The following is a 57,671-nucleotide window of genomic DNA, read 5'->3' as shown; positions in this document are numbered from 1 at the left end:
CAAATGATTGATGGTGAGGAAAAGGAGATCGTTTTCCTGAATGATGATAAAGAATATATATTCCATTACATTCTTCCGAAATCTGTAGAAAAGCTGCATGAAGATAAAGAACTCTTTGCTAAAGAATATGCGGAGAAATTATCAGGACTTAATTAATTTTTACCCAACCCTAGAGGGAGCAATTTTAATCCTTTATCAGGTTCTTCTTCCATTCCATATAACCGATGATTGCCATTGCAGTGAATACGAAATATTGTAATCCTGTCAATGCAAGCCCTTTATAGAACATCATCGGAACACAGATGATGTCTGCTACAATCCAAAAAATCCAGTTTTCCAGATTTCGTTTCGCCATAAAATACATCCCGACAAGAAATAAAGAAGTCGTGACAATGTCTGTGTAATTTGCCCAATCCAGATGATAAAGTCCCAGTTTTACACCATCCATGGAAAACTGATTATCAATAAATGGTTTGAAATAATATATCAATCCAACAAAAATTAAACTTCCTAAGAAAAGGATACTACCGACTTTCCAATCATCTTTGTTTGCTGTTTTAACTTCTACATGGATATGGTCTTCGGAGTGTTTTGCCCAGAGTATCCAGCCATAGATACTCATTGCGGTATAATATACATTGATCAGCATATCACCTAAAAGTCCAAAAACAAACATGATGTATATGAAAAGTACTGTGGAGATAATTCCCGTGGGATAAACCCAAATATTTTTTTTAATGGAAAAGTAAACGCTCAATAGACCAAATATGACTGCAATGACCTCAAAAATAATAAGATATGTTGCGTAAGAACTGTATTGGGCAGTAAGGGTTTCAAGAAAATTCATATCACCAAAGATAATTATTAATGTTCAAAAACTGAGTTGCTTATTAATAATTAATACAGATAGGTAAAATAAATTAGTTAAAAAATGTTAAGCTTGATATTTTTTTAATATTTTCGTAATTCAAAAATAAATATAGAAGAAAAGCCCCCTTTAAATTTTTGGGGATAAAAAAAATTTTAAATTATGGCAAACATTTGGATTAAGAAGCCAATGGAAGCGTATGAAGCGGACATCAAAAAGAGTCAGCTGAAGCGTGTATTGGGAAAATGGAGTTTAACAGCTATCGGGATCGGTGCCATCATTGGAGGTGGTATTTTTGTTTTAACAGGTACAGGTGCTTATTATAACGCTGGTCCTGCTCTGGCACTTTCCTTTGTCATCGCTGGGATTGCCTGTGTTTTTGCAGCATTGTGTTATGCAGAATTTGCATCCATACTTCCTGTAGAAGGTTCGGCTTATGCTTATGCTTATGGGACAGTTGGAGAGATCTTCGCCTGGATCATCGGTTGGGGGCTAATTCTGGAATATGCAATGGGCTCTATGACGGTTGCCGTTTCCTGGTCCGGATATTTTGGGAAATTACTGAAGATGTTTGGACTGCATATGCCCGCTTGGCTAACAACAGACCCACAAACATATCTTGCTGCAGGTAATTCTGGATTTTCTATGAACCTACCTGCATTTTTAATTGTATGGGTAGTGATAGGGATTCTTTTGAGAGGTACTAAAGGCGCTGCAAAAGCAAATAACTTTATCGTAATGTTAAAGGTTTCTGCAATTATCTTCGTAATTATTGTGGGTGTATTTTTTATCAACCCAGAGAATTGGCATCCATTTATTCCTGCTGCAACTACAATTACAGAAAACGGAGTCTCGCATTCCGCTTATGGTTATGCAGGTGTTGTTGCGGGAGCTTCAGCTATTTTCTTTGCTTATGTAGGATTTGATGCGGTTTCTACACAAGCTGGAGAAGCTATCGACCCTAAAAAAGACGTGCCATTTGCAATCATTGCATCTCTGGTCATCTGTACATTATTATACATTTTGGTATCATTGGTTTTAACCGGGATGATGCATTATACCGACTTCAATCCATTGGGTAAATATCCAGATGCAATTAAGGCACCGGTGGCTTATGCATTTGATATTGCCGGCCAAGCTTGGGCTGGTTATATCATTACGATTGCAGCAACAGTTGGTTTGATTTCCGTACTGATGGTAATGATCATGGGACAATCCAGGATATTCTTGGGAATGTCAAAAGATGGTTTGATCCCAAAAACTTTTGCGAAAGTTAACCCGGTTACAGGTGTACCTTCCAAAAACCTTGTGATTTTAGGTGCTGTGATTTCGGTCATTGCTTCATTTACACCAATCAATGATTTGGCACATATGACAAGTTTCGGAACCTTGTTCGCATTCACAATGGTTTGTGTGGCCGTTTGGGTTTTGAGGGTTAAAGAACCGGATCTCCAGAGAAACTTCAAAGTTCCTGCATTACCGGTAATTGCTGTTTTAGGGATTGTGATCAACATTTATCTGATCATCAACCTGAGCAAAGAAGCGCAAATGTATTCTTTGGGCTGGCTGGTTATTGGTTTCTTTATCTATTTCTTGTATAGTAAAAGGAATTCAAAACTTCAGAACGGGGGATTCGGAGAAACGTTCAAAGCAGAACAAGAACCTTTGGAGGATGTTGATATCGATATCGACAACAAACATTAAATATAAATTCCGCATCTATTTGCGGAATTTTTTTTGGAGCAATTCCCGCTATCCGCTATATCTTTTTCTTTTTTGCCAAAAAAGAAAAAGGATGCCGCTACTATCGGGGCTATAAGTTTTGTCTGTAGATCAGATTTTGTCAACAATCATTAACAATTCCAAACTTTCATTATTTTTATAAAATGAAAAAACTAATACTACTTTCACTGACAATAGTTTCGACTTTTCTATTCTCTCAGAAATTCACGATTGATACTTTGTTAACCGACAAGATCAGCATCCGAGCCATCCAACTTTGGGACGGAAAAGTCTGGTATGCGGGAACGGATTCTAAGTTTGGTTACATCAACATCAATAACGTGTCAGATAAAAAGCAGATCAAGCTTTCGGATAAGAAATTGCAATTCAGAACATTGGCCCAGAATAAAAGGAATTTCTATGCGATCAATATAGAAAGTCCGGCATATTTTTTTCGAATCAATAAAAAGACCCTAAAATCTAAAGTGGTATTCTGTGATAATGATGCTACAGCTTTTTATGATGCCTTGAAATTTACCAGCAATTCGTTCGGAATTTCTTTTAGTGACCCGTCAGCAAATCAAAGATTGAATATCTCTCAAACCCGAAATGGCGGTTCAAAATGGATTCACTGTAATGATTGTAAAGATTTTCCTTATCTGGAAAAAGGTGAAGCTGCTTTTGCAGCAAGTAATACCAATATTGCAAGTGCCGGAAATTTTATTTGGATTGCAACCGGAGGTTCAAGATCCAGGATATACAGAATGAAAAACAAGGATTCCAATTGGAATGTTTTCGAAACGCCATTCATCCAGGGAACTTCATCACAAGGTATTTATTCCATAGATTTTTATGATGAAAACTTTGGAGTTGCTGTTGGTGGAGATTACACCAAGCAATCCGATAATATCAATAATATCGCAACCACAACTGACGGCGGACAAACCTGGCAAGTCCAAGCCAGCGGACAAAATGCAGGTTATATGACCTGTGTCAAATTTCGTCCGGAAACCAAAGGAAAGGAAATCGTTGCGGTTGGCGATCAACACATCAGTTTTTCTTCAGATTATGGGAAAACCTGGACCAAAATCTCCGACGAGAAAAATCTATACGCCTGCGACTGGCTTGATAAAAATACTTTGGTTCTAGCAGGAAAAGATAGAATTGTTAAATTGAATTTCGAATAATATTTCCGGATAAATAATTTGTTTTTTTGATGGCGGAAACACCCTTGCTAATTTTAAAACACTTTCAATAAGTTCATCAATCTTAGCAGACTTTACGTTCAAAATTCTGCGTTCAAAACATTATCCCTATTTTTGCACCGAATTAATGAAACAGGTTAATGACACACTTTAGTGTTGCATTAGACAAATGAAAAGATTAAAATCGACTAATGAAGAATACGGTTATTTTTGATATGGACGGCGTGATTGTGGATACAGAACCGCTCCATAAAAAAGCTTATTATCAACATTTTAAAGAACTGGATATCGATGTGGATGCAGAGTTATTCTCAAGATTTACAGGAAAATCTACACGAAATGTCTATCAAATGATCAAAGAGATTTTCGGAATCGATATCAATGTTGAAGAGTTGATTCAAAGGAAAAGAACCCTGTTTTACAATTTGTTCGATTCTGACCCGGCTTTGAAATTATTAGATGGCGTAGAAGTCCTGATCAAAGATCTTTTTGCAGCTAATTTTCAATTGATATTGGCGTCTTCTGCCGCAAAATCTACAATTGACAGGGTTTTCACGCGATTTGATCTATTTCCTTTTTTTTCACATCTTGTAAGTGGCGAAGATTTCCCCGAATCAAAACCAAATCCTGCTATTTTCATAGAAGCACAAAGACTTTCCGGAAATACTAAATCCGAGTGCATTATTATAGAAGACAGCACCAATGGAATCCAGGCCGCCAATGCTGCCGAAATTTTCTGTGTTGGTTACAAAAGCGAGAACAGTAAAGATCAGAATTACGAAACTGCAGATTTGGTCATTCATCATTTTAATGAATTAAAAGTAGAAGAACTGGAGTTGATCTAAGATATTCTCTTTTTATTGGAAGATTCTACCCATTCATCATTTTTGCAGACTTTACAATTGCCTTGTTCTCCGGTTTTGAATTCTTGCGTGTAACCACAAAATGTACAGGAATAGTGAGTGTCTTTAGCAAATGTTTTAAACGGTTTTTCCAAAGAATTCGGTAATATCGGTAAACCATATTTTACATCGGCATTATCGTAATAAAATACACTTATTTCGCCGGAAATTTCCTCAATTGCTTTTTCAACCTGGCCAAGCTGAGAAACACCTTTCAGCCTCAACTCGGCAAAGAATTCGTCTTCACCAAGCGATTCTTTTCGGAAATCATCAATGCAAAAAACACCATCCTGAATCAAACAAATCGGCTTACCTTCAACCAGCTTTTCAAATTTTTTGCTTTTTCCGATCAGGTAAGTGATAATGGTGTATAAGCTAATGATCATTGTGAAGACCACAATAGCAGGCATTATTCCAACATCTTTGTAAAACATCGGGTCGCCGGCAGCGGAGCCAAGTCCAATGATGACAACCAGCTCAAAAACTGATAATTGTTTCACACCTCGTTTTCCCAAAAGCCGAAGTCCGAAAATGATAACGAAGAACATTATTCCGGTTCTTAGAACCGTTTCCAAAAGGAAGGTCCATTCTTCTGAGCCTAATAGAATTTGTTTGAAATCGAACATCGTTTTTTAGGACTCTGTTCAAAAAATACGCCAGATAAAATTTATGGATTTAAAAAGACTGATTAAATAAAAACATTTCTAAAGCTTCCGCAGAAACATTATTCTCTTTAGCTACTTTATGTATTAGAATGTTGTATTTATTATAATGAATATATTTATTCGAGGGTTTTATGTCCAATATTTCGAAAATTTCTTCAGGACAGTTTAATTTCACTAAAGATTTTGCAACTCTAATATCATATATTAAACAATAAGATTGATGATTCTGAGCTCGAGATGCAAAATATAAAAGTTTAGAAATATAACTAATATTTAACCCTTTTATTTTTTGCAATTCTTTATAAGCATTTTCAATTTGATTATTAGCAACAAACTTAAATGAATTCTCTATAAAAATTTTGTGATTATCCTGTGAGTAATAACTATTTGTTCTATATGTTCCATATCCAGTATCACCAAACCCCCAAACCATTGTTAGTCCAAAAGGAACACTAAAATGTACTTTTCCAATATAATAGTTTTTGAAACTTTCAATTACTGCTTTTCTACTTACAGGTTTGTTTTCAAAATCAAAAAGATATTTTTTTAAATCTTCGTTAAGTTTATGCCAAACTGTACTTTTATATTCGAATTTTGATTCTTCTAAAGGATTTAATTTACTTATAATTTCGATATAATTGTTTATTTTCATTGTAAAATTATTTCTCGAAAAAAGCCATAGAACTCCCAATCCAGATTGCATCTTTCTTATTAAAATCCACATTCACCATTGCAGCTTTGGTCATTCTCACAAGATTTACGAGAAGTTCAGGGTCTTCTTTATCGGGATTCCACGCAAAAAGCAAACGGATTTCAGCTTTGGAAAATTCGCCGTTGATGTCTTCAAAAAGTGGTGCGTAAGTCACTTTCCTTTGAAGGATATAATTTTCTTTATCGTCAATTTTATTGATGACTTCCTGGGTCGGATTCAGATTTACGCCGCTTCCTGCAAATGAGAAAAGAGGTTTCAGAACAAAATTATCCAGTTGTTCAGTTTCAGGAAAATCAGATAGGAAATAACTTTTCGGGACAAACTCATGTTTCAGTTTTGGAAGAATATATTTTGAGATTTTGAAAAACCAGTTCGGATGTGTGATCCATTCTACATCCACATCTTCCCGGAAATCAAATTCAGTTTTCAATCCTTCGATCTTATCCAGTTCATCAAAGATCACACGATTGTAAATTCGGTTGATAGGAATCAATTTTCCATCATTTTCATAGAATAACTTTTTTCCTCCCTTTTTGATTTTCGTCAGACAAACCGTTTTGATACCAAGATATTGCTCCGTCAAAACGAAATCAATTGCTGTTTTTTGTTTCTCAGGGTAGATTTCCAGGAGAATCACATTTTCAGGATTTTCGTTTCCAACGATAACCTTTTTCAGTTTTTGGATGTATTCATCTTTCGGAAGTGAGTTTTTCAATTCGTTCAGAAAAGGATAAACTTCGGTGATCACTTCTTCAAACAATTTCTGAAAACCAAACAAACTCGGAAAAGCCTGCAATTCTATTAATTGTGGAATTACATTTCCATTTTCATCCTGACAAATTCCAAAATCTATCGCAACAAAATGTGGTTTTTTGGTGTCATTCGGGACATTACAATTCGCAGGAATCGCTTTATTGAGTTCTTCATCAGACATTTCCTTTATTTGCGAAATAATCGATTGAGACGCATCATCCAACTTTTGTTGAAAATCCTTAGTTAAGAAAATCGGACTCTCAGAAAGTCGAAAAGCGGCTTCGTGACCGCATTTCTCTTTTATTAATTCGTTGACTTTTTGATATTTTTCCTGAGAAAATTCTCCATTGAATTGAGTTCTGTATTTTGGGATCATAGTTTAATTTTTGTTGGTAGTTGTTTGGTGAAGGTTGTTAGTTTTAAAATAAAAAACTATCAATAGTCAACCATTAACCAAACACTAATTTTTTAGTAATTTGTTCAGAGGCCAGTTGCAAAAATCTTGGGATAATTTGAGCTCTTGTCAAGACAATTTTATCGTCATCGTCCATTCTGTCAATCGTTTCGAGATATTTTTCCATCCCGAAAGTTTCAATCATCGCTGTTTTATTTTTTTCGTCCTCCAGATTTTTGATGAAACCAAGTGGGTCGGCTTCCGGATGAAACTGAGTCCCAAAAATCTCATCAGAAAAACGAACGGCCATCATAGCTCTTTCCAAATGAACTGTTGGGCGGATTTTTTCCAGAGCCACGATTTTCATTCCCAGCTCATCCAGTCGTTCCTGGTTTGGCTCAATACATTGGTAAGCTCTGGAATCTACGCCGTAGAAAGGGTCGGCCAGATTTTTAAATAAAAATTCCTTTTCGCCGTCTTCCGATTTATGAATTGGCATCACGCCAAACGAATACGATTTTCTCTTGCAGACATTCGCAATCCCGAAATGGATCACCGCCAATTGGAAAGAATGGCAAACCAAAAACAAATATTTTTTCTGCTCATTGGTTTTATTGTGCTCCCAGATCTGCGTCAGAAAATCAGCAAATCTCTGTTCCCATTCGTAGCCTTCACGATGTGGATTTCCCGGTCCTCCGGAAGAGATGAAAATGTCAAAATCTGCAATATTTGGCATTTCATTTTTATAACGAACATCAAAAACATCTACAGAAACTTCGTATTCCGAATGCTCCTGAAACGCCTTCGACAGCTCTTTTATATTTCTCATCCCTTGATTCGGATGATTATTATTCATATCAAGAAGTGCAATTCTTACATCATTTTTACTCATATTCATAATTTTTTACAAAAATACGGAATCTAGAATTGATGAAAAGTTAATAAAATTCTAAAAATATTAATTGGGTAATTTAATTATAGTTCTACAATTAATAAAAAACTTATCAAAAATTCATAACTCATAATTTACAAAAGTCCTTTTTCAGTCTCATAAATCATATAATCCACCACTTTCTTCATATCGCCGCCACTTTCGTGGAAAACTTTCAGTTGTCTGTCAGCGCCGGTTCCGTTTTTGACAATTTCTCTTGCGTATTCAACTTCTTTTCTGCAACCCAAATCGTCCACTACATCATCTATGAATAATAGCAATTCTTCCAAAAGGTCACGATATGGAACGCTTGCCTCTTTCCCGAAATCAATCAGATGTGCATCAATTCCGTCTTTGGAAGCGCGCCATTTGTTTTCTGTCAGAAGCAGTCTTCTGTAACTTCTGTAACTTGTATTCTGCTGGTGCATTTTGTAAACTTTTGCCACCAAAGCCTGCATAATTGCCGCGAGACAAACCGTTTCATCAATCGTCAAAGGCATATCGCAAATCCTGAATTCGATGGTCGGGTAGAACGGATGAACTCTCAAATCCCACCAGATTTTCTTCGCATTATCAATCGTTCCGGTTTTCACCATCAGATTGACATACGCATCAAATTCTGCCACACTGCTGAAATAACTTGGTAATCCCGTTCTTGGGAATTTAGCAAAAACTTCCTGTCTGTAAGATTTGAAACCGGTCAATCTTCCAACCCAGAACGGAGAGTTGGTTGACAAAGCGTAAACGTGCGGGAGAAAATAACGCATCACATTCTGAATCCTGATACCTTCTTCACGGTCAGGAATCCCGATGTGAACATGCAATCCGAAAATCAGATTGGACCTTGCAACATCACCCATATCGCTCACGATTTTATCGTAACGCGCATCTTTTGTAATGATATTATCCTTCCAATGCGAGAATGGATGCGTTCCACCGCCGGAAACCCGCAAACCTTGGTCGTGAGCCGTTTTTACGAGATGTCTTCTAAGGTCGGTCAGCTCCTGGCGAGCCTGCTGGATATTTTCACAGATGCCTGTTTCCATTTCTACGACAGACTCGTGCATCTCATGTTTTAAGTTTTCGCTTAGAACGGCTTTTCCTCCTTCAATGATTTTGGAAACGTGAGAAACCAGATCGCGGCTTTCCGCATCGATGATCTGGTATTCTTCTTCCACACCTATTGTGAATTTGTGCATATTTTTTTCTTTGTGTTTGATAAAGTTAGTCTATTTTGAATGTCCTCGATAGCCTCAGACTGACATTGCAGTGTCATACTGAGCATTTCGACTTCGTTCAATATAAACTCCGTCGAAGTGTTTTAAAATATTTCTTAAAGTTTATTGGTTACAAATTTTCCCCAATCGATATTGATTTTTCCGGGCTTGTAATCTTTGGCTTTTTCAATCGCTAATTTAGCAGCGTGTTCAACAATCCATTGGAAATTCTCCTCGCCGACAGAGTTTCTATCCGCATCCGGAGCAGGATTACAGAAATCAATCGCATAAGGAATCCCGTCTCTCACAGCAAACTCCACTGTGTTGAAATCGTAGCCAAGTGCTTCATTCATTTTAATCGTATAATCTGTAATTGTTTTCAATAATTTTTCAAGTTCTTTTCCTTCTGTTTTATGGGTTGTTGCGTATCTCAGATGATGTGGATTTCTTGGTTCGTATGGCATAATGTGAACATACTTTCTGCCCAGGCAATAAACCCGGTAATAATCCTCGAAAACAATTTCTTCCTGGACCATCATTACCAATTGTTCGGTCTCAGCGTGTTTTGCCCACATATCTTCCGGATTTTCAACTCGGTAAACATTTCTCCAGCCACCGCCGTCATGAGGTTTCATATAGGCCGGAAATCCGATATAATTAAAAATGTATTCCCAGTCGTGAGGGAATTTCAGGTTTCTGAAAGATGTTTCCGAAGTGTTGGTTGGCCTTTCGTGAGAAGGCAGCAAGACAGTTTTCGGCAACGGAATCCCAATTTTTGACATCAATGCATTATTGAAAAATTTCTCATCTGCGCTCCACCAAAATGGATTATTGATAACGTAAGTTCCGTTAACTGCAGCATTTTTAAGATAAGCTCTGTAGAAAGGAACGTCTTGTGAAATCCTGTCGATAATCACGGCATAACCATAATCAGCACCTTGTTCCAGTTTGTCGATTTGGACAGGTTCTGCGATATATTCTCCTTTGCCCAGTTCATTGACTTTATCGATAAATGCCCAAGGAAATGTGTCTTCCATCCCGAATAAAATTCCAATTTTTTTTGCCATAATGTTTTGTTTTTGGTCAGAAGTCCGATGCTGGATGTCTGAAATTTGTATGTTTATTTTATTAATTTAAAATTATTCTTTGGTTGTTTCATTTATTTAAACGAAGGATATTATCCGAAAAACCTTCCGATGAAAGTCGGGAAAACCATTCGCCAAAGCACCCAATCGTGGTTTATCCATTTTTGCTCATCATACCAATGATTGATTCCTTTTTCGGTTAAGATTCCTGCCATTTTTCTGGTTGGTTCCAAACAAATATCCTGGTCGGATGTGCTGAGAACAATGTGCATGTGTTTGTATCGCCAAGCAGCATCGTGTTTTACAAATTCGTCAGGACAATTGAAATAGATCAGATCATTATCATAACCATCCATAAAACTTCGTATAGAAAATGCGCCTGACAAACAGAAAAGATGCGAGACCAGATCCGGAAATCTAAAGGCAAAATTTGCAGCGTGATAACCTCCAAAACTTGCACCTGCAACAGCTACACGATGTGTGTTATGAGTTCTTTGGATATAAGGAATGAACTCCTGAACCAAAAACTGGACATACATTTCGTAATTTCTGATTCTTTCATAAGGTGAAATTCCTTTGTCATAAAAACTGAATTTATCAATTGTCTGAACATTGAATAATTTCAAAATTCCATTGTCTGTGAAATGGGAAATGCTTCCGTTCAAATGGAAATCGGCATTCTGGGTATAAGAGCCCTGAGAAGTTGGGAACATAATGATCGGGTAACCGAAATGTCCTGTAACTTCCACCTGAAGGCTCATTCCAAGAATGTGCGAATAATAATCTGTATGTGTTATTTGAGGCATCTTGTTTTATAATTGATGAATGATAATTGATAAAAGATTAATTAAAAATTGTCAGTCTGAGGTTCTCGAAGACCAATCTAACTTGTTGGTTTATCTTTCGGCGGAAGAATATTCAGAATCTGTTCTGTGACAACTTCTGCTGCTTGGTCCAATCTTTCCTCGATGATATCTGCAGTTTTTGCCTTGTAAACGATCCCGATATGATAATCGATTGGCAGGAATTTTTCCACTTCGTCACTTTGCAAATTGTGGGTGTCAGGATGTTTGTCTTTTGCTAGAGCCACGATCAATCCACCAAATAAATTCTGAGTTTCTTCAACCGAATATTGGGTTCCGTCTAAAAGAGCATTTTCCAGTTTCGCCCATTCTCTCCAGATATTAACACCGGTCGCCGCTTCCACCATATCCGGAATGTGCGCACCGCCAACTCTGGAAGACGTTTCCAGGAAATAATATCTTCCATCTGTTCCTCTGATATATTCGCTGTGTGTTGCACCGTTTTGGATTCCGAATTTATCCAGCACTTGTTTGTTGATCTGGTCCAAACCTTTTGCTTCCTCAGAATTTTTATCCAAAGTTTTTGTGCGGAAAACACCGCCTTCGTGAGACACTTTCATCGGTGGAGAAAGATATTTTGAAAAGCAGGAAAACACGATTTTCTTATTGTAAACCAAGCAATCCACGTGATAAACATCGCCAGGTTTGAAAGATTCTAAGAGGAATTTATATCGTTCATCGCCAAGATTTTCTACAGCCGGCCAAAGTTCATCAACAGAATTGATTTTCTTGATTCCGCTTGCTGAAGCTTCGGAACGAGGTTTCAGAACCCAAGGACCGGGAACGTCCTGCGTGAACTGATGAAGTTTTGCATCATTGAAAATCGAGGAAAATTCCGGTACAGAGATTCCGTTGTCCTTGGCCTGTTGGCGCATTGCCAGCTTATCCCGGAAATAACGATGCGTTGTCTGTCCCATTCCCGGAATACGGTAAGTTTCGCGAATCATTGCCGCTTTTTCCACATCGAAATCATCCAATGCAATCACAGCATCGATCTGATGATTTTTCATCAAATAAGCGAATCCCTGTACAAGATGGTCAAGATTCCAAACCGAAGGTTCAAGCTCCGGCATATAATAAACCTCGTCGATAGCGTGCCAAGGCCAATTCTTTTCTTTCAGGTTTTCCGATGTGATCAAGATGACTTTGTTGCCGAGTTTTTTGCACTCGTCCATAAAATCGTAACCTTTGTAATAACAGGAGATGCAGACAATCGTTTTTTCCATATTCATTTTCAAATTTGTATTATGTAAAAAGTAAAATTTACAAAGATTTGCTTCTTTATTTTAGTCTAATAATTTTCAATTAAATCTAATAACAGCTGAACGCCATAACCTGTTGCCGCTTTATCTTTGGCATAACCAACATTTCCAAAAGCAACACCGGCAATATCCAGATGTGCCCAATTCCGATGTCCTTCTATAAACTGTTCCAGAAATTTTCCTGCAATGATACAGTCACCAAAAGGTTTCATCGAGATGTTTTTGAAATCAGCAACATCTGAAGTGAAATCATCTTTCCAAATATCCCAAAGCGGAAGATTCCAAAGACGCTGATTGGTTTTATCTGCGGATTTTTCCAGCTTGATTTTCAAATCATTATTGTTCGAGAAATAAGCGCCACAAGTGTAACCGAACATTCTGACCGAACTTCCTGTGAGTGTTGCCAGATCAATCAAAACATCAGTTCTGTAATTTTTTGACAAGTAAGAAAGTCCGTCTGCTAAAGTCATCCTTCCTTCTGCATCGGTGTTCAGGACTTCGATTGTTTTTCCATTGTAAGCTGTCACGACATCGCTTGGCAAATATGCATTTTCCGAAACAGCATTGTCCGTAATCGGAAGAATGGCGATTATGTTGACAGGAAGTTTGAGTTCCGAAGCAGTGATCAGAGCGCCAATAACCGCGCTTGCTCCGCCCATATCACTTTTCATATAATGCATATTGTCAGATGGCTTGATGGAGATTCCGCCTGTATCAAACAAAACACATTTACCAACCAATCCGAAAGTTTTAGTGTCATCTTTTCCGCAATTGTATTCCAAGATCGTAAATGCTGCTTCCTGCGAACTTCCCTGATTCACAGCGACAAATGCACCTAAACCTTCTTTAATCGATTCTTCTCTGTTGAATGATTTATATTTTAATTGATGTTTTTCTGCAGTCGATTTAAGAAAATCTGAAATTTGATTCACTTTTTTGTGATTGGCAGGTTTGTTCAGCCATTCCATTCCGGCAAATTGTCCGTTGCAAAGGGCTTCTGTTTTTAAAGCTAGATTTTTTCCTTCTTCCTCAGAAATATTTTCAAAATGAAGTTCAAAATTCTCCTGCCAAAACGGATGCGATTTCTCGAAAGGGTAGAGGTAAGTTCCCAAAAACAAACCTTTCACGAATTCTTCAGTTAAATCCAATACTAACTTTGAATGAACCGAAGTTGGCACTGCCTGCAGGCTATTTTTATGATCATTCGCAAACTTATTTGCGATAGCTTGAATTTCGAATCCTTTTGGATCTTTACCGATTCCAATGAAAAAATCGAACTTATCTGAATGGGTTTTGATGAAAACTTCATTCTTTTTTCCATTGAAGAATAATTCAACGTTCGGATGCTGGCTTCTTTCCTGTTCCCAGTCGTCTTCGCTGAACAGATATATGTTTTGTGTTGTTGATTCTTTTTTATTGTAAATTTTAATCATAAACTTTTTAAGTTTTTGGCTAAAGCCGAACCTGATTTTTTAATTTTACATCGGCTTTAGTCCGATGCTGTTGATGTATTAATAGGATTTTATCCTATTCTTTGTTGAATCGTCCCTTCGGGACTCATTTATTTTTTATCTCATTTTCCAATTCATTTTTGGCTTTTACAGGACTTTCCAGACTGTCGATGTAAAGCCATTCTACCGCTCTTGGGAATTCCTGCGACCAGAAAAATTCCTGATGTGTTCCTTTGTCGCTGATGTTGGTTCTGACTTCAAAATCGAATGATTTCTGAGCTGTCAGTTTTTTCAAAGCTTTTTCAAATAATCTGATTCTGCCGACCATTCTGGAACCTTCCAATCTTCCGCCGTAGAGATAAACTTTGACCTTGTAAGGATTGGTGAAGTTTATCATAGGGAAATCATTTTCCGGCTCAACCCAAAGCGACGGCGAAAAGATCAACAGCTTGGAATAGACTTCAGGATAAAGAAATCCTCCGTAAATGCTGATCAATCCACCCAAAGAACTTCCACCAATTCCGGTATTTTCTCTATCTTTTTTAGTTCGATAATTTCTATCGATCCAGGGTTTCAACGTGTCTGTGATGAATCTTAGATATTTTTTCCCTTCCGCGTTTTTCGTAACATCTTCGTTATCGAAAATGTATTCCTTGATTCTGTCATCGTTGCCGTGTTCAACAGCTATTACGATCAAATCTCCACGACCGTATTCCGCAAGCAAGGACAGTTTTTTATCGATTTCCCAATTCCCGTAGGCCGAACCTTCATTAAACAGATTCTGCGCATCCTGAAGATACAAAACCGGATAGTTCTTCTCAGAATCGTAATAATCATAGGGCAAAAGTGCCCAGACCTTCCTGGTTTTATCAAGCTGAGGAATATAAAATTCTTCATCCACCAATTCTACGATCGGGAAAAACTCTTGTTTGAAAGGTCCCCAATTCAGCCTCCATTTTTCTACAGAATCTTGTACTTTCTTTTTCTCTCTTTTTGTTTTTCTGTTTGGTGTGATATTATCATATTTGTCAATCTCTACATTTTCCCAACCGCCTTTTGTAAACTTATATTCTATCTCATCATTCAATATCTCATCGGGAATTTCAATATAAAAATTACAATCATCCAGGTTTTTTAATCTGAATTTTGAATCTTTCGGATTCCACTTGTTGAAATTCCCGGTAATGAAAATCGGTCGGTCGTCATTGTCTTCTGATGTCAGAAAAAACTCCATTCTATTTTTAATTCTCTTATTTCTTATAAATTTATAAAATTATTTCAATTGATGAAAAAATATTGAGTATTTTTCTTTTAAAATTTGAGTTTATTAATGAATATTAACCTAATTTTTAAAATCATTGAATTAATGAAAATTCAGTATTTCGAAATAATAATCATAAAAAATAAAAAAGCTTTCGAAGATTGACTTCGAAAGCTTGAATTTTTATTTAAAAAACTTTAAAATTTATTCTGATTTTACAACCTCTGTTCTTTCAGAGATTCCGTTCGCATTAAATGCCTCTATCTGAAAATAATAAGCGTCTGTTCTATCTGCTCCTGTGAAAAAATATTCGTTTTTGCCATAGACCATAATACTGCCGTATAATTTGTCAGGCGATTTCCCCCAATAGATCACGTAACCGTCTGCGTCAGAATTTTGCTGCCATTTCATCCAAATGCTTCTTCTTTCGCCATATTTTTTAGGGTCAGCTCGCAATGGAACGAAGTTTTGAACTTTCGCAGGTTTTGTTCCGGCGCCTTTTCCAAATACTCGGAATCCACTCAAAGCGAATTTTCCTGTCGGCATTTTCAGATTTTCCATTTTCAGGAATCTTGCTTTTGCTGGATTTTCCAATTCTACATAATCGTGAGGAACGTCGGTCTGGTTTTTAGATTTATCGACAATCACTTTCCAGTTTTTGCCGTCATTGGAACCGTAGATTTTGTACTGGTGCATTTTGCCGAGTGTTTTTCCCATAAACTCAACATCTTGGTCGGCATAATTGATTTGTATCGCATTGATCGTAGAAACTTCTCCCAAATCGGTTTGAAACCATTCTCCGGAATTTCCGGTTTTTGCAGACCAATAGGTTTTGATGTCTTCATCAACCGCATAATTAGAATGATAACCACCCAAAGTTGATGAGACCTGAACGGGCTTATTATAATTCAGTAACATCCAATTGGTAAATAAACCTTTGGAAAAATCTTTTCCTTGTGCATATTGCGGAAGAAGAGTAGGATAATCTCCATAGGCTGTGTTGGTGTACATCACATCATCTTTGTCAAATCCTGTCGGCCAGATTCCTAATCTTCGTTCGAAATTATTTTTTGTCGAAATGAAAATCGTGGAAACGTGCCACCAGTTCCCGAAATTATCTTCGAAGGTTGCACCGTGCCCAGCGCCTCTCGCAAAACCACCCGGTTTGTAAGAAAATGGGTTATGCTGCTGGTATTCAAAGCCTTCCAAAGGATTTTTGGAAACATAAACGCCGTCGGAATAACCACTGAACTCTGTTGCCGGCGCACCATATTGAAGGTAATATTTATCATTATGCTTGGTCATCCAGGCGCCTTCCACAAAAGGTTGGAGAAAAACATTGTCATTATATTCCCCAAATCTTTCCCAGCCGTGGTCTTCGGGTTTTAGTCTGATTACTGGTTTGACGAAACCTTCCGACTGTAAAGTTTTTGTTTTGACTTCGGTTCCGAGGAGAGGCCATTCATTACTTGAGCCCCAATATAAATATAATTTATCCTTGTCTTCATCATAATGGAATGCTGGGTCCCAGGCACCGACTTTCAGTGTGTCAACAGCTATTTTCCAGTCATCTTTTGTCGGATTGGTACTTTTCCAGATCGGGAAATCCTGTTCCCAGGTTGAACCAAAGACATATAAAGTGTCTTTCATCGCCCAAACCGCAGGTGCGTTCAGGTCGTGGGTGTATTTGTTGTCTAAAAGAAATTTTCGATAAACAAATTTCCAGTTCAGCATATCATCAGAATACCAATAGCCTTCCTGATTGGTGGAAAATAGAAAAAGCTTTTTCTGGAAATTGACAATTACAGGGTCGGCTGTTGCACGATGTTTGCCTTGTTTTGAGAAAACTTCGAACGGCGTGTAACCGTAATCTATATTGATAGGGTTGCAATAGGTTTTTTGCTGTGCCGAAAATAGTGATACGATAGATAATGAAACTATTGGGAGTAATTTTTTCATTTAAGTTTTATTTTGATTCCGAATATATTGAAAATTTAAGGAAAGACAATTCATTCTTTCCAGTTTTCCTTGATCAGGTCCAATAAAAAATCCGGACATCTTACGATTTTATTGGTTTCGGCATCCAGGAAAAATAGAGTAGTAGAAGCTTCGGTGATTTTTATTTTATCTTCGTTATAGATTTCATAGTCGAATTCGATCTTAACTCCCGGGATTTTTTTGACATAGGTATGAATTTCCAAAAGCTGGTCATAAAGTCCTGGTTTCAAATACTTGATTTTATATTCGGAAACGGGTAAGAAGATTCCTCTTTTTTCAATCTCGTCGTATGACATCCCGAGGGTCCGGAAAAGTTCAACTCTTGCCACTTCGAAATATTCTGCGTAGTTACCGTAATAGACATATTTCATAGGGTCCGTTTCTCCGTAACGTACTCGTATATAGTTGGTTGTGTGTATCATTTTAAGTCATTAATAATTCATACAAATATATTTTTAAATAATCAATAGTGAAAAAATTTTTTTATCAAGATTAATAATTAGATATTTGTTGTCTTCTTAAAAAACTAAAATCCCACCGGAAATAGCAGCAGAAAAATGAATGAAAATTTAGTATTGATCTGGGATAGGTGTCTCCAATTTATGAGAGATAATCTAAACGCAGCGGAGGATAACACGGACCTCAAAAAGTTAGAAAATTCTTTCGACTTGTTATTTGATAAAGTTCAGCCAATTTCTTTGGTGAACAATAATCTCACGTTGCTTGTTCCTAGTGATTTTTACAAAGAATATATCGAGGACAATTATTTGTCTTTACTGTCTGCTGCGCTTAAAAAAAATATCGGTAAAGGTGTGAAATTGTGGTATTCTGTGATGGAAAACAAGCCATCCGGAAAAGAAAAGCCAATTACGATGAACGTAAAAGGAATTTCTACACAAGCTCCAAAGATACAAGAGGCTAGACCGGTCCTGAAGGAAAATAACGTGAACCCCTTCGTGGTTCCGGGAATCAAGAAGATCAATATCGATTCCAATCTGAAGGCTGACCAGTCTTTTGATAACTTTATAGAAGGAGAGAGCAACAAGTTTGCTTCTACGGTTGCAAGGTCAATTGCGAAAAGGCCAGGTTCTACGGCATTTAATCCGCTATTCGTTTATGGTGGTTATGGTGTTGGAAAAACACATTTGGCTCAGGCGATCGGTTTGGAGGTGAAAGCTTCCTTTCCGGAAAAGGTGGTTTTGTATCAGTCTTCTGAAAAATTCATTCAGGATTTCGTAAAGGCAGCGAAGTCTCAGAACAAAACCGATTTCCAACATTATTATCAGATGATCGATGTTTTGATCATCGATGATATCCAATTCCTTTCCGGTAAGGCGGCGACTCAGGATAGTTTCTTCCATATTTTTGATTATTTGCATCAAAACGGAAAGCAGATCATCCTAACTTCCGATAAAGCGCCGGCCGATATTCTGGATACGCAGGAAAGGATCATTTCCCGCTTCAAATGGGGACTTTCTGCAGAGATCAAATCTCCGAATTTCGAGACGAGGAGAAAGATCATCGTTGATAAATTAAGTCGTGACGGAATCGAATTGACAGACGATATGCTGGATTATCTGGCTTCTGAAGTTAAAACCAACGGTGTAAGAGAGCTGATCGGTGTTGTAAATGCTGTGATCGCTTACTCTACAGTTTATAAATCCGATTTCAGCCTGGACCTATTAAAAGATACCATCAACAAGTTGGCGACAACTCAGAAGAAAACGATCAATATTCCTTATATTCAGGAGATCGTCTGCGATTATTTCGGGATTCAGAGAGAACAATTGCTTTCGAAGACCAGAAAAAGAGAAATCGCTTTGCCAAGACAGTTGGCAATGTATTTTGCAAAGGAATATACCAATGCAACCTTTACAAAAATCGGTGAGGAAATGGGAGGAAAAGACCACTCAACCGTCATGTATGCTTGCGATACCATCCGGGATGTTTCCAAGATCGATAAAGAATTGAAGAAATATATCAAGGATTTGAAAGAGAAGATCGCTCAATAAATTAGAAGTCTGGAATTATCCAGACTTTTTTTACATCAAATTTGGACTTCTTCTTTCCAAAAGGATCGTGTCTCTCCAAACACCATTCATTTTTGAGATCTTTTCCCGGTAACCCACTTTTCTGAACCCGAATTTCTCATGAAGTTTTATGCTGGCCTCATTTTCTGGAAAAATGCTGGATTGCAATGTCCAGATGCCGTTATTCTCACTTTCGGGAATCATCATTTCCATTAATTTTGAAGCAAATCCTAGACCGCCAAAAGCCGGATGGATGTAAACACTGACTTCTGCAACTCCCGAGTAATTGCATCGCGATGAAACTGGGCTCAGGGCAATCCAGCCAACGATTTTGTCATCGGTTTTTACCACCAACCTGGAATGCTTCAGGTGACCTTTGTCCCATTCTTCCCAGGTTGGAACTGTGGTATTGAAAGTAGCATTGTTAGTTTCGATCCCCAATTTGTAGATATCTAAGATTTCTTTGTTATGATTTGATTTTAGAGCTTTTATTGTAAAGTTTTCCATCATTTTGAGATGTTTTGTTTTAGGTAATATTTATCTTTCAAAAACAAGCTCAGTTTTACCAATAGGATCAAGACAGGGACTTCTACCAAAGGTCCTATAACACCCACAAAAGCCTGCGGCGAATGGATTCCGAAAACTGAAATGGCGACTGCAATGGCAAGCTCAAAATTATTTCCGGTTGCCGTAAAAGATATGGCCGCATTTTTATCATAGGGAACTTTCATTGTTTTATTGATAAAGAAGCTCATAAAAAACATCAGCACAAAATAAATGACCAAAGGAACGGCAACTTTCAATACATCGAACGGAAGCCTCACTATTGCATTTCCTTTCAGACTAAACATCAGAACAATAGTGAACAATAACGCATACAAAGTGATGGGGGAAACGGCGGGAATGAACTTCCGGTTGTACCATTCTATTCCTTTTTTCCTCACCATGAAATACCTGGTTAAAAAACCTGCAAGAAACGGTACTCCAAGGTAAATTAGAACACTTTCTGTAACATCACTCATCGGAACCTTTACTGAAAAGTTTCCCAAACCCAGAGAATTCGGGATCACATTGATAAACAGCCAGACCAGAAAACTGTAAGAAAAAATCTGAAAGATACTGTTCAGAGCGACCAGAAGTGCAGCATATTCACGGTTTCCTCTCGCCAGGTCATTCCAGACGATCACCATTGCAATGCATCTTGCCAAACCGATCAATATTAAACCCACCATATGATCCGGTTCGTCCCGAAGGAAAATGATGGCAAGAATGAACATCAAAACCGGACCAATGATCCAGTTGAGGATCAAGGAAATGGAAAGTACTTTTTTGTCCTGAAAAGCTTTTGGCAGCAGCGAATAATCTACTTTTGCGAGCGGAGGGTACATCATTAAAATCAAACCAAGCGCCAGTGGAATATTGGTACTTCCCACTGAAAGGGCTTCTGTAGCTTTAGAAAAATCTGGGAAAAAGTATCCGACTGCTACACCGGTTACCATTGCCAGAAAGATCCACAACGTCAAATACCGGTCAAGAAACTTCAGTTTTGGCTGCATTTTATTTTTTTATTAATGGTTAAAATTTAAACTTACTAGAATCCTCTTCTTAAATTTTCTGCATATTCGTTAGGAAGCGGACTTTCCTCAACAGCTTTTGCCGCTTTTTCTATGTCATAATCGAAACGGATAAATTCAACATAGATGCTTTCCTTATGCAGTACGGAGCTATTTTCATTAATGGTAAGCATTACATATCCGCCCCGTATGTCATTGTCTTTTGGTTTACCTACGGAACCAATATTGATGGCATGGCGGAAATGATTTTGCTCTTCCGTACCTGAGTTCAAAACTCTATGATAAGGCTTATGTGTATGCCCGAAACATAAAATATCTGCATTAGCCTGCTCCATAATTCTCAGCATACTTTTTTCCTCACGGTCTTCAAAAAGATATTCGTTGATTTTTCTTGGGCTTCCGTGAACTAAAAGCAGATTCAGCCTGTCATCATTTAATTGGAACTCAAGCCTTATATGAGCAGGGAGTGTCCTCAAGTAATCTCTTTCATCATTTTTTATCAAAGAATTGGTGACAGCAATCGAAATACTTCCGTTGTCTTTTTCATCATCTGTTTTATAAGCACAGCCGCAATCATTGCTCATTCTTCCGATGCCGTGATCATAGTTTCCGGCAATAGTGGGGATTTTCCTTTTTCTGATTTCGTTAATGACTTCATTAGGCCAAATATTATAGCCCACCAGATCTCCTAAACAATAAATACTATCCGGATTTCTTTTTTCTACATCTTCAAAAAAAGCTTCCAAAGCCGGAAGATTAGCGTGGACATCACTGAATAATGCAATTTTCATAGATTTATTTTTTTATTAATGAGAAAACATAAAGACATTCCATCGCGATCTGATTGCTTCTTTCGGTGTATTTTTCGTCTTGAAGGACAGAATTATCGTAAGATTTCGGGTCAAAATAAGTCGTTCCGATGCGCAGATCACAGCCCGGAATGAAAGGACAGTTTTCATCTGCATCGCCACAAGTCATTACTGCTGCAAAATTTTCTTTGGGAAGACTTTCATCATCGATCGTTTTTGAAAAGCAGAGATTCGATTTTCCATCGCCAAAAAACACTTCATATCCCGGGTTGTCTGTTCCACCTGATTTTTCGATTTCAAAACCGGCTGAGGTCAAAGCGTGGATGGCGTTTTGATTAAAGGCCGTCGCCTCGGTCCCCGCTGAAAAAGTATTGATATTGAATCCGTAAAAATCGGCAGCAACTTTTGACCAAACCTGTCCGAGGTGACTTCGACGGGAATTGTGGGTGCAAACATAGATCAAGTTGATGCCAATATCCCCATTGATTTTCCCCTGAATATGAGTGGCAAGTTTTTCAAGTAAAGCTTTTCTTTCAGGGTTGATTTCCTTGAAATTTTTGCTGAGAACTTCACAACGTTCTTTTATTTTCTGAAACATTTTTCTATGCTTTTAGTTAACAACATCCGCTTCCGGGTGTACAGGAATTGGCAGGATTTGCTTTGAGTTCAGATAGGTCTCTCTTTGTTTTTTCCGCAGGAATTCCGCAAGCATCTTGTGCTAAGCACGCTGTCGTTTTGTTCTTAAGGATGAAATGTTGTCCGTTGAACCCCAGATCGTATTTTCCAATGGTATCAGCTTGATATTCTACTTCGATTTCAGAATTTTCGATACCCAGTTTTTCTTCCGATAGATTAATAATATTAAGTAATTTTCTCGGTTTTAAACGATGTTCATAATCATCGGCATTCCAAAGTTGGAAGTTCACAACCTTCTCGTTTCGGATTGTTCCGCCACAATCAATGAAGTTTTTGTTAATAATCCCTATTTCAGTGACGTGAAAATGTTCAGGTACAAATGTTCCGTTTTCCAGTTGAAATTCTACATTCTCCAATGTTAGCAGAATTTCCTTGATTTGTTCTAATGTCATAAGATTGATATTTTAAATTTAATGTTTTATTGCAATATTACGATGGTTGTTTTCAAAAAAATGTTTAGCAGCATTTTGTTTTGGAGACCGTTTCAATGATTTTCGAGAAATAGGCATTCAGAACTTCAATCGCTTTTTCATCAATGCAATAGCAGATAGAATTTCCTTCAATATTTCCTTTGATGATTCCTGCGTTTTTAAGTTCCTTCAGATGCTGGGAAACGGTCGGCTGGGCCAAGGGAAGCTCATTCACAATGTCTCCGCAGATACATTCATTGACCTTCATCAGATATTCGATAATGGCAATTCTCGCAGGATGTCCAAGTGCTTTGGCAATATTGGCGATCCTGTTTTGCTGCGCTGTGAAATGTTCTGTTTTGGTTGCTCCCATATTTAATAATTTAATATTGCAATATTACGATTATTATTTTATTGGCAAATAATTTTTGGGATTAATTTTTAAATTAATAAATTGAACTTGATAATTTATACTTCACTTTACGATGAAAATTTTAATGGTCTGCCTTGGAAATATTTGCAGAAGTCCTTTAGCTGAGGGGATTTTGAGGTCAAAACTCGATGACAGCTATTTTGTGGACAGTGCAGGAACGATCAATTACCACGAAGGGAGCGGTCCTGACGAACGTTCTGTAAAAACAGCTTCCAAAAACGGGATCGATATCTCGATGCAAAGATCGAGACCGATCAAAAGATCGGATTTGGATGACTTTGATTTGATCTTCTGTATGGACAAAAACAATTACAAAGATGTCCTGAAGATGGCGAACGATTCTCAAAAACATAAGATCCGATTGATTCTCGATAACGATTTGGAAGTTCCGGACCCGTATTTCGGCGGCATCGACGGTTTTGAGAAGGTTTACAAAATGCTCAATGATTCCTGTGAAATAATTGCAGAAAAAATCAGGAACAACACGATATGATTCATAAACAATTCTAAATTTGTAAGATAAGTCTTTTTATGAATTTGGACATCGAACAAAAATCTGTAAAACCGAAAAAATTCTATCAGTTGCTCTATATCCAGGTTCTGATTGCGATTATTTTTGGTGTTTCTCTCGGTTATTTTTATCCCGACTTGGGCGAGAAAATGAAACCTCTCGGTGAAGGGTTTATCAAACTTGTCAAAATGATCATTGCACCTGTGATCTTCTTGACCGTTTCTACAGGAATTGCTGGAATGAGTGATTTGAAAAAAGTCGGAAGAGTTGCCGGAAAAGCATTCATTTACTTTTTTACATTTTCAACTTTGGCTTTGATAATCGGGATGATTGTCAGTCATATTGTTCAGCCGGGGAAAGGTCTTAACATCGACCCGAATTCTCTGAACGGTGCAGAAGTTGAGAAATATGTAAAAGCGGCACATGATAGCTCTTTGGTCAGTTTTATTTTCAATATTATTCCCGAGACTTTGTTCAGCCCGTTGACTGGTGACAATATTTTGCAGGTTTTGCTGGTAGCGATTTTATTTGGAGTTGCTTTGGCGTTAACTTCAGAAAAAAGTTATCCCGTTTTCGGTTTTCTTCAGGCTTTGACGATTCCGATTTTCAAGGTGGTGGAGATTTTGATGAAACTTGCTCCGATCGGCGCTTTCGGGGCAATGGCTTTCACGATTGGAAAATATGGTGTGGGATCGCTCAAAAATCTGGGGATGCTTGTCGGCACATTCTATGTGACTTCGGCATTGTTTGTCATTTTGATCTTGGGAAGTGTGGCGTGGTATAACGGATTCAATATTTTCAAGTTTCTGAAGTATATCAAAGAAGAGATTTTTCTGGTTTTGGGAACAAGCTCTTCCGAACCGGCACTTCCCGGATTGATGAAGAAAATGGAAGATGCGGGCTGTGACAAAAGCGTTGTGGGTCTGGTTGTTCCGACCGGTTATTCTTTTAATCTCGACGGGACCAATATTTATATGACGTTGGCGGCGTTGTTTATCGCGCAGGCTTGCAATATCGATTTGACTTTGGAACATCAGCTTGGTTTGCTCTTAGTGGCCATGCTGAGCTCCAAAGGCGCGGCTGGGGTTACAGGTGCAGGATTTATCACATTGGCGGCGACTTTGGCGGTCGTTCCAGAAGTCCCGATTGCCGGGATGACCTTGATTCTCGGGATTGACAAATTTATGTCGGAATGCCGCGCTTTGACCAATGTTATAGGGAATGCCGTGGCAACGGTGGTCGTTTCCAATTGGGAAAATCGATTGGACAAAGACCGATTGAAAGAAGTTTTGAACTAAATTTGTAATTGTTAGGATTTGACTACGTCGAGCCACTGCATTAGGTTGGCAGTTTGATCCGCCTTCCGTTTCCACGGTCTTGAATTTTTGGTTCTTTTGTTTCAAGGCAAAGGAACATAACATAAATAATAAATTAAAAATGCTATACCTTTTACCTGCTTATCTTTCAGAAAATTCTCCTGTTGATTATTTTGCGCCGACAATCAAAGACATTATTATGAATGTCGACCATTACTTTGTGGAGAACGAGAAAACAGCCAGAAAGGTCATCAGATTCTTTGCGCCGGAAAAGAAACAGCCGGAGCTCAAATTGTTTCTCCTCGACAAATATTCTGAAACAGCAGACTTGAAGGAAGCACAAAAACTGATGAAAGAAGGTGTTGATTTCGGACTGTTATCAGAAGCCGGTCTGCCTTGCATCGGCGACCCGGGAAATATTATGGTAGGCTGGTCTCACAAAAATAATATCAAAGTGGTCCCTGTCAACGGACCAAGTTCATTTGTATTGGCTTTGATAGCAAGTGGGTTTAATGGACAGCAGTTTTCTTTCAACGGCTACTTGGCGATTGAGAAAGATAAGAAGAAAAAGGAGATCCAGCATCTGGAAAATCTGGTTGAGAAGACTGGATTCACGCAGATATTTATGGAGACACCTTACAGAAATAATCCATTGTTCGATGATTTGACCAGATTTCTGGCCCCGAATACGAAATTGTGCATCGCTGCCAATATCAATGACCCGGAAACCGAATTTATAAGAACAAAAACCATCAACGATTGGAAAAAAGAAAAACCGGAATTACATAAGGTTCCGGCTGTTTTTTTGATTGGGAAATGATTTTAAAATCACCTAGATAATAGCTATTTATTCTTTAAGGTCACAAAAACTATGTGGTGAAATATTTTATAAATTCAAGAATTGTAAATTAATAGTATGAAGCAAACTTATCCTTTTTATCTCAAATTATCTTGTATACTCATCAGTATTGTTGTTCTGGGATTTTTGGCCATTATTGGTGAGCAGATTTTTGTTCCGATGATTTTGGGACTGCTCGTTGCGATATTGTTGACCCCACTTTCCCGTTTTATGGAAAAGAGACTGAGGTTTCCGAGGAGTTTGTCTTCTATTGTAGCAAGTCTTTTGGCATTGGCAATTATTGGAGGTGTGATTTACGGCATCTCCATACAGGTAGCAAAATTATCGAATGATTGGCCCCAGTTCCAGAAACAGTTTATTACTTTGACGGATGATTTGCAAAGCTGGATCTCCAGAACTTTCGGAGTCAGGAGACGCGACCAGTTGGAATATCTGAATGACACGGCAAAAAGATCCATCAGTACCGGAACTGCTATTTTGGAAAGGGCATTGAGATCGATTGGTTATATCTTGATGCTGACAGGCTTTACATTTTTGTTTGCTTTATTTTTCCTTTTGTACAGAACACATCTTTTGAAATTCCTGGTCGCAAGTTTTACAGAAACACATCACAAGACAGTTTTTGAAGTGGTTCACAGCATTCAGTTTATGGTGAAAAAATATCTGGTCGGATTGTTTTTGCAGATGATCATCGTGACGATTTTGTCACTTATTGCTTATACGATTATCGGGGTCAAATATAATTTTATGCTGGCGATCATCACGGGAATTCTGAACATTCTTCCTTATATCGGGATTTTTATTGCTTTGCTGATTGGTGCTTTGATTACGTTTGCAACCTCTGGGATCAGTCACGTTTTGTTTATTGTGATCGCGATCGTTGTGATTCACGCAATTGACGGGAATATCATAATGCCAAGAGTAGTAGGGTCCAAAGTGAAGATCAATTCCCTGATCGTGATCATTGGTTTGGTCATCGGCGAGATGCTGTGGGGAATAGCAGGGATGTTTTTGACGATTCCGGTTTTGGCGATCCTGAAAATTATTTTTGATAGGGTAGAAGGTCTGCAGTCTTGGGGATTCCTAATGGGAGAAGATGATGAAGTTCCGGTTTTCAAATCGACTTTTGATAAATATTTTCAGAAGAAAAAAGCTGAACTGAAATCTAACAAAACCAGTGAAGAAAGTTAACAACCAATAACACTCTGTTATTTTTATGAGCCTTGTGTAAAAATTTGTGAACTTTGTATTTAATAAAAACTATGAAAAAAATAAGTTTCCTATTCATCCTATTATCTTTGTTTCTGAATGCTCAGACCGAAAAAGAAAATATTGCATCGATAAAAAAGTTCCAAAAAGAACTGAATGCAGAATATAAGGATCCGAAAGGATCACCTTTGCGAGGAAATAATCTGAAGCGATTTAAACAGCATCCGTTCTTCCCGATCGATCTGAAATATCGAGTTACAGCTAAGTTTGTGAAAACAGAAAACCCTGTTCCGTTCGAGTTGCCGACTTCTTCAGGAAAATTCAAACAATATCAGGAATATGGAAAAGCGACTTTCGAATTGGACGGAAAACTGTTGACATTGACTATATATCAAAGTCTGGACCTGATGAAAATGGATAAGTACAGAGATTATCTTTTCCTGCCCTTTCGCGATGAGACCAATGAAAAGGAAACTTACGGCGGTGGAAGGTATATGGATTTGAGAATTCCGGCAGGAAAAGAGATCGTCTTGGATTTCAATCGATCTTATCAGCCCTTTTGTGCCTACAACGCTTTTGATTACAATTGCCCGATCGTTCCGGAAGAAAACAGATTACCGGTCAGGATCGAGGCTGGTGTGATGTATGAGGATGTTTATCACTGATCTTCAACTTTTAACTTCTGTTAACAGCTGATTTGCACAATACTTGGAACTTTATCCTCAAATGATAAGATTATGAGCGATAAAAAATTGGCCGGACTTTGGATAGACGGCAGAAAAGCAATAGTTGTTACGAATCACGATGGGCAGGAAATTACAGAATTTGCAGTGGTTGATACCATAAAGGCAGATGTCCAGCACGGTAATTCCAGCGAAAATGCGGCAAATAATGTAGAACAGACCAATAAGGTGAAATTCTATAAGGAAATAGAAAAGATCATTACCAATAGTACAGATTTATATGTCACTGGTCCCGGGACTTCTCAGGAAGAATTAAGGAATTATCTGCTGGAGACGCCCCAATACAAGAATCTGAATATCAAATTGGGAACGGATTCTCAACTCAGTGAACAACAGGTTTTGGAAGAGGTGAGATCACATTTTCATGCCTAAGGCAAAAGCGCAGATTAATCTGCGCTTTCTTATATTCTCTCCAATTCTCCGGGATCGATCATGGTTTTGAAGGTTCCGTAATTCACGATCACTTTGTTTTTCGAGATCTTTTCAATGGTTCCTACGCTTGTACTTCCCTTGATTCGGACACGTTGACCGATTTTCATCCAGACAGCGCGTTCTGCTTTGCGTTTTTCTTCCAGCTTTTCGTTGGTCTCGGCAATTTTTTCTATGACATCTTCTTTTTTGAGCTGCTGGGTGATCTTGCGTTTCACAACCTGCAGACGTTTGCTTTCATCTTTGTCGGTACCCAGTTTCCGGAACTTTTCCTGCTCCAGGATTTTCACGAAATCCTTCACGACATCTTTTCGGGATTTGCCTTTCACATAACTATCGATAAAGGTTTCGATCTTGTTTCCGAATTGCAGTTTTCTGTGTTCTTCTTCGTAAAGTTTCTGGAAATTGAATAGCTTCTGCTGGAGCTGTTCATTCAGCTTTTGAAGATTGTCACGTTTGTCTTCTACCGAATCGCGTTTTTCCGACAGGTCGGATTTCAGTTTTTCAACTTCAAATTTTTCCTGCTGAAGTTTCACAATTGTTTTATCGAGATTTACGATGTCGTGTTCTACTTTCTTTCTCGCATTTTTGATAATGAATCTCGGGATTCTGTTCTTCTCCGCAACTTCAAAAGTGAAAGAACTTCCGGCTTGCCCGATCTCCAGCTTGTAAAGCGGTTCCAGCGTTCTTTCATCAAAAAGCATTGCAGCATTGGTAGCCGCAGGAAGCTGTTCCACGACCAATTTGATGTTCGTATAATGTGTTGTGATGATTCCGAAACTTTTCTTGTCATAGAAATATTCCATAAAACTTTCTGCCAGGGCACCACCCAATTCAGGGTCGGAGCCGGTTCCGAATTCGTCGATCAAAAGCAAGGTTTTATTGTCTGCTTCGCGGATCATTCCGGACATCTTTTTCAGTCGGGAAGAGTAGGTCGACAAATGATTTTCTATGGATTGATTATCGCCGATGTCCGTCATTATTTTCTCAAAGAAAAACATTTCGGATTTCGGATGGCAGGGAACAAGGATACCACTCTGGACCATCAGTTGCAGCAACCCGACTGTTTTCAGCGTAATGGATTTTCCACCGGCGTTTGGCCCGGAGATACAGATGATTCGGTTGTGTTCCGTTAAGGTTAGTGATTGGGGGAAGATCTCCTTGTTCTCATTTTTATTCCTGATCCAAAGCAATGGATGATAGGCCTCTTTCAGGCGTAGGGTCTGATGTCTGTTGATCTTCGGTAGGATTCCGTTGACTTTTTCGGCAAATTTGGCTTTGGCCCGGATCAGGTCCAGATCAAAAATATAAGTCTGATAATCTGAAAGCTGTACTTGGAACTCGGATAATTCTGCCGTTAACTTCCTTAGGATTTTATCGATCTCTTTTTTCTCTTCTTCCTGATTTTCTTTTAGCTTGAAATAATGTTTGACCACGCTTTCCGGCTGTATAAAAGTGATAGAACCTGTTTTGGAGATTCCTAGAACGCGGCCGTTCACTCTTTTTTTGAAACCGGATTTTACAGCTAAGACCCTTTGGTCATCAATAATGCTTTCTCGTATGTCCTCCAAAAAATCAGAGTAGGTTGCCAAAGAACGGTTGAAGTTTTCATCAACAGCCTTCCTGGCGTGCTGGATTTCGGTTCTTAATGTTTTAAGGATTGTAGATGCCTCGCTTTTGACTTCTCCGAATCGGTTGAATACTTTGTCAATCTTATCGATGATTTCTTTCCGAAACTCCAGGTCTTTTACTTCTTCCAAAAGTGTAGGGAACACTTCTGAGAGTTGTGGGAAGAATTTCTGCAGTTTCCCGATCTGTTCTGTAATTGTTTTGATTTTGATAAAAGATCTGTTCTCCAATCGGTAGTTTTCTATCAGCATCAGTTTCAGCTCCTCTTCGATGTCTTCATATTCATCAAAAGGAATGGCGTTGGAACTTTCAAAACTGGTAAGGAATTCCGATGTTTTCTTCAGCGAGATTTCTGCTTCGTCAATTTCCATCGGACAAAGTTCCATTATTTTGTCTGCCGTTTTTGGCGAGTAGGCGAAAGGGGCGATTTCCGAAAGCAGTTCCGGAAATTCTAGTTCATTGAGGTCTGCTTGATTGATATTCACGATGCAAATTTACGAATTTGGAAATTGCAAAACGACAAAATAAAAGGAACCTGCAGCTGAGTCTGCAAGTTCCTCGATTCGCAACACCATTCTAGCCCTTGGCATTGCTGCACTGAAAAATCTAATTATATGAAAAAAGTTATTTGTTCAAATTTTGGTTGCCAGGCTGAAGATCAGGTCAAGGTCATCCTTTACGACGATCATTCCGCCCATTTTTTTCGGAGGGGTGATGTTGAAATCACTGAATTTTACATTCTTCCTCCCGATCAGCTTATTGTTTTCTATATCGAACTCGATATTGTATCGCTTGCTTTGGTTCATCATTTTTACCTCTACTATTGCATTGAAGCCCTCCTGGTTTTTGACGAAGTTGATGAACTTGATGGTCATGTTGGGATACTTTTCAGCATTCAGGATCTTTTGGAAATCTTTGGTCATCATTCTGTTTCCGCAATCGAAATCTGCGACCTTTAAAACAATGTTTGGAAGGTTTTTTTCTGAAATGGTATAGACACCGCCATCATTTTTGAATTTGTTGTTGACACACTGAAACTTGTTGACATTCGTACTGCCATTGATCTTTACGAAGTTTTCCTGTGCGTTTGCCAATAACGTCATAAAACCGAAAAGCAGATATAGAAGTTTCATAGCTAGGTATTTTTTATTAAGGTCATAGGGGATTGCGGACACTTCGCTGTTGTTTGCATTTGCAGTTCTACGACGATCTCATATTTTGTTTCTTAAAAAAACAGAGGAAACCGTTGAGCTTCCTCTGCTCCTGTTAACTGATTAGAAAGAAATCACCGCTTCTGCCACGAATCCGTTGAATTTTCCATCTTTTTTGATGTTTGTCGCAGGATATCCGTCATATTTCTGGTTGACGTATTCTAATTTTGTAAGGATGTTTTTGGTCATGAACCAACCTCCGCCGATGTTGTATCTGGTAACGCTGATGTCATCTCCGCTGATCAGTTTGCCATCCACTTTATTGTATCGTCCACCGAAGTATAGATTTTCTGTGCTTCCAAATCTGTAGATAAGTTCTGCCGCATATTGGTTGTAGGTTCTTCTTTCAGTTTCTGTGAGGTTGCGTCCGGATGCAGATTCAAAGATTCCGAAGAACTCCAGTCCTTTGTATTTGATAAAAGGGTTGATCATGAAAGTTCTGAGTGTATTCTGGAAATCCGGGTCAACCATTCCGGAACGCATTTGGTCTTTAGATGTGGCTGCCGTGTTTTCCATCACAAAGTAATATCTTGATCCGGCCCTGTCTCCGTTGTAGAAGTCAAGTCTTGATGCTCTCGCGATGTTGTAGAATGATCCTGTCAGTCTCACTCTCAGGTCGTTTGTCAATTGTTTGTCATAGCCCAGTTTTCCGTAGACTCCTGCACTTGTTCCGCCTGTTGCCGTTTGGTTAAGTCTTCCGTTGGTGATACCACCCATTACGATCACACCGTTTCGTCTGTAGTAGACCTCTGCAAAAGGGAAAGTAGCATAGGCATCCATCAGGTAATTGCCAACGAAAGGGTTCATTATGGCATAGGCGTTGTCACTTCTTCTCAGTTGCGCATCACCATAGTTGATCTGATCTTGCCCTACTTTGATCGTCGCATATTTCATGATGTTCTCTGCGAATCCTTTTTTGATGAAGTCCAGCTTGTCGACTTGCAGATACCCACCTTTTACGTAGGTTTCATTGTGGTGTCTTGAAGATAGGAATGTTCTCAGGTGCATATTCACGCCGTCATACAAGGCCACATCCAGGTCTAGGTTGGCGGTTGGAAGGTTGATGTTGTTTCCGATGTCAAAAAGCTGATTCGTGTTCACTCCTGCAGAATTCAGGACAGGGGTCGCATTGTTTTCGTGTTGTATGGCTTGAAATTGCAGTGCGAATGCACCACCGACTTTCACTCTTAGATGGTCGAATGTGGTTACTGTATCTTTTGGGTTTTCAAAGACCGTCAATCCGGTTTTGTCTCTTGGTTTTAGGTTGTCCAGTTTGCCTTCCTGTGCTTGTCCAAATGTTGCTGTTAGTAAAGCTGCGATGAAGCTGGCTTTTAATAGATTTCTTTTCATGATAACAGAATATTTAATAGTTTAATAATTAATTGGTTGCGGTAACATTGATCGTGATGGTTAGGTCGTCACCGGTTTTGATGGTCCCCATCATCAATTTTGGAGGCGTAACGCCAAAGGCTGTCATTTTGATCTTGGTGCTTCCCTTGATATTGTACGTATCTCCGTTTTTGGTTACTGTCACTGGGATCTTTACTTCTTTTGTGGCATTTGTGATCGTAAGGTTTCCTGTGATCGTTGCGGTCCCGCTGGTTGGGATAGAGCTTGTGGTAAAAACAATGTCCGGGTATTTTTCTGTGTTCAACGCTTTGTAGGCATTTTTGTCCAGTCCGGATTCTTTGCTTTTCAATGAGGTGGCTTTCATGACAAATCTTACATTTGTAATGGCATTTCCGGCCACTGTTCCAGAGAATACAGATTGTTTGGATGTCATGTCCCATGCATGTAATGTAGAAGTGCCATCTATTTTGATATTAGAGCTTTGTATTGATAATTTTTGCGCATTTGTCAATTGGGTCATCAATAGAACGCCAAATGTTAAAACAGTTTTAATTAGATTTTTCGTTGTTTTCATTTTGATAAGATTTAATTGTTGTAATTGTGTATTATTCAGTTTTGATAGGTCAAAGGTATGATGATAATAAAGATAAAGCCAATTTTTTGAAATGACAAAAATCTTATTCTGTGCCCCGATTGATAAATTGATAAATAAATTAAATAATGCTTATTGATTTTGTCTTTTAACGAATTATTTTTTTATCAATAAATATTGCTTTTGCATCAAAGATTAATGAAAAAACAGAGATGATATTTGTTAGGTCGTTAAATGATGATGAAAATCAGTGTTGATGTTTTTGATATTGTATAAAAAAAGTTAAATTATTGTGGAATCAATAATTCCATATGATGGATGTCATGGTTTTCTTAACCTCTGAAGGTTATGGTATCAATAAGTCATTCTAATTGTTATTTTTGTGTATTAGACACAAAGATCAAATGCATAGTATTTTACCCTTTTTTTTGGCGATGGTCGCCATGATCGTCCTACTTAATATGTGGGCTGCCAGACTCAAGATCGCTTACCCGGTATTATTGGTTATTGGGGGATTGTTGATAAGCTTCATCCCGGGATTGCCGGTTATCAGGATAGACCCGGACCTTATCTTTTTTATCTTCCTCCCGCCATTGCTTTTCGAGGCCGCCTGGAAGATCTCATTCAAAGAGATGAAGAAATGGTGGCGCATCATCGGGAGTTTTGCATTCCTCGTGGTTTTTTTTACCGCATTATCAGTAGCATTGGTTGCTGATCATTTTATCCCGGGATTTACGGTCGCCTTGGGATTTTTGCTTGGAGGGATTGTTTCTCCGCCGGATGCCGTAAGTACCGGGGCTATCACAAGATTTGTGAGGATACCAAGGTCGTTATCTACGATCTTGGAGGGCGAGAGCCTTTTGAATGATGCTTCATCATTGATCATCTTCCGTTTTGCTTTGGTGGCGGTCGGTACTGGCCGGTTCGTTTGGGAGGATGCGGCATTGAGTTTCTTTTGGATGGTTATTGGTGGTGCTGGGGTGGGTTTGCTTCTGGCATGGTTGTTTGTTCAGGCCCATAAACTTCTTCCTACGGATGCACCTTCCGATATTGCACTTACGATCATAGAACCTTATCTGATGTACTGGGTCGCAGAGCAGTTCCACAGCTCTGGGGTGATGGCGGTTGTGAGTGGTGGATTGTTCATGTCCGCAAGGAGGCTGAAGTTTTTGAATAGCACCAGCAGGATCCATGCATATAGCGTTTGGGAGAGTTTGATATTTATTTTGAACGGCGTTGTTTTTCTGATCATAGGTTTGGAGCTTCCCGAGATCACAGACGGGCTTCGCGAGGATCGCATCCCGCTGGAGACAGCTATAGGTTATGGTGTTTTGGTAACTGCGATTCTTATAGCGGCAAGGATGATAAGTTCTTATGCGGCACTCATCGCCACTTTAATTTTCAGGCCAGGTGTACAGCCTCACGCTTCTTCCAGAACGAGACGATGGATGATGCCCCTATTGTTGGGCTGGACGGGAATGCGGGGTGTTGTTTCGTTGGCGGCGGCTTTGGCGATTCCGGTAACATTGGGCAATGGGCAGGCTTTTCCGTACCGGAATTTGATATTGTTCATCACATTTGTTGTTATCTTGCTTACACTATTGGTCCAGGGCCTTACTTTGCCATATATTATAAAACGGACCGGATTTTTTGATGATATTTATGCTGAACAGGATGAACAGTTAACCAAACGGAAAATTAAAAAAGAGCTAAAACAGCATATTCACCAATTCCTGAGATCCAAGTATGAGAACGAACTGAAGGACCATGCTGGTCTGGAAATATTTTTAAGACATTGGGAAGAACGTGCGAAAGCAGCGGACGATAGCTGGATGAATGAGCGGACGAAAGCGATTTTTATCGAAATGCTGGAAGTCCAGCGCGAATACCTTACCGAGCTGAATAAAGACCAAAAGATAAGCGAGGAGATCATTCGTCAGCAATTGTTCCAGATCGATCTGGAGGAGGAACGGTTGAGGATGATCTGAGTGGTCTTTTTTTAAGTATATGATTGGTTTGTCTTGGTTAAAATGTTTTTATTGAGACAATAGGATAGGGAAATTGTATTTTTAAAAGTTTGATACCTCATTTTTAGTTAAATAGTTATATGACTTGAAAAGTTTGGATTTGGAGAGATATTTTGAGAAAAAAATATTGGGATTTCGAGTGTTCCAGGGTTAGTTCAACAAAAATTTAATTTCTAATTTAAATTTTAATGATTTTTTTATAAAAAAAATATAGAATCATAATCAAAATATTCTCATCATATTTAAATAAATAATGATTTATTTAAATATTTTTTAAAATCAACCATCATTATTTTTTTAAAATCAAAAGTGTATCAAAGCCTTGACCCTTTTTTCTAGTGGGTTAAACGTTTGTATAAATGCGGAATGTAGTTATATTTGTAATGAACACAAATGCTAAAATGAAGAAAACTACTACCGGATTTTTTCCCAATATTGATCCCAAAGTTTATCTAAGTTTGGGGATTCTCTTATTATTAAGTTTGATCGTTTTCTCCTTTCAATATACACGACATATTGATTGTGAGAATGCGAAATTCATAATTCATTCGGATGAATTTTTGACTAACCGGGTTGTGGAATTTTATGACAATACAGAAGGCGCTAGATCCTGGGAATGGGATTTTGGAGACAGTACACTTGTGGATTTCAGACAAAGAACACTTCACCGATATAAAAGACCTGGAGACTATATTGTTAGACTGAAGATAAATGGAAATTGTGTGCATGAAAAACTGATCACAATTTCCAGCATAAGCCAGCAAACCGGCTATTTGCCTATTATCAAAAGTCCAAATGTTGTTACCGTTGGAGAACTGATTTCATTCGATGCAGATAAAGAAGATGGAGAATCCTGGGAGTGGAGTTTTGGTGAAAATGGAGGTACAGACGCTTTAGAAAGGAACCCATCTTACAAGTTCAAATCGGTTGGTGAAAAGAAAATCACGCTAATTGTAAATGGCGATGTAGAGCATACTGCCGTTAAAACAATTTATGTAGCGCCGAAAACAATTAAAGCCAAACAGAAAATCGATATAAAATCCTACGAGTTTGAGAAACCTCATGTTGCTTTTTCCCTTCCTGTAGGAACTGCCCAGAAAGACCCGTTGGTAGATATGCTGCAGTATATCCCGGTTTCTCCAAAATCTAGATCGAAAAAGGATTCTATTTCTGTAGAAAACAAAGCTCCCGAAATTTCCAATGAGCAACTCCAATTATTATTCAATCAGGTCGCAGCGCAACTCAAGACAAAAGATGATTTCAAGGATTATCTCTGCGGAAAGTATGATATTCCGGTTGTTGTTAATGATAACAGACTGATTCCTTTTGACCAGTTTTGCCAGTCAATTGCCGGGAAGAAAATAAAGATCACTGCCCTTAGAGTTAATAAAGATCAAAAAAACTGCATTCAAAACTTTAACATTCAATATAAAGTAAAGAAATACCTGATCTGGATGAAAGAATAATAATAAAACACAAATAACCACAATGAACCAGGAAGAAATTACCTACAGCCAGGAAGTTACAAAAGCGCTCAATATTGCACAGAAAATAGGTCGGGAAAATCTCAATGCCGCTTTTACAGGCGCACATTTGATCAAAGCAATGCTCAACCGGGATTTGTCTCTATTAAAACATCTGGAAAATCTTGGCGTTGATGTCTTTTATCTCGAAGAATGGGCGGATGTCCGTATCGAAGAACTGCCAAAATCTCCCAACAGATATTCTTGCGAGCCAGATGAGGTTATCGATGAGATTTTCGCGGAAGCAGACCAGATAAGAGAAATTCTAGCCGAGCATGAGATATCACTTTTCGCTGTAATGACGGCAATCAGTTCGCCTGGTGTAGCTTTCAGTTTTGACCAGATGAAAACCTTTCCGGTTACAAGGAATGAACTATTGAAAGATGTATCCTCTTTTGGGGAAGATAATATGGAAGGGACAGTAGAAACGACCAAAAAAGCAAGTAAAGGCTTTATACAAAAATATTGCATCAATACGAAGGATAAGATCAAGAAAAAAAACAAGAAAGAACTTCTTGTCGGAAGAGACACGGAAATCAACAAAATCACGGAGATTCTTTGCAGGTACAGCAAACAAAATGTGTTGATTATCGGTGACCACGGTGTTGGTAAAACAGCTCTTATCGAAGGTTTCGTGCAAAAAGTTTTATTAAAACAAATTCCCGATATCCTGAGTGGACTGGAAGTTTTTGAACTTGATATGGGAGCACTGATTGCCGGAGCTTCGTACAAAGGGGAAATCGAAGACCGCATCAAAAATATCGCTCAGGAACTGAAAGCGATTCCAAAATCTGTTCTGATTATTGAAGAAATCCATTCTTTATTCGGAAGTCACGGTTCAGATTCCGGGATTGTGAATCTTTTGAAAAGTGAGCTTTCCAATGGTCTTACCTTGATTGCAACTTCCACCATTGAAGAATATACCAAGAAAATTGAAAAAGAACAAGGTCTTGCAGGAATGTTCGAACTTCTGAAATTAGAGGAAAGCACGGACGAAATCCATTTCAGGATGTTGAAGCAAACCTTGGAAGATTATCAGATCCATCATAAAATCAGTATCGATGACCAGACCATGAAAGAGGCTATTCGTCTTTCTCAAAGGTATATGAAGGAAAAAAGCCTTCCAGCTTCTGCGATTGATTTGATTGACCACACGATGTCCGTTCTGAAAACTGCCGGAGAATCTTTCTTAAAGGAAAGAAATCATCTCGTGACAAGGATTATTCACCTCGAAGACAATACCAATAATTATCTCGAAGAAGAACGAAGAATGCACGCCGACTGGCTTTTGAAAGATTTGGTTGAGAAAACAAAATATCTTATTAGTACAGCCGATTCCGGCGAGGAAGAAAACGAACTTCCTGAGTTTAAAGATACCGACGAATTGTTGAGCTTTGCCAGAATTCTCATAGAGAAAACTGAAAACATTGCTCAGGAAAAAAGAACCCATATTACCGATTTCGATTTGGCTTTGATTATTTCGCAAAAGACAAATATCCCGATTGGTAAGCTTAAAGAAGAAGAAAAGCAGAGACTTAATGAGATGGAAGGCGTTCTTGCGAAAAGAGTTGTGGGACAAGACCATGCGATTACGATTGTTTCGGAAGCTGTTCTGGAAACACGTTCAGGATTGAGTAAAGCAGGACAACCGATTGGTTCGTTCTTTTTCCTCGGACCAACCGGAACCGGAAAGACGGAACTTGCGAAATCTTTGGCGGAGTTTCTTTTTCAGGATGAAAATGCCATTATCCGTTTCGATATGTCGGAGTTTAAGGAAGAACATTCCGCCGCGTTGCTTTACGGCGCGCCTCCGGGATATGTCGGGTATGAAGAAGGTGGACTTTTGGTAAATAAAATCAGACAAAAGCCATATTCAATTGTTCTTTTTGATGAAATAGAGAAAGCACATACTTCGGTTTTCGATGTTTTTCTTCAGATTATGGACGAAGGAAAATTGCACGACAGATTAGGGAAAGAAGGTGATTTTTCTAATGCGATCATTCTTTTCACTTCCAATATCGGTTCCGAGTTTATTGTTGAATCTTTCGGAAAAGGGGAAATTCCGCAATCGTCAAAACTATTGGAAATGATGAGTCGTTTCTTTCGTCCCGAATTTTTGGGAAGGTTGACGGAGACAATTCCTTTTGCGCCAATAAGCAAAGATAACGCACTCAAAATCTTCGAAATCCATTTAAAGAAAGAACTTTTAGACTTGGCAAAAGGACTTAATATCAATTTGAATATCACTCAGGAAGCCAAAGAATTCCTTTCCATGGAAGGTTACGACATCAAATACGGAGCAAGACCATTGAAAGGCGTAATCAGAGGAAGATTGAGAAGACCTTTAGCCAAAAAGATCGTTGCAGGAGAATTTAAAGACGGCGACGACATCGAGGTTTCCTTGAAAGAAAATGAACTGGTTTGGACGAAATTGTAGGAAAGTAAGGATTTCATAAAAACACTTGAGATGAAAAATTTGAATTACAATCATATTGCTTGTTGTGTGTTATTGGGTTTAGCCCTGGTTTCCTGCAACAGTAAAAAATACATCAAGGAAATTCCTTACAATTTCTCTTCTGATTCGTATGCGGATTCTGCAAACGGAACCAAAGCTAATGTTGATAAACAGTATTCCAATGTAGATGATAATATTGAGAAACTGAGCGACGATGAACTTAGGATTAAGGAAAAATATTCCATCATAATGGAAGTGATGCCGAAGGAAGTGACCAATTACAAACTCTATTCTTACATCGACCGTTGGATTGGAACACCCTACAAAAAGCAGTCTTTGGAAGAAAATAAGGGCGTTGACTGTTCCTATTTTGTGCAGTCTCTATATAGTGATGTTTACGGCGAAACTTTTCAGAAAACGCCGGATGGGATTTTCCGTTCAAAAGCGATTCAGCTTTTTACAGGAAGAACTTTTTTGAATGAAGGCGACATTTTATTCTTTAGATATGATAAAACGCATCCGATTTCTGATGTGGGAATTTATCTTCATAACGATAGGGTTTTGGCTTGTACAGCGACCGGACTCAACATTTATGATTTCAATGATGAATATTTCCAACTGAGATATGTTGCAGCCGGAAGATTGAAACCTAAAAATTAATGACGATGGAAAAACTCAATAACCTTGCAAAACAGATCACTTCTCTGAAACACGACATCAGAGCCGAAGTTATCGTAAACAATCTCCTCAAAAACAAAGATATTGATGAGTTGCAATATGTAATCTCGAAACAAGGCCAGTTTTCAAGAGCGTTTCGGTTTGATGTTTTGGATGCTGATGTTGCCGATTATGATTTGGATGCAACTCAAATGCTGAAGCTTGAGCTTTCAAGAGACGGTTTTTACGATATGTTGCCGGAAAATATGATTCATGTAGCGAGAAACGATGCACCGGAAAAAGATGTCGATGGAATGATTCGCGAATATCAGATTCAGAAAAAACAACAGAAAGCTGGGAGATTATTTTTTCAACCATTTGAAAACGAAATATTCAGTTATGGTGTTGAAATAGAGAGATTCGAGCAGGATTTTTTATCAGACCTCAATGGCTTTTTGGTTCCCGAGATGTTCTATGATTTTTGGGGAATAAGTAGGGATTTACCATCAATTCTAGTTTCGAAATTTATCCGAATTCTTCCTTATGCGTACAAGATTGTTGGAGATGTAGACTTAGCTTGTCAAATACTTTCTTCTTTGATTGAGGAAAAAGTTAGCATCAATAATAAAGGCTATCAGAAATACAGGGATGAAGACCAGAGCATCCATCTGGGAGAGTCCAGATTGGGATTGGAACTTATTACGGGAAACAGTTACGATGATTATTCCAGCCATTTCAATCTTCAGATTGGACCTTTGGAAAATTCCAATTTCTCAGAATATATCCACAATGGAGCGATGAAAAGGTTTGTTGACCTATTTTATGAATACTTTTTCCCGATTGAAGTAGAGATAGAAACGACTATTTTACTTTCTCAGGAAAAAGAATACTTTGAATTTACCGAACAACAAAACTCAATATTAGGCTATAACACAAGAATATGACACAATTGAAAAAATATTTCATTAATCTATTTGAACCGAAAATACTGGCGGCTGTTATTATTTTTCTGGCTTTCTGTATTATTCTCACAATGATTTTTGCTCAGAAAGTTCCGGAGTTTAAGCAGAAATATAAAGGGAAATTTTACACTTATCTTTTTTCTGTGGCTTTCATTTATTCCATCATTGCATTTTTGGGATTCAATAAGCTTTTCCAGGATAATAATCTGTACGAATTTGTCTTTTATCAGATCTGTTCGCTGGTCATTGGAATTCTGCATTGCTCGATGTACCGTACCTATTTTCAAAAATTCGGACAAAAGAATAACGGCACCGAATATCTTTTTGCATTGGTCACAATAATGTACTCTGCCATTCCTTTTATTCTGATTTTTACATTTCTCAACGGGATCGATTTTTCATTTCTGATGTTGGGACATTTCATCATGTTCTTTATCCCGACATTTCTGAATGATACCTTTAACAGGGCAATGTCAATTCCTCCCAAGATCTATAAGACCTGGCAGTTTCCGGAGAATTACAAAGACTTGGCCGGTGTGAACGATGAGGAAATGCGGGACCTTGTAGTATTCACTTTCTTGATGGACAAAGACCGCTATGCTAAAAAATACAGTGTTTATCGTGCAAAAGGACCAACAAGAGTAGATTTCGGGAGGCTGTTTTACAATTTTGTGCTAGACTACAACGAAAGGCATACAGAAGACCAGATCGAAGTAGAAGGACCAGACGGTCTCTACAGCTGGGTGTTCTTCCTGCAGCCCAAATGGTACGAATCTACCAAATACATCGATCCCGATTACACCCTTTATATGAACGGAATAGAAGAAAATAGTGTCATATTCTGTATGAGGACGAATCAGAAATTAGATGGTATTGACAGAAAACCGGACTTCGAGTATGATCAGGAAAGGGACAATAAAAGAGTGAAAAGTGAACTTGGCTCTGAACGGGTCATTGATTAAAATTGATAATCGTAATGGGACAACCTATTTTTTTTGAGATACTAAAGAACGAGTACATATCGGCAGCCATACCATATAGTGTGAATTTGTCTTTTACCCGGTATAATACGAGTATCACTTTTGATGATCAGGAAATGATGAGAGTATTCGGGGATTTTAAGAAGTCTGATCCGGACAAACCTTTGGACATCATCATCAAGCCGACCTTTGAGTATCAGGACATGAAGGTATCTGTAAAATGTGGAGATAAGGAAGTCCCGTTGGAGAAGTATAACGTGAAAGGCGTCTGGAGTAATAATTAATTAAAATATAAACAAATGATAGAAAAACTAAACCACTTCCCCGTAAACTGGATAGACGGGATGAAAATTAATAAGAACCATTTCGCAGATGTTCAGGATTTTGTGAGTGATTCGGTGAGAGATTCTGTAGGGATTCATACTTCCATGATCAATTACGGACTTTTACCTGTTAACGATTCCATAAAACTAAGCCTGATCATTGATAATCACAAGCTACTTAGAATAAAAGTAGAAGAATGTCATGCTATCACACCAAGTGGAGCAAGGATAGACATCGGAAATGGAAGTTCAGAATCCATCAACCTGTCCATCCCCTATCCGGAAGCCGCTTATGAGATAAAGGATAATGAAAGTGTGGTACTGATGGCCTGTCTTTCTGTGAACCCTTTCAAAAGAACACCTTTTGGAGAACCGGACCCGGAAGAAAACCCGCCAAGATATCCTTACACCCAACCGGAATATTCTCTGAACCTGGTTCCGGAAAGAGAACTTAAGAATACTTTAGGTTTCGGGACCGGCTATCTTACTATCGGAAAGATCTTGGTCAATGCTGCAGAGTCCAGAATTGATGATGATTACATTCCGCCTTGTGTGAGTGTTTCAAGCTCTAAGAAATTGCAGGACCTCTACGTGGAGATTGACCGGTTTTATGGACAGGTCGAATTGTATGCTGTGCAGATCGAGCAAAAGATCCATGTGAAGAAGCAGAACAATTCTCTGGCAGTGATGATGGGGCTGATGGCAGATAAAACCCTGAATTATCTTGGTCAGGAAATCAACAGATTCAGATGGCTTTCTCCGCACACGCCGCCGGTCAATATGTTGCTGTCTGTGGTTGCTCTAGCGAGGATTTTGAAAAACTTTATCGATGCGCGTTCCGGAGCAGGAAAAGAAGAATTGCTGAATTATTTTGCCGAATGGTGCAACGTAAGCCAGGGAAGTTTCGAAACGATTTTTACAGAAACGATCAACACACATTACAACCATGATCAGGTAGATGTGGCGATCTCTAAAGTCAAGATTTTTATGAAGACCCTTGAGGAGCTTTACTCAGTTCTCAACAGGTTGGATTATATCGGTAAAAAACGTGACGGAAGTATCTTCGTTTCAGAAAATACCGACGACAGAGATACAGTGTTGCATGCTAAACGAAGCCGAACATTCCTTGCAGATTAAAAACATCAATGATAATTTATAAATGATAATTGATGGCATCGTTCATCATTTATCAATCATCAATAATACTTATTAAAATATATGGAAGTCCTTAATAGAAGAGAACGATCAAGAGCATTTTCCTTTTTCGTCCTGTTTTTTGTCATTACTGTCATTGTCCTGTTGGTTGCGGTATTCTTTAACGCTTATTTCCCCTTCAAGGAAAACAGTTTGCTGAAAATTGAAAATGCTAAAATGAAAAGAGAAATGGAAACCCAGGACAGGTTTTCGTTCCAGTTGGAAAAAGTGAAAGCTGCTGTGGACTCCATAGGTGTGCCGGGACAGAACGATTTTTTCAATGAAAAGTTATCATTGTCTATCCTTGCTGATATGTACAAACAGCTTCCGAAGGATACTTTGAAAAATAAAGTGATGTATAATAATACGATCATGACCTTCAAAGACCTTGTGGATGCTAAAAAGCAGATCAAACAATTATCCGGAAATCAAATGACAATGGATAGTTTGAGTACGATCAACAAGACCTTGAAAGAAGAGTATGACAAGATCAAAACAGACCTGGATGTTTGCCGCCAATTGTATCAGGTTCAATAATGGAGAAAATGAAAAATTCAATATTCATTCTTTTTATTGTCCTTCTAGGAATTCCCTGTGCAAATGCTCAGGAGAAACCCGTTTCAGACAATGCAGAGTTGTCTTATGCAAGCGCTGATTGCGGGATTATTCAGACGAAACAAAAGTTGGATAAAAAGCCATTTGCGAGTACAACACCTTTGTATCTGCGAGTCAATAATAGCGACTATGTTTATGCGACATTGCAACTGGGGAAGAGGAAAAATAAAGTCTTTATGTACATCCAGATTCTAGATAAAAATATATGTGTGAAAAAAGATAAGGTTTTAGATGTCTTTTTTAAAACAGGAGAAGTAGTCACTTATAAGAATAATTTTTCTCTGAACTGTGATGGTTTTTTTGCCAGACAACTTACCAGAAAAGAATTTGCCAAGCTGAGACTGAATGATATCAGCCTGATCAAATTATATACCTACAAAAAGAACTATGAATTATATGTAAGTGAAGTTCAAAATATGGATATCGATAATCAACTGGATTGCTTGTCTGCATATAAGATCAAGAAAACCGATGAAGTAAAAATCAAAAAGAAGAAAAAAAATGAGCCCGCTTCCTGAACTTGATCTTAACCTTGGAATGTCCAAAAACTCTTCATCTGCAGATGATAGGGAAGAAATTGTGGTGCGGACAGATTCCGGACTTCGTAAACATACCATTTCTATGATTATTTCTGATCAGGAAGTGGGAAAAGTTCGTTTGAAGACCAATAACAAAGAGGTGGAAGTTCCCACTTATAAATTGACCGTAACTGATGATAAAACCAATGAGACAGAAGCTTATCAGGTAACACGCGATGTATTGAGTTTTGCAAAAAAGACTACGAGGAAGAGCTTTTTATCTTTCCTGGGAATCAAACGTTTTGATAAGACCTCTTACTTGTATGAGAATATTGCTTTTGAGCCACTTTTGGAAAGCATTGAAAAATTTGATATTTCCCGACATAGAAAACTGTCGCAGGATCAGTTGACCTATCAGTTGTCAGGATATGGACAAAATGTAATGCTCTATTCTGGAAATATTAATGAATTTGAAAAACCGCACGATGTATCACAATACTTTCTGATTATTGATAATAATGATGGCAGAAGCTTTATCGGAGATATCCTGTACCGGGAAAAATTTCTGAAGCTGACCCCGAAAGTAGAATTACAGATCATCAGAAGAAACAAAGTTGTGAAAAATTTTGAATATGATGATAAAGGTAATATCAAGAAGTTGATCTATTTGTAGACTAAAATCAAAAGCACAATGAAAGGCATATACTATAAAATACCAATGGATTTCGAAACCGTGATCAATAAAAAGGATGCTGAAAAGATCTCTATCGATCATTCTATAAGTCAGCAGATTTTCTTGATTTCTACAACGGCTTTGGGAGAATGTAAGTTTGATGAAACTTTCGGAACGGAAATCTGGGAAATGGATTTTGACCTTCTTAAAACCGATAACAGCTTAAAGGAATTCATTGTAACTGCAATGAAGAAAGCCATTGTGATGTATGAGAAGAGATTGCTTTTGGAAGATGTGGAAGTTTCTGTTAAAGATCATAATCTTGGCACTTTCGGGAAAAGAAGAATGAAGAAGAGGGTAGTGATTTCAGTGAAAGGACAAGTTTTGGAAACCAACAGGCCTTTCCTTTTTCAGAACTCATTTTTTGTAGGACCTCTTTCATATTAAAAATAAAAACAAAAATACAAATGAACCAGGAACGAATAAAAGATAGGATATTAAGAAGAGCCGCCAGACTTTGGGGATATAACGAATTGGAAGCGGAAACCTCCTTTGACCCGATTGTGGGTCTTCTACTTTCTGCAACGGCTTCAGAACTTGAGAAACTGGGTTTTGAGTTGGAAAGTTCGCGGTCGCGGATCATAGAAAGGATTCTTGAAATAATGTTTCCGGAAGAAGTTTCCGGAGTTATTCCTTCAAGGTCATTGATCCAGGTTTTTCCTTTGGAGAATCATTTTACGATATCCTTGAAAAATCATTTTAAAACAAGCAAACGGATTCATAATGTATTCAATCCGACGGAAAGTAGCAGCAAAGATGTGTTCTTCTGTCCAACTATTGAGGTGAAACTGACCACCGCAAAAATCGAATATATTGCATTTGGAAATACCCTAAATCGTGTAGAAAGCTTCTTCTTTACGGATTTACTGTCAAAAGGAGAACAATATATTCCGTCTGGAGAGATGTGGGTGGGAATCCGTTGTAAAGAAAACTCAGACCTTGAGAATCTGATGTTTTATATTGATATTAACAATAATTATCAGAAAGAACTCTTTTTTTATTACCTAAAACAGGCGAAGGTCTACTTTGGTAAAAAAGAGTTTTCATTGCAGGAAGGATATAATGTAGATCAGAAGAACATTGACCTTGAAAGTATCATTACCAAAAACTATTCGGATCTTGAGCACGTTTATACTGATGTCAATCAATACTATTCCTCGAATTTTTTCACTTTAAGGGAAAAACTTTCGCACGTTGATAAACCCCGGAAAGAAGAATTATTTGAAAAATATTTTCAAAATAATAGGCTTTCTGAAGATCAGGATGTTGTTTGGCTGAAGTTCAAATTTTCGGAAGCGGTCGTGAGTGAAGTTCTGGAAAATGTGAGCATTACCCTCAACTGTATTCCAGTACTTAATATCCATAATGTGACATCTTATCACAGAGTGACGGGAAGGCTTAATATCATTCCGATAAAATCTGATGACAGTTTTCTGGATCTGGATTATGTTTCGGATGATAGAGGAAGAAGGTTCGATGTTAAAAATTATGCTGCTGAGAATAATGGGATCTCTGCTGTTTTAAGGAAAGGCGGTGTTTCACGATTTGACCAGAGAGGAGCTTCGGAACTTCTGCAATATCTTTTAGAGTTGATCAAAGATGAAACGGCTGCTTTTTCCGGTATAGGTGCGGATTCCACAAAAGAAACATTAAGGCAGATCAATCAAAATGTGGCGGCACTTCATCAATTAGCGAAAGAGAAAAGTTTCTCGCAAACTAATAATCCATATTTGGTAATCGCTTCGGACTCTCAAGATTCTGAGATTGGCTGTAATATTTCTTATTGGTTGACTTTGGCAGAAGAAGGAAATGATATTAAACAAGGCACTGTTTTGACCGTAGAGGGTTCCAACGTTTCTGCTTTGGATAAAACGGCAATAATGATCAAACCATCAACAGCAGGCAGGAAAAGCCTATCGCCACAGGATAAAATTTTAGAATACAGGAATTCTTTGCTTACAAGAGGAAGAATAGTGACCGTTGCGGACATAAAAGTTTTCGGATTGAATCATTTCAAAAATACAATAAAAAGGATTGAGGTCTCAAAAGGAACCAAAAAAGAGGTGTCTTTAAAAGGCGGATTCAGCAGAACTATTGATATTACCTTGGTCAGAAATTCTGAGGAAAAAGAATCGATCAAAGATTCTGAATGGGAGTATCTATGTGAAAGCTTCCTGCTTAAACTGAAAAATGCTTCAGCAAACATCTATCCATACCGGATTTTTCAAAAATAGAAATATCACTTATAAAAAGTTGATGATATTAATTAAAAACAATTATTAACCCTTTAAAAAAAGACACTTATGTTGACAAACAAAGGAATTGGTGGGAATGAAGTTCCACTGGACGCAAGTGAGGCGATCTTCGAGATCCCTCAAAACAGAACGCTTTTAGCGCAAAAATTAACGGCGGACGATCCTGTAAAGCCAGAATTGGTAGAAGGATTGAACACCATCGAGAAAGTTTTTGAGCATTTCAAACCAGAGATCAAAGTTGATTTCGAAGATGCGCAGGGATCTGTCAAAATGGAAAACCTGAAATTCAAAAACCTAGGTGATTTTGGTACCAAAGGAATCACTGGACAAAGCGGATTTTTGAGTGGGCTGGAAACGGAAAAAGACCAGTACCAGAAGATCATCAAACAATTGAAAACAAACAAGATCCTGAAAACTGCTCTCGAAGATCCTGACGCAAAAAAAGGATTACTGGACACACTTCAGTCATTAATCAAAGAATTAGAAAGTAACACAACCAACAACAATTAAAAAAACACAGATCATGGCAAAACCAGAAGAATCAGTACAGGCAACTGCCACACAAGTACTGGAACAAAGAAAAGGATCGGCATCTTTAGAAAGCAGCCTTAATAAATTGGCTAGATACGGAGGGTTCGATTTATTGGAAACTTCGATTGAAGGAGTGCAAAACATCAATCCTGACCGAAAGGCAAGAAGAAAGATTTTCCTTACCGAACTGGGAAAAGAAAAAGAAAGAGAAACGCTTAAGAAAACTCTTGAGCTTTGGGCAAGTGTGATCAGTAAAAATGATTCATTGACCGATATGGTTGCGAATTGTGAAGATCAGAGAAAATCTTCTGAGGACCTGCTTTCCAAAAATCTTTCAAAAGCTGTAGATGTCACCAGGGAGTTAGAGGCAAACTATAGAACAGCTGCTTTATTCTACAAGAATACGGAAACCGATAAAGTGAAAAACATCACTATTGTCAATGCAAACCTTGAGCAGTTGAAAGATCTGGATAACACAAGATTTATTGATACGATCCATGCCGAACTTTCTGACAACTATGACAGGTTGGACCTTAAGAACAATTACGGGATCTTAGTCATTCCAGGATATTTGGGTTCTAACAAAGTAGTTGAAAAATGGGCAAAACTGGCTCATGAAAACAAAGTGATGTTGGTAACAGATTTTGAACATCTTGATGAACCGGATGATGTTATGGAAATGTTCGATCAGGCTTATTTGACTGGTGGTGATGTTTACAGAGCCAATGTTCTGATGACCTGCAACTGGTTGGTCGGAAGAGGAAGGTTCGAAGATATCAACGAAACTGAAGATCTGTTCATTCCGCCTTCTGCAGCTTTGGCAGGGAAAATCTATCATACATTGATGTCTCAGGTTACTGCAGGTAAAAAATTTGGAGGGATCAATGAAGTTGATGGTGTGAAATTCGACTTGAAGAAAAGCGAAATTGCCAATCTTGAAAACCTTGGACTGATCCCGATGGTAAATGAGTACGGAAAAGTAATGGCATTCTCAGGCAAAACTTTATTCAACGGAGATAACCTGGGGCTTCAGACTTATTCTGTAGTAAGGGTTTTTGATTATGTGACCAAAGTTTTGATGGATTTTTTGAACAGAAGGGCCTTTGAAAACTTCACTGCTGTTACAAGAAAAGAGATCATGAATCAAATTGTGCGTTTCTTGGATAGTATCACAGGTCCCGGTAAATTGATCGAGAACTTTGAGATCAGAAAATTTGAGCAGGATCCTGTGCAAAAGGACAGAATTCATCTTGATATTCATATGAAGCCATACTTCCCTGCGAAGAACTTCCTGATCAAAATGGATGGTCACAAAGGAGATGATGGTAACGAATGGGAGACTGAATACGAGCAAAAGTAATCTTTTATCCTTGGTATTAGAAGCGCGAAATGTAATTTTCGCGCTTTTTTATTTATGGTTTTGGATAATTTGATAATAAAGTGCAGATTTTTATTCACAATGATATTACAATTATGTAAAGTTTATTTCAAAATTCCACTCCATTTTAATTTTTTGATAAAATAATTCATAAAGTTTAATTGATGTGAAAGAATACAAATAAAAAGATTATTGATATTAAATCATTAAAAATAAAGAGATATTATTAAGTTCGTTAATTATTAATAATTTAATATTATGATTGTTTTAATTTGTTTATTTATGTATTTAATGTTATTTATTTGAATTTAACATAATAAAATAATTGAAAATTTATAAAATTATTATTTGTTTTGATTGGAATAATTTATAGATTTGACAAGAATATATTCCCTAGTTGGTCATTGTAAAAAATATATATTTTATGAATACAGAGGATATATTTCCATTATTGGTGTTATTAGATATTTAACCTAAAATATATTTATTATGTCATTTAAAGCAAAATTCAAAGCCGCTGGTATCGAGCGCAACATCTTATCTGTAGATTTCGGAATGCTACAGGAAACAGACCCGACGGGAAGACCATCTTCCATCGCAAGAGGCGGGAAAATCCACTTAACAGTTGAAGGGACAGGGGCTACGGACCTTTTCGAATGGATGACCAATTCGTTCGAAAGAAAGGATGGTAGTGTTGTCTTTATCAAAAGAGATAGTGATGCTACCTTGAAGGAATTAAAGTTCAAAGAAGCTTATATTGTAAAGTATAAGGAAGATTTTGATTCCACAGGGGAAAATCCACTTACCGAAACCTTCGTACTATCTGCCAAGGAAATTGAAATGGGCAATGCTTCCCACAGAAACGAGTGGGTGTAAATTCTCCATTCAAAAAAACATTTTACTTTCACCGGCTCAAATCCTATGATGATTTATCATCAATTGACAGGTGTAGAATTTTTATTCTAAAAATACAGATGAAAAAATATTTAATCAATTAACACATTTAATAAAAAAAATTATGTCATTTAAAGCAAAATTCAAAGTAGCAGGAAAAGAGTTCACTGCTCTTAACGTAAGCTACGGATTATTTCAGGAAACAGATGCAACAGGAAGACCATCAACAGTAACAAGAGGGGGGAAGATCGATGTTGTGGTAGAAGGGACAAATTCTACAGAACTTTTTGAATGGATGACCAATTCATTTGAGAGAAAGGATGGAAGTATCGTATTCTTCAAAAGAGACAGTGATGCTACGCTTAAAGAATTGAAATTCACAGAAGGATACCTGGTGAAGCACAAAGAGAATTTTGATTCTACCGGAGAAAATCCTCTGACGGAAACCTTTACGATCTCTGCAAGAAAAATAGAAATGGGGAGCGGCGCTTATGAGAATGAGTGGCCAGGTTCTTTGTAGATAAAAAGTAATGGGCAATATCATATTGCCCATTTTTGTCTTTTATCAATTAGACACTAATTAATGGAGAAAGTGGTGAAAAATCAAAACGGGGATTCAATTTTGTCCTGCTGTTTTTTTCGCCATCATCATTCATAACTAATCATTCATAATTATAAAACGTATGTCCTTTTTATCAAAATTAGAATTAGACGGCAATGTCTATAATATTTTAGAATGCAGATACAGCTTTACCCAGGCTACAGACGGGACCGGAAAACCGCAGGGAATGCCCCAGGGCGGGGAGATCTTCATCCGTATAGAGAGCACGGGAAATCCTGAGCTCCTGGGGTGGATGCTTGACCATAACCAAACCAAGAACGGAACTGTAACGTTTTTCAGAAGAGATGCTATGAGCAAGCTTCAGGAACTTACATTTGAAAAAGCTTATTGTATTAAGTTTTCCGAACATTTTAACTCGGTAAATGCTGAACCTTTACAGATCGAAATGCATCTGATTGCCAAGAAATTTGATGTCAACGGTGCCACTCACATAAAATCGTGGAAAGAATAGTATTTCTATTTTTTGATGAATTACCACAGTTTTAATAATCATTATAAAAACACACAATGATATGTCCAAAAGAATATATTCCGATGAAATGCTTAATGATTTTCAGCAAGGCCCGGATGCGATGAGCAACGGTAGGCTGAACCATCCAGATGATATTAAAAAATATTTCTCCTCCAAAACTTTCAAGGATTTTTTGACAGACAAAGACAGTCCGCTTGTTTATTGCACATTGACACTAGATGGGAAACCCTTTCTTGACAAGTCGGGATTTTCTCTGCATCTCGATCAGAAGACCAATGACCACGACAGTTTCACCATAACTGTTCCGGATGATGCATTGGACAGTTTCCAGGGTTATGTGATGGAGAATTCCAAAAATATCCTTGGTAAGGACATCACCATCAACCTTCATCGTTTTGGAGAGGTCAGGAATATCTTTTCCGGAATCATCACAAACATCCGAAACAAAAAAGAGAATGGCTATGGTAAGCTTTTTATCACAGGTTCTGCGCCAAGCATTCTTTTGGAAAACGGGAAAGACTGCCAGAGTTTTGAAGACAAGACCCTGGAGCAGATCATAAAAGAAGTTACTTCAGAATATCCTGAGATGGCAAAAGTCCTGGTGGAAAATACCAATACGAAATATTCTCTTCCTTACACAGTACAATACAAAGAATCCGACTATCACTTCATCAAAAGGCTGGCATCGAGATACGGAGAGTATTTTTATTACAATGGGCAGCAGATGGTGTTTGGTAATAAAGTACAGGCGATAGTTACTTTAGAAGAAAATATAGACCTGATAGATGTTGAACTGGAAATGAACATCAAGCCGCAAGAGTTCAACTATCATATGTATGATGTACAAGCGGGAAGCAAAGTTGAGAAAGCAGGTTCGTCTTCACAGGTACAATACAAGGAAAATCCTTTTCAGGCAATTGCGGTCAATGCATCCAAAAATGTCTATAAAAAGACCCCAGATATGCTGTTCAATCATACCGGGATATCTGACGATAGCGAGCAGGAACTGAAAGAAGCAGCAAGAAGGGAAAAGGAGAACAGAGAAAACCTGGTCCAGATAAAAGGCAAAAGCAAAGACCCTGAACTCAAAATAGGCGGAAGGGCAAAGCTTGTCGATATCAATGGTAAGGCAATGGAAACCTACCGCATTACCGCTATCGCACATTACCACGATGGCAATACCTATTACAACGAATTTGTGGGAATCCCCGATCTGTTCAATGCGCCATATCAGGACAATGAGGCTATACCGATGGGCGAAGAGCAGCCCGCAAGAGTAATAGATAATGATGACCCGAGCGGAATGGGAAGAGTGAGGGTACAATTTCCTTGGCAGGAGGAAAAAAACCAAATGACACCTTGGATACGATTGATACAGCCCCACTCTGGCAGTGGTAAAGGGTTCCACTTTATTCCTGAAATTGGCGAAGAAGTTTTGGTAGGTTTTGAATCTCAGAATGCTGAGAAACCTTTTGTAATAGGAACACATTACAATGGCAGTGAAACAAGCGGATATGCTACTTCCGACAACAGTATAAAAGCAATCCACACAAGAAGCGGACATATCGTAAAGTTTACAGAAGATGAAAGTATTATCATCACCGATAAATCTGGAAATATTATAGAATTCGATACGGTGGGAAGTAATATTACTGTAACTGCGCCTGAAACAATGACATTTAATTGTAAAAATATGAACATTAATGTTTCTGAAAATATGAATACTTCCGTAGGTATGAATAAGATTAATTCTGTGGGTATGAATATAACTGAAATAGCAGGGATGAATATTTTTCAGAATGCAACACTGGATTATTCTTTAAACGCAACTAATATTAGCAAAATTGCAAGTGAAACCTATTCTTATGAAGCCAATGATATTCATAAAAGTGCTTTGGAAAATATAGATGTTGCTGCTGGACTTGATTACATTCAGAATAGTGAAGAAACTATACATAATCTTTCCGGAGAACAAGGACATAACGCATAAAACTTTAGCTATGGCTGAACAGGAAAAAAAAGGAAAGATTACCATCGTTGCCAAAAATATAAAAGGGAGTGCAAAGGGAAAGATTCTTGAAGAAAGCAAACAAACAAAAAATGTAGTCGAGGGGAAGTTTTATCAAGATGGCAAGAAGGGAGGAGTTAATAATGATAAAAAGAGAGACAGAAGTTTTCCTCCTTCGGTAATATCTTATTTTATATTTATAGATTCCGAAAGTAATACTCCTATTAATGGATTAGAAATAATTATTAAAGATAAGGATGGAAATATTATTAAACAACAAACCAATAATAAAGGAATCATTGGTTTAAGTCGAAATTACAAAGCTCCATTTACTTTGCTTAATAGCAGACATAAAGAAGTTGATAAACCTTCAAAAGAGGCTCAAATAAAAGCAAAATATAGTTATTCAGATTGTTTTACTTTTAAAAAATATGAAGAAAAAGAACCTTCATATGTAACAAGCCTAAAAAAAATAAATTCTGTAAAAACAAGTAAGGTTTTGCTACCTCATGCAAAATTAGAGGTCATATCAGGCGATACATTGGAACAATACTTATCAGCCTCAGGAGCAAAAAACTTTGACAAAATAAATAAAACAGGATATATTTATGATTTTAACTGGAAATTCCCGGTTAAGGATTCTTACTACGATTTTGATTTTGGTGAGGAAGGAGTCGTATATATTCCAAATCAGGATTACGACATTAAAAATCTAAAAGACAATAAATGTCATATTTTTTATCTTACACATTATAGCCGTACCTCATTAGGTCAAAAAATAATTAAAGATTTGAATATAGTTAAGAGGAGTGTTTGGAGTGATCATTCAATGGAAAATTTTGATATTATAGATCCAAAAAAAATAAATTCTAAAAGGAGTAAAATTGAATTTGATTGGGGGTATAATACAATTGTCCTTCATAACTCTGGAAATGGTATGGAACCAACAATTCAAAAATTATATAACAAGCATGTTGTGGAAAATGGATGGGAAGATATCGGTTATCATTATCTTATAGGTAGAAAAAGTAAGTCAGAAAGCAATATATATGAAGGACGACCATTAGTGTTTAAAGGGTCACATGGGTCAAAATACAACTCAAAAAAAATAGGAATATTGATTGAAGGAGATTTTGAGTATCAATGGTGGGATAAGGATGATGATTTGGAAAATGAACAGATTAAACTACTCGCTAAACTAATTTATAAGTTGAAAACTGAAATTCCTACAATTAAAAATCTTGTTGGTCACTCGGATGTATTAGGTAAAAAAAAGGATGATGGTTGTCCAGGAGAAATTATTCATAAAGTTATGGATGTATTTAGGGAAAATTTTGGTTTGTCAAATAAAATTATTAATGAATAAGAAGAAAACCATAAGAATAATTTTAATAATTATCTTACTCTTGATTTTTGTAAAGGGATTTATGGGAATAGTAAGATATTCTGATGATCCAACCGTTTCATTAGCATTGAAGTTTAATCCTTTTTCGGATAATGTAATACATCACCAAATTTTATTAGATTCTACATCTCAATATATTGTAATAGCATCTGATGAAAATGAGATCATTGGAGAAAAAATATTTTTAGCAATTTTTAATTTAAATTTCTTTTTCTTAATTATAGCATTTTTACTATTGTATTATACATTTCAGAAAAAAAGATAATGAAATTAAAATATTTTATCCTTTTACCCTTATTTTGGTTTTTTATTCATTCCATATACATAATTTGGGATGGATTCAATGATAAAGGTCAAACTGCTGATATAGCAGTGGTTTTCGGTAACAAGGTTAACATAGATGGCTCTTTGTCAGAAAGATTGAAAGCAAGGTTAGATCAAAGTATTGCAATATATAAAACAGGTCGTGTGGAGAAGATTCTAGTTAGTGGAGGGTATGGCAAAGAAGGTTTTTGGGAGGGATCAGAAATGAAAAAATATCTGATTGAAAATAAAATTCCTTCAGAAAAAATACTTGTTGATAATTTTGGGGATGATACCGAAAAAACAGTTGTGAATACAATTAAAATAATGGATAGCTTACATTATAAAAAATTAATTTCGGTTTCTCAATATTATCATCAAAGCAGGATTAAAAAATTTTTTAGAGAACATTTATTTTATAATGTATATACATCTAGCCCAAGATATTTTGAAATGAGAGACTTCTATTCAGTATTTAGAGAGTTTTTCGCATTTTATTTTGGATAATTAAATCTGAAGAATGAGGCATTTTGGAATCCCAATGGAGCGTTTTTAGATTCTCTAGGAGGGCTTCTTCAAAGTGGTATGTTTATATTTGAAAAGGGGAAATCACCAGTAAAGCAATAGTTATGTATTATAATAGAATTCTAATATTTAGTATTATATTTTTCGTAGCCGTATTCTCTACGATTTATTTGGGAATGCATTTTTCATCCAATCAAGTATCATCCTCTTGTTTAGAATGTTCTTATCCCAAAGATGTATTCTTTTTGTCAGTTTTTTCATTATTAATAGTTCCTTTTATATTAATTATACTAATTAAGCTTGGTGTGAAAAAAAAATTATTTTCTTGGTTAGTTACACTAATATATATAATGTTTGTACTCTTTAGTAGTTTTAATTTATTTACTGACAGAATATCTTCTTGGAGTTCATATAGTACTCAAGATGCATTGTTAGCTACCTTATTTGAATCATATATATACATAATAGCAGGTAGTATTATCATATTTTTTATTTTCTATAAGACACACATATTTTTAGTAGAAAAGAAAAACAAATGAACATAAGCATATCTACATATCAGGTAAAAAGAGGAGATACTTTGGAGTCCGTTGCAGGGCAATTGGGAATTTCGGCAGAGGCACTGAAACGTTATCACAATACTTATTGCGATTTGAAGAGTCTCATAGGGAATGATCTTAGAGGAGTTCATGAAATTCTGATTCCTTCACCTGAAAAAATTGCAGAACTTAAAGAAAACCAAAAGCAAATATCTTTAAGCAACAGTCTTCCTTCTTTCCATTTGAATAAAAATTTTTATGCTTTAAACTATGAAGCAACGGAACGATTTGAACAACTGGATAAAGAAGATTTAGTAATTGATTATTCCGTTTCTGTAAAGCTCCAAGAAACTGAGGGTAAAGGTTTTATTTCCGAAGTAAAAGCCACGGAATACAAAAAAAATGGTGAGAAGCCAAACGATAAAATCAGCAACCTTTCTTTAGGATGTATGGAGAGTATCTCTCCGCTTACATTTATAGTTCCGGTACAGGGAAAGATAAAAGGGTTTTACGACCATAAAGCTCTTATCAAAAAATTTGAAAGTAAAAGACCAGATTTAGAAGACTTTTTTATTGGAGAAGTCAGTAGAACCTATCTGAATAATTTTCATTCAGGCATTAAGAATGAAAATTATTTGTTAAAACAATTTCAATCCGCATTGTTGTATCAAATTTTATTTCCCGAAATGGATTGGTTTCATAGAAAAAAAGAGTGGGAGCAAAGTTTTTTTGTTGTTCCCAATTCATTTTCGGTAAAATGCCTGTTTCATACTGAATATAATTTTGAAAATCCCTATGATGTAGAAATTATCATTAAAGGTAAAATAGAAGAAAGTTGCAGTTTACAGGAATTATTGAGACGAATGAAATTTGAAGAACTTCCAGAAGATAAAGTAACAGGTGAAATAGAATTACGTTATACTACCTCCAAAGAGACCAGGCAATTAAAGAACATAGAGGCAAGCATTATACTTTTGCATCAGGAAGAATTGTATCGGAAGCAGAGTCTATTGCTTAGGGCAAAAGAAGAGAATCAGGTAAGAAAATTCAGCACATTATTAGATTAAAAAACCGATGAAAAAATACATTGTACAGAAAGGAGATACTTTGGACTCCATTGCAGAGCAATTTGGAGTAAAAGACGGACAGACTCTCCGCTCCTATCATAATATTTATTGTCCGTTAGATGATTTACTGGGACATGATGTTGTTCCTGGAAAAGAACTTTTAGTTCCTGAAGATTCTCAATATCTGAAAGATGATGATGAAGTAACCGATTCTATTAACGGTTATGACGATGAAGCTGAAGAAACTGTAGAAGTTTCAGAAGAACAGAAGGAAGAATCTCAAGAAGAAAAAAAAGAAGATCAGAAAAAAGAACAGCAATCCGAAAGCAGTTCCAGTGAACACGATGGTAAATATTTCGTGATACAAAAAGGAATGTGCCAATGCAACCAAGGCTTTAAGTTTCCAAAATTTAAAGTAACCAGCCATCAGAAACATTATTGGAATGATTCTGATGGGCAGGCAGATCATCTTGCCGTAACGGAAGATGATCTGACACTTGACCCACCTGCAATGCCTTTTGGAAATTGTAAACTAAAGCCTTCTTCGGGAGGATACTTGCCTTGTGCTTTTGCACCGGCAGGAAAATGGACAAAG

Annotated in this window: 58 protein-coding genes (1 of these 58 running past the window's edge); 35 read left to right on the top strand and 23 right to left on the bottom strand. The window is 37.5% G+C overall.

Translation table 11 applies throughout. The features are described 5' to 3' along the window. Positions 1–156 carry the 3' portion of a hypothetical protein gene (locus K319_RS0115295; RefSeq protein WP_027384384.1) on the top strand. The gene continues 81 nt to the left of window position 1, outside the view, so the window shows 156 of its 237 coding nt (coding positions 82–237); its start codon lies off the left edge, out of view; its stop codon occupies positions 154–156. Between the two features lie 28 nt (positions 157–184). Here the strand turns inward: K319_RS0115295 and pnuC are convergent, their stop codons facing one another. Continuing rightward, positions 185–847, bottom strand: a complete 663-nt coding sequence (gene pnuC, locus K319_RS0115290; RefSeq protein WP_027384383.1) for a nicotinamide riboside transporter PnuC — start codon at positions 845–847, stop codon at positions 185–187. Positions 848–1,030: 183 nt separating this feature from the next. On the opposite strand from pnuC, the gene K319_RS0115285 reads away from it, so the two are divergent. The 3 genes from K319_RS0115285 (at position 1,031) to K319_RS0115270 (ending at position 4,640) form a co-directional block, all read left to right on the top strand. Continuing rightward, positions 1,031–2,572 (top strand): APC family permease, encoded by a 1,542-nt coding sequence (locus K319_RS0115285; RefSeq protein WP_051230747.1) that lies wholly within the window; start codon positions 1,031–1,033, stop codon positions 2,570–2,572. 182 nt (positions 2,573–2,754) lie between these two features. Beyond that, entirely contained in the window at positions 2,755–3,777 is a 1,023-nt protein-coding gene (locus tag K319_RS0115275) for a WD40/YVTN/BNR-like repeat-containing protein (RefSeq protein ID WP_027384381.1), read from the top strand. A 209-nt stretch (positions 3,778–3,986) separates the two neighbouring features. Continuing rightward, on the top strand, positions 3,987–4,640 hold the full coding sequence (locus K319_RS0115270; RefSeq protein ID WP_027384380.1) for an HAD family hydrolase: 654 nt from the start codon (positions 3,987–3,989) through the stop codon (positions 4,638–4,640). On the opposite strand, the gene K319_RS0115265 is transcribed toward K319_RS0115270, so the two are convergent. From K319_RS0115265 to K319_RS0115205, 12 genes are all read right to left on the bottom strand, one after another. Then, positions 4,637–5,323 (bottom strand): DUF421 domain-containing protein, encoded by a 687-nt coding sequence (locus K319_RS0115265; RefSeq protein ID WP_027384379.1) that lies wholly within the window; start codon positions 5,321–5,323, stop codon positions 4,637–4,639. The genes K319_RS0115270 and K319_RS0115265 overlap by 4 nt on opposite strands. Positions 5,324–5,372: 49 nt before the next feature. Continuing rightward, entirely contained in the window at positions 5,373–6,014 is a 642-nt protein-coding gene (locus K319_RS0115260; RefSeq protein ID WP_027384378.1) for an 8-oxoguanine DNA glycosylase OGG fold protein, read from the bottom strand. Between the two features lie 7 nt (positions 6,015–6,021). Next, positions 6,022–7,203 (bottom strand): hypothetical protein, encoded by a 1,182-nt coding sequence (locus K319_RS0115255; RefSeq protein ID WP_027384377.1) that lies wholly within the window; start codon positions 7,201–7,203, stop codon positions 6,022–6,024. A 73-nt stretch (positions 7,204–7,276) separates the two neighbouring features. Continuing rightward, positions 7,277–8,113: a type 1 glutamine amidotransferase gene (locus K319_RS0115250; RefSeq protein ID WP_027384376.1), complete on the bottom strand. Its 837-nt coding sequence runs from the start codon at positions 8,111–8,113 to the stop codon at positions 7,277–7,279. Positions 8,114–8,247: 134 nt separating this feature from the next. Continuing rightward, entirely contained in the window at positions 8,248–9,351 is a 1,104-nt protein-coding gene (locus K319_RS0115245; RefSeq protein ID WP_027384375.1) for a carboxylate-amine ligase, read from the bottom strand. 134 nt (positions 9,352–9,485) lie between these two features. Further along, positions 9,486–10,436, bottom strand: coding sequence for an ATP-grasp domain-containing protein (locus K319_RS0115240; protein ID WP_027384374.1), 951 nt, complete (start codon positions 10,434–10,436; stop codon positions 9,486–9,488). Positions 10,437–10,546: 110 nt separating this feature from the next. Further along, positions 10,547–11,260: an alpha/beta hydrolase-fold protein gene (locus tag K319_RS0115235; protein ID WP_027384373.1), complete on the bottom strand. Its 714-nt coding sequence runs from the start codon at positions 11,258–11,260 to the stop codon at positions 10,547–10,549. A gap of 77 nt (positions 11,261–11,337) precedes the next feature. Further along, positions 11,338–12,543, bottom strand: coding sequence for an ATP-grasp domain-containing protein (locus K319_RS0115230; protein ID WP_027384372.1), 1,206 nt, complete (start codon positions 12,541–12,543; stop codon positions 11,338–11,340). Positions 12,544–12,608: 65 nt separating this feature from the next. Beyond that, positions 12,609–14,012 (bottom strand): M17 family metallopeptidase, encoded by a 1,404-nt coding sequence (locus K319_RS0115225; RefSeq protein WP_051230745.1) that lies wholly within the window; start codon positions 14,010–14,012, stop codon positions 12,609–12,611. Between the two features lie 124 nt (positions 14,013–14,136). Beyond that, entirely contained in the window at positions 14,137–15,264 is a 1,128-nt protein-coding gene (locus K319_RS0115220) for an alpha/beta hydrolase-fold protein (RefSeq protein ID WP_027384370.1), read from the bottom strand. A gap of 231 nt (positions 15,265–15,495) precedes the next feature. Then, positions 15,496–17,250 carry a discoidin domain-containing protein gene (locus K319_RS0115210; RefSeq protein WP_027384369.1) on the bottom strand — a complete coding sequence of 585 codons (1,755 nt, stop codon included), beginning with the start codon at positions 17,248–17,250 and terminating at the stop codon, positions 15,496–15,498. Positions 17,251–17,300: 50 nt separating this feature from the next. Then, positions 17,301–17,711, bottom strand: a complete 411-nt coding sequence (locus K319_RS0115205; RefSeq protein ID WP_027384368.1) for an acyl-CoA thioesterase — start codon at positions 17,709–17,711, stop codon at positions 17,301–17,303. Between the two features lie 135 nt (positions 17,712–17,846). Between K319_RS0115205 and dnaA the strand changes: the two genes are divergently transcribed. Beyond that, complete coding sequence (dnaA, locus tag K319_RS0115200; RefSeq protein WP_027384367.1) at positions 17,847–19,301, top strand: chromosomal replication initiator protein DnaA; 1,455 nt, start codon at positions 17,847–17,849, stop codon at positions 19,299–19,301. Between the two features lie 30 nt (positions 19,302–19,331). Here dnaA and K319_RS0115195 read toward each other — a convergent pair whose 3' ends face one another. The 6 genes from K319_RS0115195 to K319_RS0115170 form a co-directional block, all read right to left on the bottom strand. Next, positions 19,332–19,829, bottom strand: a complete 498-nt coding sequence (locus K319_RS0115195) for a GNAT family N-acetyltransferase (RefSeq protein ID WP_316930943.1) — start codon at positions 19,827–19,829, stop codon at positions 19,332–19,334. Further along, positions 19,826–20,875 (bottom strand): ACR3 family arsenite efflux transporter, encoded by a 1,050-nt coding sequence (gene arsB, locus K319_RS0115190; RefSeq protein ID WP_027384365.1) that lies wholly within the window; start codon positions 20,873–20,875, stop codon positions 19,826–19,828. The genes K319_RS0115195 and arsB overlap by 4 nt, the downstream gene beginning before the upstream one ends. Before the next feature lie 35 nt (positions 20,876–20,910). Then, on the bottom strand, positions 20,911–21,684 hold the full coding sequence (locus K319_RS0115185) for a metallophosphoesterase family protein (protein ID WP_027384364.1): 774 nt from the start codon (positions 21,682–21,684) through the stop codon (positions 20,911–20,913). A gap of 4 nt (positions 21,685–21,688) precedes the next feature. After that, positions 21,689–22,300 (bottom strand): low molecular weight phosphatase family protein, encoded by a 612-nt coding sequence (locus K319_RS0115180; RefSeq protein ID WP_027384363.1) that lies wholly within the window; start codon positions 22,298–22,300, stop codon positions 21,689–21,691. A gap of 16 nt (positions 22,301–22,316) precedes the next feature. Then, complete coding sequence (locus tag K319_RS0115175; protein ID WP_027384362.1) at positions 22,317–22,790, bottom strand: DUF6428 family protein; 474 nt, start codon at positions 22,788–22,790, stop codon at positions 22,317–22,319. Positions 22,791–22,854: 64 nt separating this feature from the next. Beyond that, a complete protein-coding gene (locus K319_RS0115170) occupies positions 22,855–23,181 on the bottom strand; it encodes an ArsR/SmtB family transcription factor (protein WP_027384361.1) in 327 nt (108 codons plus the stop codon). Between the two features lie 112 nt (positions 23,182–23,293). Between K319_RS0115170 and K319_RS0115165 the strand changes: the two genes are divergently transcribed. The 6 genes from K319_RS0115165 to K319_RS0115140 all read left to right on the top strand — a co-directional run bounded on the left by K319_RS0115165 (position 23,294) and on the right by K319_RS0115140 (position 28,251). Next, positions 23,294–23,734 (top strand): low molecular weight protein-tyrosine-phosphatase, encoded by a 441-nt coding sequence (locus tag K319_RS0115165; protein ID WP_027384360.1) that lies wholly within the window; start codon positions 23,294–23,296, stop codon positions 23,732–23,734. 38 nt (positions 23,735–23,772) lie between these two features. Beyond that, on the top strand, positions 23,773–25,050 hold the full coding sequence (locus tag K319_RS0115160) for a dicarboxylate/amino acid:cation symporter (RefSeq protein ID WP_027384359.1): 1,278 nt from the start codon (positions 23,773–23,775) through the stop codon (positions 25,048–25,050). Positions 25,051–25,189: 139 nt separating this feature from the next. Then, positions 25,190–25,888: an SAM-dependent methyltransferase gene (locus K319_RS0115155; RefSeq protein ID WP_027384358.1), complete on the top strand. Its 699-nt coding sequence runs from the start codon at positions 25,190–25,192 to the stop codon at positions 25,886–25,888. Between the two features lie 96 nt (positions 25,889–25,984). Then, positions 25,985–27,118 (top strand): AI-2E family transporter, encoded by a 1,134-nt coding sequence (locus tag K319_RS0115150; RefSeq protein WP_027384357.1) that lies wholly within the window; start codon positions 25,985–25,987, stop codon positions 27,116–27,118. Positions 27,119–27,189: 71 nt separating this feature from the next. Continuing rightward, positions 27,190–27,801 carry a DUF1684 domain-containing protein gene (locus tag K319_RS0115145; RefSeq protein WP_027384356.1) on the top strand — a complete coding sequence of 204 codons (612 nt, stop codon included), beginning with the start codon at positions 27,190–27,192 and terminating at the stop codon, positions 27,799–27,801. 72 nt (positions 27,802–27,873) lie between these two features. After that, positions 27,874–28,251 (top strand): hypothetical protein, encoded by a 378-nt coding sequence (locus K319_RS0115140; protein WP_027384355.1) that lies wholly within the window; start codon positions 27,874–27,876, stop codon positions 28,249–28,251. 29 nt (positions 28,252–28,280) lie between these two features. Here K319_RS0115140 and K319_RS0115135 read toward each other — a convergent pair whose 3' ends face one another. From K319_RS0115135 to K319_RS20585, 4 genes are all read right to left on the bottom strand, one after another. Then, positions 28,281–30,422, bottom strand: coding sequence for an endonuclease MutS2 (locus K319_RS0115135; RefSeq protein WP_027384354.1), 2,142 nt, complete (start codon positions 30,420–30,422; stop codon positions 28,281–28,283). A gap of 147 nt (positions 30,423–30,569) precedes the next feature. Further along, the gene (locus K319_RS0115130; RefSeq protein ID WP_027384353.1) at positions 30,570–31,070 is read right to left on the bottom strand and encodes a YceI family protein; all 501 of its coding nucleotides are present in this window, start codon (positions 31,068–31,070) and stop codon (positions 30,570–30,572) included. A gap of 141 nt (positions 31,071–31,211) precedes the next feature. Further along, a complete protein-coding gene (locus tag K319_RS0115125) occupies positions 31,212–32,498 on the bottom strand; it encodes a hypothetical protein (RefSeq protein WP_027384352.1) in 1,287 nt (428 codons plus the stop codon). 28 nt (positions 32,499–32,526) lie between these two features. Then, positions 32,527–33,072 carry a YceI family protein gene (locus K319_RS20585; protein WP_051230743.1) on the bottom strand — a complete coding sequence of 182 codons (546 nt, stop codon included), beginning with the start codon at positions 33,070–33,072 and terminating at the stop codon, positions 32,527–32,529. A 422-nt stretch (positions 33,073–33,494) separates the two neighbouring features. Between K319_RS20585 and K319_RS0115115 the strand changes: the two genes are divergently transcribed. The 24 genes from K319_RS0115115 to K319_RS0114995 form a co-directional block, all read left to right on the top strand. Then, positions 33,495–35,078: a Na+/H+ antiporter gene (locus K319_RS0115115; RefSeq protein WP_027384351.1), complete on the top strand. Its 1,584-nt coding sequence runs from the start codon at positions 33,495–33,497 to the stop codon at positions 35,076–35,078. A gap of 440 nt (positions 35,079–35,518) precedes the next feature. Continuing rightward, the gene (locus K319_RS0115110; RefSeq protein WP_027384350.1) at positions 35,519–36,583 is read left to right on the top strand and encodes a PKD domain-containing protein; all 1,065 of its coding nucleotides are present in this window, start codon (positions 35,519–35,521) and stop codon (positions 36,581–36,583) included. Positions 36,584–36,605: 22 nt separating this feature from the next. Continuing rightward, entirely contained in the window at positions 36,606–39,077 is a 2,472-nt protein-coding gene (locus tag K319_RS0115105) for an AAA family ATPase (RefSeq protein ID WP_027384349.1), read from the top strand. Between the two features lie 30 nt (positions 39,078–39,107). Next, entirely contained in the window at positions 39,108–39,755 is a 648-nt protein-coding gene (locus K319_RS0115100; protein ID WP_027384348.1) for a C40 family peptidase, read from the top strand. A gap of 5 nt (positions 39,756–39,760) precedes the next feature. Next, a complete protein-coding gene (locus K319_RS0115095; RefSeq protein ID WP_027384347.1) occupies positions 39,761–40,696 on the top strand; it encodes a type VI secretion system baseplate subunit TssG in 936 nt (311 codons plus the stop codon). Next, on the top strand, positions 40,693–41,676 hold the full coding sequence (locus K319_RS0115090) for a TssN family type VI secretion system protein (RefSeq protein ID WP_027384346.1): 984 nt from the start codon (positions 40,693–40,695) through the stop codon (positions 41,674–41,676). The genes K319_RS0115095 and K319_RS0115090 overlap by 4 nt, the downstream gene beginning before the upstream one ends. Before the next feature lie 14 nt (positions 41,677–41,690). Next, positions 41,691–41,978 (top strand): hypothetical protein, encoded by a 288-nt coding sequence (locus K319_RS0115085; protein WP_027384345.1) that lies wholly within the window; start codon positions 41,691–41,693, stop codon positions 41,976–41,978. A 15-nt stretch (positions 41,979–41,993) separates the two neighbouring features. Further along, a complete protein-coding gene (locus K319_RS0115080) occupies positions 41,994–43,154 on the top strand; it encodes a hypothetical protein (protein ID WP_027384344.1) in 1,161 nt (386 codons plus the stop codon). Between the two features lie 81 nt (positions 43,155–43,235). Continuing rightward, entirely contained in the window at positions 43,236–43,748 is a 513-nt protein-coding gene (gene tssO, locus K319_RS0115075) for a type VI secretion system TssO (protein ID WP_027384343.1), read from the top strand. Between the two features lie 8 nt (positions 43,749–43,756). Beyond that, positions 43,757–44,344, top strand: coding sequence for a hypothetical protein (locus K319_RS20580; protein ID WP_156907112.1), 588 nt, complete (start codon positions 43,757–43,759; stop codon positions 44,342–44,344). After that, the gene (locus K319_RS0115065) at positions 44,328–45,017 is read left to right on the top strand and encodes a hypothetical protein (protein WP_027384342.1); all 690 of its coding nucleotides are present in this window, start codon (positions 44,328–44,330) and stop codon (positions 45,015–45,017) included. Before K319_RS20580 ends, K319_RS0115065 begins: the two co-directional genes overlap by 17 nt. 18 nt (positions 45,018–45,035) lie before the next feature. Continuing rightward, on the top strand, positions 45,036–45,464 hold the full coding sequence (locus K319_RS0115060) for a GPW/gp25 family protein (protein WP_027384341.1): 429 nt from the start codon (positions 45,036–45,038) through the stop codon (positions 45,462–45,464). Between the two features lie 20 nt (positions 45,465–45,484). After that, complete coding sequence (locus K319_RS0115055) at positions 45,485–47,311, top strand: type VI secretion system baseplate subunit TssF (RefSeq protein WP_027384340.1); 1,827 nt, start codon at positions 45,485–45,487, stop codon at positions 47,309–47,311. A 69-nt stretch (positions 47,312–47,380) separates the two neighbouring features. Next, positions 47,381–47,842: a hypothetical protein gene (locus K319_RS0115050; RefSeq protein WP_027384339.1), complete on the top strand. Its 462-nt coding sequence runs from the start codon at positions 47,381–47,383 to the stop codon at positions 47,840–47,842. 13 nt (positions 47,843–47,855) lie between these two features. Beyond that, positions 47,856–49,223: a DUF5458 family protein gene (locus K319_RS0115045; RefSeq protein WP_027384338.1), complete on the top strand. Its 1,368-nt coding sequence runs from the start codon at positions 47,856–47,858 to the stop codon at positions 49,221–49,223. 507 nt (positions 49,224–49,730) lie between these two features. Next, a complete protein-coding gene (tssD, locus tag K319_RS0115040) occupies positions 49,731–50,117 on the top strand; it encodes a type VI secretion system tube protein TssD (protein ID WP_027384337.1) in 387 nt (128 codons plus the stop codon). A 142-nt stretch (positions 50,118–50,259) separates the two neighbouring features. Next, complete coding sequence (gene tssD / locus K319_RS0115035; protein WP_027384336.1) at positions 50,260–50,655, top strand: type VI secretion system tube protein TssD; 396 nt, start codon at positions 50,260–50,262, stop codon at positions 50,653–50,655. 163 nt (positions 50,656–50,818) lie between these two features. Next, complete coding sequence (tssD, locus tag K319_RS0115030; protein ID WP_027384335.1) at positions 50,819–51,208, top strand: type VI secretion system tube protein TssD; 390 nt, start codon at positions 50,819–50,821, stop codon at positions 51,206–51,208. A 61-nt stretch (positions 51,209–51,269) separates the two neighbouring features. Continuing rightward, positions 51,270–53,219 carry a type VI secretion system Vgr family protein gene (locus tag K319_RS0115025; RefSeq protein ID WP_051230738.1) on the top strand — a complete coding sequence of 650 codons (1,950 nt, stop codon included), beginning with the start codon at positions 51,270–51,272 and terminating at the stop codon, positions 53,217–53,219. 10 nt (positions 53,220–53,229) lie between these two features. After that, the gene (locus K319_RS0115020; protein WP_169712676.1) at positions 53,230–54,603 is read left to right on the top strand and encodes a peptidoglycan recognition protein family protein; all 1,374 of its coding nucleotides are present in this window, start codon (positions 53,230–53,232) and stop codon (positions 54,601–54,603) included. Further along, complete coding sequence (locus K319_RS0115015; protein WP_027384332.1) at positions 54,596–54,907, top strand: hypothetical protein; 312 nt, start codon at positions 54,596–54,598, stop codon at positions 54,905–54,907. Before K319_RS0115020 ends, K319_RS0115015 begins: the two co-directional genes overlap by 8 nt. Then, positions 54,907–55,452, top strand: a complete 546-nt coding sequence (locus K319_RS0115010; RefSeq protein ID WP_027384331.1) for a YdcF family protein — start codon at positions 54,907–54,909, stop codon at positions 55,450–55,452. The genes K319_RS0115015 and K319_RS0115010 overlap by 1 nt, the downstream gene beginning before the upstream one ends. 553 nt (positions 55,453–56,005) lie before the next feature. Further along, positions 56,006–57,076 (top strand): LysM peptidoglycan-binding domain-containing protein, encoded by a 1,071-nt coding sequence (locus tag K319_RS21150; RefSeq protein WP_027384329.1) that lies wholly within the window; start codon positions 56,006–56,008, stop codon positions 57,074–57,076. Between the two features lie 7 nt (positions 57,077–57,083). Beyond that, positions 57,084–57,671 (top strand): LysM peptidoglycan-binding domain-containing protein (locus K319_RS0114995; protein WP_027384328.1); only part of this gene is annotated, 588 nt, incomplete at its 3' end.

Origin of the sequence: Epilithonimonas caeni DSM 17710 (genome assembly GCF_000426465.1) — a bacterium.
In the GTDB taxonomy this organism is placed as follows: Bacteria; Bacteroidota; Bacteroidia; order Flavobacteriales; family Weeksellaceae; genus Epilithonimonas; species Epilithonimonas caeni.
The sequence above is the reverse complement of the archived record's forward strand: the minus strand, read 5'-3'. Positions and strand labels throughout refer to the sequence as shown.

Bases quoted from the DNA above. Each gene is read 5' to 3' on its own strand.
- pnuC (WP_027384383.1), bottom strand. From the start codon at position 847: ATGAATTTTCTTGAAACCCTTACTGCCCAATACAGTTCTTACGCAACA.
- K319_RS0115285 (WP_051230747.1), top strand. From the start codon at position 1,031: ATGGCAAACATTTGGATTAAGAAGCCAATGGAAGCGTATGAAGCGGAC.
- K319_RS0115275 (WP_027384381.1), top strand. From the start codon at position 2,755: ATGAAAAAACTAATACTACTTTCACTGACAATAGTTTCGACTTTTCTA.
- K319_RS0115270 (WP_027384380.1), top strand. From the start codon at position 3,987: ATGAAGAATACGGTTATTTTTGATATGGACGGCGTGATTGTGGATACA.
- K319_RS0115265 (WP_027384379.1), bottom strand. From the start codon at position 5,323: ATGTTCGATTTCAAACAAATTCTATTAGGCTCAGAAGAATGGACCTTC.
- K319_RS0115260 (WP_027384378.1), bottom strand. From the start codon at position 6,014: ATGAAAATAAACAATTATATCGAAATTATAAGTAAATTAAATCCTTTA.
- K319_RS0115255 (WP_027384377.1), bottom strand. From the start codon at position 7,203: ATGATCCCAAAATACAGAACTCAATTCAATGGAGAATTTTCTCAGGAA.
- K319_RS0115250 (WP_027384376.1), bottom strand. From the start codon at position 8,113: ATGAGTAAAAATGATGTAAGAATTGCACTTCTTGATATGAATAATAAT.
- K319_RS0115245 (WP_027384375.1), bottom strand. From the start codon at position 9,351: ATGCACAAATTCACAATAGGTGTGGAAGAAGAATACCAGATCATCGAT.
- K319_RS0115240 (WP_027384374.1), bottom strand. From the start codon at position 10,436: ATGGCAAAAAAAATTGGAATTTTATTCGGGATGGAAGACACATTTCCT.
- K319_RS0115235 (WP_027384373.1), bottom strand. From the start codon at position 11,260: ATGCCTCAAATAACACATACAGATTATTATTCGCACATTCTTGGAATG.
- K319_RS0115230 (WP_027384372.1), bottom strand. From the start codon at position 12,543: ATGGAAAAAACGATTGTCTGCATCTCCTGTTATTACAAAGGTTACGAT.
- K319_RS0115225 (WP_051230745.1), bottom strand. From the start codon at position 14,012: ATGATTAAAATTTACAATAAAAAAGAATCAACAACACAAAACATATAT.
- K319_RS0115220 (WP_027384370.1), bottom strand. From the start codon at position 15,264: ATGGAGTTTTTTCTGACATCAGAAGACAATGACGACCGACCGATTTTC.
- K319_RS0115210 (WP_027384369.1), bottom strand. From the start codon at position 17,250: ATGAAAAAATTACTCCCAATAGTTTCATTATCTATCGTATCACTATTT.
- K319_RS0115205 (WP_027384368.1), bottom strand. From the start codon at position 17,711: ATGATACACACAACCAACTATATACGAGTACGTTACGGAGAAACGGAC.
- dnaA (WP_027384367.1), top strand. From the start codon at position 17,847: ATGAATGAAAATTTAGTATTGATCTGGGATAGGTGTCTCCAATTTATG.
- K319_RS0115195 (WP_316930943.1), bottom strand. From the start codon at position 19,829: ATGATGGAAAACTTTACAATAAAAGCTCTAAAATCAAATCATAACAAA.
- arsB (WP_027384365.1), bottom strand. From the start codon at position 20,875: ATGCAGCCAAAACTGAAGTTTCTTGACCGGTATTTGACGTTGTGGATC.
- K319_RS0115185 (WP_027384364.1), bottom strand. From the start codon at position 21,684: ATGAAAATTGCATTATTCAGTGATGTCCACGCTAATCTTCCGGCTTTG.
- K319_RS0115180 (WP_027384363.1), bottom strand. From the start codon at position 22,300: ATGTTTCAGAAAATAAAAGAACGTTGTGAAGTTCTCAGCAAAAATTTC.
- K319_RS0115175 (WP_027384362.1), bottom strand. From the start codon at position 22,790: ATGACATTAGAACAAATCAAGGAAATTCTGCTAACATTGGAGAATGTA.
- K319_RS0115170 (WP_027384361.1), bottom strand. From the start codon at position 23,181: ATGGGAGCAACCAAAACAGAACATTTCACAGCGCAGCAAAACAGGATC.
- K319_RS0115165 (WP_027384360.1), top strand. From the start codon at position 23,294: ATGAAAATTTTAATGGTCTGCCTTGGAAATATTTGCAGAAGTCCTTTA.
- K319_RS0115160 (WP_027384359.1), top strand. From the start codon at position 23,773: ATGAATTTGGACATCGAACAAAAATCTGTAAAACCGAAAAAATTCTAT.
- K319_RS0115155 (WP_027384358.1), top strand. From the start codon at position 25,190: ATGCTATACCTTTTACCTGCTTATCTTTCAGAAAATTCTCCTGTTGAT.
- K319_RS0115150 (WP_027384357.1), top strand. From the start codon at position 25,985: ATGAAGCAAACTTATCCTTTTTATCTCAAATTATCTTGTATACTCATC.
- K319_RS0115145 (WP_027384356.1), top strand. From the start codon at position 27,190: ATGAAAAAAATAAGTTTCCTATTCATCCTATTATCTTTGTTTCTGAAT.
- K319_RS0115140 (WP_027384355.1), top strand. From the start codon at position 27,874: ATGAGCGATAAAAAATTGGCCGGACTTTGGATAGACGGCAGAAAAGCA.
- K319_RS0115130 (WP_027384353.1), bottom strand. From the start codon at position 31,070: ATGAAACTTCTATATCTGCTTTTCGGTTTTATGACGTTATTGGCAAAC.
- K319_RS0115125 (WP_027384352.1), bottom strand. From the start codon at position 32,498: ATGAAAAGAAATCTATTAAAAGCCAGCTTCATCGCAGCTTTACTAACA.
- K319_RS20585 (WP_051230743.1), bottom strand. From the start codon at position 33,072: ATGAAAACAACGAAAAATCTAATTAAAACTGTTTTAACATTTGGCGTT.
- K319_RS0115115 (WP_027384351.1), top strand. From the start codon at position 33,495: ATGCATAGTATTTTACCCTTTTTTTTGGCGATGGTCGCCATGATCGTC.
- K319_RS0115110 (WP_027384350.1), top strand. From the start codon at position 35,519: ATGAAGAAAACTACTACCGGATTTTTTCCCAATATTGATCCCAAAGTT.
- K319_RS0115105 (WP_027384349.1), top strand. From the start codon at position 36,606: ATGAACCAGGAAGAAATTACCTACAGCCAGGAAGTTACAAAAGCGCTC.
- K319_RS0115100 (WP_027384348.1), top strand. From the start codon at position 39,108: ATGAAAAATTTGAATTACAATCATATTGCTTGTTGTGTGTTATTGGGT.
- K319_RS0115095 (WP_027384347.1), top strand. From the start codon at position 39,761: ATGGAAAAACTCAATAACCTTGCAAAACAGATCACTTCTCTGAAACAC.
- K319_RS0115090 (WP_027384346.1), top strand. From the start codon at position 40,693: ATGACACAATTGAAAAAATATTTCATTAATCTATTTGAACCGAAAATA.
- K319_RS0115085 (WP_027384345.1), top strand. From the start codon at position 41,691: ATGGGACAACCTATTTTTTTTGAGATACTAAAGAACGAGTACATATCG.
- K319_RS0115080 (WP_027384344.1), top strand. From the start codon at position 41,994: ATGATAGAAAAACTAAACCACTTCCCCGTAAACTGGATAGACGGGATG.
- tssO (WP_027384343.1), top strand. From the start codon at position 43,236: ATGGAAGTCCTTAATAGAAGAGAACGATCAAGAGCATTTTCCTTTTTC.
- K319_RS20580 (WP_156907112.1), top strand. From the start codon at position 43,757: ATGAAAAATTCAATATTCATTCTTTTTATTGTCCTTCTAGGAATTCCC.
- K319_RS0115065 (WP_027384342.1), top strand. From the start codon at position 44,328: ATGAGCCCGCTTCCTGAACTTGATCTTAACCTTGGAATGTCCAAAAAC.
- K319_RS0115060 (WP_027384341.1), top strand. From the start codon at position 45,036: ATGAAAGGCATATACTATAAAATACCAATGGATTTCGAAACCGTGATC.
- K319_RS0115055 (WP_027384340.1), top strand. From the start codon at position 45,485: ATGAACCAGGAACGAATAAAAGATAGGATATTAAGAAGAGCCGCCAGA.
- K319_RS0115050 (WP_027384339.1), top strand. From the start codon at position 47,381: ATGTTGACAAACAAAGGAATTGGTGGGAATGAAGTTCCACTGGACGCA.
- K319_RS0115045 (WP_027384338.1), top strand. From the start codon at position 47,856: ATGGCAAAACCAGAAGAATCAGTACAGGCAACTGCCACACAAGTACTG.
- tssD (WP_027384337.1), top strand. From the start codon at position 49,731: ATGTCATTTAAAGCAAAATTCAAAGCCGCTGGTATCGAGCGCAACATC.
- tssD (WP_027384336.1), top strand. From the start codon at position 50,260: ATGTCATTTAAAGCAAAATTCAAAGTAGCAGGAAAAGAGTTCACTGCT.
- tssD (WP_027384335.1), top strand. From the start codon at position 50,819: ATGTCCTTTTTATCAAAATTAGAATTAGACGGCAATGTCTATAATATT.
- K319_RS0115025 (WP_051230738.1), top strand. From the start codon at position 51,270: ATGTCCAAAAGAATATATTCCGATGAAATGCTTAATGATTTTCAGCAA.
- K319_RS0115020 (WP_169712676.1), top strand. From the start codon at position 53,230: ATGGCTGAACAGGAAAAAAAAGGAAAGATTACCATCGTTGCCAAAAAT.
- K319_RS0115015 (WP_027384332.1), top strand. From the start codon at position 54,596: ATGAATAAGAAGAAAACCATAAGAATAATTTTAATAATTATCTTACTC.
- K319_RS0115010 (WP_027384331.1), top strand. From the start codon at position 54,907: ATGAAATTAAAATATTTTATCCTTTTACCCTTATTTTGGTTTTTTATT.
- K319_RS21150 (WP_027384329.1), top strand. From the start codon at position 56,006: ATGAACATAAGCATATCTACATATCAGGTAAAAAGAGGAGATACTTTG.